General features: G+C 62.2%; 49 protein-coding genes and 3 pseudogenes. 32 read left to right on the top strand and 20 right to left on the bottom strand.

Annotated features, from left to right (window positions below):
• Positions 1-121 precede the first annotated feature (121 nt).
• From MAMT_RS00740 to MAMT_RS00730, 3 genes and pseudogenes are all read left to right on the top strand, one after another.
• Positions 122-1,069 (top strand): metal ABC transporter substrate-binding protein, encoded by a 948-nt coding sequence (locus MAMT_RS00740; protein WP_142659034.1) that lies wholly within the window; start codon positions 122-124, stop codon positions 1,067-1,069.
• A pseudogene (locus MAMT_RS00735) lies at positions 996-1,620 on the top strand (metal ABC transporter ATP-binding protein); the annotation flags it as partial. The gene MAMT_RS00740 and the pseudogene MAMT_RS00735, both read left to right, overlap by 74 nt.
• Before the next feature lie 515 nt (positions 1,621-2,135).
• Complete coding sequence (locus tag MAMT_RS00730; RefSeq protein ID WP_178086829.1) at positions 2,136-3,050, top strand: metal ABC transporter permease; 915 nt, start codon at positions 2,136-2,138, stop codon at positions 3,048-3,050.
• Here the strand turns inward: MAMT_RS00730 and MAMT_RS00725 are convergent.
• Positions 2,984-3,499, bottom strand: coding sequence for a superoxide dismutase (locus tag MAMT_RS00725; RefSeq protein ID WP_178086828.1), 516 nt, complete (start codon positions 3,497-3,499; stop codon positions 2,984-2,986). The two genes, MAMT_RS00730 and MAMT_RS00725, sit on opposite strands and share 67 nt — an antisense overlap.
• Before the next feature lie 190 nt (positions 3,500-3,689).
• Between MAMT_RS00725 and MAMT_RS00720 the strand changes: the two genes are divergently transcribed.
• Positions 3,690-3,920 (top strand): hypothetical protein, encoded by a 231-nt coding sequence (locus tag MAMT_RS00720; protein ID WP_142659031.1) that lies wholly within the window; start codon positions 3,690-3,692, stop codon positions 3,918-3,920.
• 251 nt (positions 3,921-4,171) lie between these two features.
• Here the strand turns inward: MAMT_RS00720 and MAMT_RS11225 are convergent, their stop codons facing one another.
• Entirely contained in the window at positions 4,172-4,843 is a 672-nt protein-coding gene (locus MAMT_RS11225; protein WP_178086827.1) for an energy transducer TonB, read from the bottom strand.
• Positions 4,844-5,134: 291 nt separating this feature from the next.
• Between MAMT_RS11225 and MAMT_RS00710 the strand changes: the two genes are divergently transcribed.
• Entirely contained in the window at positions 5,135-5,602 is a 468-nt protein-coding gene (locus MAMT_RS00710; RefSeq protein WP_178086826.1) for a Slp family lipoprotein, read from the top strand.
• 33 nt (positions 5,603-5,635) lie between these two features.
• On the opposite strand, the gene MAMT_RS00705 is transcribed toward MAMT_RS00710, so the two are convergent.
• Positions 5,636-6,802, bottom strand: coding sequence for a diflavin oxidoreductase (locus MAMT_RS00705; RefSeq protein ID WP_246186439.1), 1,167 nt, complete (start codon positions 6,800-6,802; stop codon positions 5,636-5,638).
• 155 nt (positions 6,803-6,957) lie between these two features.
• On the opposite strand from MAMT_RS00705, the gene MAMT_RS00700 reads away from it, so the two are divergent.
• The 5 genes from MAMT_RS00700 (at position 6,958) to MAMT_RS00680 (ending at position 12,775) form a co-directional block, all read left to right on the top strand.
• Positions 6,958-7,671, top strand: a complete 714-nt coding sequence (locus MAMT_RS00700; protein ID WP_142659027.1) for a phosphoribosyltransferase — start codon at positions 6,958-6,960, stop codon at positions 7,669-7,671.
• Complete coding sequence (gene uvrB / locus MAMT_RS00695; protein ID WP_142659026.1) at positions 7,668-9,785, top strand: excinuclease ABC subunit UvrB; 2,118 nt, start codon at positions 7,668-7,670, stop codon at positions 9,783-9,785. The genes MAMT_RS00700 and uvrB overlap by 4 nt, the downstream gene beginning before the upstream one ends.
• Positions 9,786-9,897: 112 nt before the next feature.
• Positions 9,898-10,905: a lysophospholipid acyltransferase family protein gene (locus tag MAMT_RS00690; protein WP_142659025.1), complete on the top strand. Its 1,008-nt coding sequence runs from the start codon at positions 9,898-9,900 to the stop codon at positions 10,903-10,905.
• Positions 10,906-11,057: 152 nt separating this feature from the next.
• Entirely contained in the window at positions 11,058-11,939 is an 882-nt protein-coding gene (locus MAMT_RS00685) for a lysophospholipid acyltransferase family protein (protein WP_246186438.1), read from the top strand.
• Positions 11,936-12,775, top strand: a complete 840-nt coding sequence (locus tag MAMT_RS00680) for a glycosyltransferase family 2 protein (RefSeq protein WP_142659024.1) — start codon at positions 11,936-11,938, stop codon at positions 12,773-12,775. The genes MAMT_RS00685 and MAMT_RS00680 overlap by 4 nt, the downstream gene beginning before the upstream one ends.
• A gap of 205 nt (positions 12,776-12,980) precedes the next feature.
• Here the strand turns inward: MAMT_RS00680 and MAMT_RS11575 are convergent.
• A pseudogene (locus MAMT_RS11575) lies at positions 12,981-13,547 on the bottom strand (polysaccharide deacetylase family protein); the annotation flags it as partial.
• A gap of 14 nt (positions 13,548-13,561) precedes the next feature.
• Positions 13,562-14,344 carry a YdcF family protein gene (locus MAMT_RS00670; protein WP_142659023.1) on the bottom strand — a complete coding sequence of 261 codons (783 nt, stop codon included), beginning with the start codon at positions 14,342-14,344 and terminating at the stop codon, positions 13,562-13,564.
• Positions 14,345-14,565: 221 nt separating this feature from the next.
• Here MAMT_RS00670 and MAMT_RS00665 point away from each other — a divergent pair, with 221 nt between their 5' ends.
• From MAMT_RS00665 to MAMT_RS00645, 5 genes are all read left to right on the top strand, one after another.
• Positions 14,566-15,336, top strand: a complete 771-nt coding sequence (locus MAMT_RS00665; RefSeq protein ID WP_142659022.1) for a hypothetical protein — start codon at positions 14,566-14,568, stop codon at positions 15,334-15,336.
• Between the two features lie 95 nt (positions 15,337-15,431).
• The gene (gene pyrH / locus MAMT_RS00660) at positions 15,432-16,166 is read left to right on the top strand and encodes a UMP kinase (protein ID WP_142659021.1); all 735 of its coding nucleotides are present in this window, start codon (positions 15,432-15,434) and stop codon (positions 16,164-16,166) included.
• Between the two features lie 62 nt (positions 16,167-16,228).
• Entirely contained in the window at positions 16,229-16,792 is a 564-nt protein-coding gene (frr, locus tag MAMT_RS00655) for a ribosome recycling factor (RefSeq protein WP_142659020.1), read from the top strand.
• A gap of 14 nt (positions 16,793-16,806) precedes the next feature.
• Positions 16,807-17,388, top strand: a complete 582-nt coding sequence (locus MAMT_RS00650; RefSeq protein WP_142659019.1) for a DJ-1/PfpI family protein — start codon at positions 16,807-16,809, stop codon at positions 17,386-17,388.
• A 17-nt stretch (positions 17,389-17,405) separates the two neighbouring features.
• Positions 17,406-17,849, top strand: a complete 444-nt coding sequence (locus MAMT_RS00645) for a hypothetical protein (protein WP_142659018.1) — start codon at positions 17,406-17,408, stop codon at positions 17,847-17,849.
• A gap of 164 nt (positions 17,850-18,013) precedes the next feature.
• On the opposite strand, the gene MAMT_RS00640 is transcribed toward MAMT_RS00645, so the two are convergent.
• Together MAMT_RS00640 and MAMT_RS00635 are read right to left on the bottom strand one after the other, a co-directional pair.
• Positions 18,014-18,352, bottom strand: a complete 339-nt coding sequence (locus MAMT_RS00640; protein WP_142659017.1) for a phage holin family protein — start codon at positions 18,350-18,352, stop codon at positions 18,014-18,016.
• A gap of 130 nt (positions 18,353-18,482) precedes the next feature.
• Positions 18,483-19,001: a hypothetical protein gene (locus MAMT_RS00635; RefSeq protein WP_142659016.1), complete on the bottom strand. Its 519-nt coding sequence runs from the start codon at positions 18,999-19,001 to the stop codon at positions 18,483-18,485.
• A 100-nt stretch (positions 19,002-19,101) separates the two neighbouring features.
• On the opposite strand from MAMT_RS00635, the gene MAMT_RS00630 reads away from it, so the two are divergent.
• The gene (locus tag MAMT_RS00630) at positions 19,102-19,431 is read left to right on the top strand and encodes a hypothetical protein (RefSeq protein WP_142659015.1); all 330 of its coding nucleotides are present in this window, start codon (positions 19,102-19,104) and stop codon (positions 19,429-19,431) included.
• A gap of 63 nt (positions 19,432-19,494) precedes the next feature.
• Here MAMT_RS00630 and MAMT_RS00625 read toward each other — a convergent pair whose 3' ends face one another.
• From MAMT_RS00625 to MAMT_RS00610, 4 genes are read right to left on the bottom strand one after another with little or no spacing between them, the layout of a single operon-like run.
• Positions 19,495-20,652, bottom strand: a complete 1,158-nt coding sequence (locus MAMT_RS00625; RefSeq protein WP_142659014.1) for an NAD(P)/FAD-dependent oxidoreductase — start codon at positions 20,650-20,652, stop codon at positions 19,495-19,497.
• A gap of 3 nt (positions 20,653-20,655) precedes the next feature.
• The gene (locus tag MAMT_RS00620) at positions 20,656-21,084 is read right to left on the bottom strand and encodes a hypothetical protein (protein ID WP_178086825.1); all 429 of its coding nucleotides are present in this window, start codon (positions 21,082-21,084) and stop codon (positions 20,656-20,658) included.
• Positions 21,085-21,142: 58 nt separating this feature from the next.
• Positions 21,143-21,937, bottom strand: coding sequence for an ABC transporter permease (locus tag MAMT_RS00615; RefSeq protein WP_142659012.1), 795 nt, complete (start codon positions 21,935-21,937; stop codon positions 21,143-21,145).
• Positions 21,927-22,775, bottom strand: coding sequence for an ABC transporter ATP-binding protein (locus MAMT_RS00610; protein ID WP_246186437.1), 849 nt, complete (start codon positions 22,773-22,775; stop codon positions 21,927-21,929). Before MAMT_RS00610 ends, MAMT_RS00615 begins: the two co-directional genes overlap by 11 nt.
• 103 nt (positions 22,776-22,878) lie before the next feature.
• Between MAMT_RS00610 and MAMT_RS00605 the strand changes: the two genes are divergently transcribed.
• On the top strand, positions 22,879-25,446 hold the full coding sequence (locus tag MAMT_RS00605) for a glycosyl hydrolase family 28-related protein (RefSeq protein ID WP_142659011.1): 2,568 nt from the start codon (positions 22,879-22,881) through the stop codon (positions 25,444-25,446).
• Between the two features lie 3 nt (positions 25,447-25,449).
• Here the strand turns inward: MAMT_RS00605 and MAMT_RS00600 are convergent, their stop codons facing one another.
• Positions 25,450-26,199 carry an SDR family oxidoreductase gene (locus MAMT_RS00600; RefSeq protein ID WP_142659010.1) on the bottom strand — a complete coding sequence of 250 codons (750 nt, stop codon included), beginning with the start codon at positions 26,197-26,199 and terminating at the stop codon, positions 25,450-25,452.
• 133 nt (positions 26,200-26,332) lie between these two features.
• Between MAMT_RS00600 and MAMT_RS00595 the strand changes: the two genes are divergently transcribed.
• Positions 26,333-26,749, top strand: coding sequence for a hypothetical protein (locus MAMT_RS00595; protein ID WP_246186436.1), 417 nt, complete (start codon positions 26,333-26,335; stop codon positions 26,747-26,749).
• Positions 26,750-26,836: 87 nt separating this feature from the next.
• Positions 26,837-27,442 (top strand): Uma2 family endonuclease, encoded by a 606-nt coding sequence (locus MAMT_RS00590; RefSeq protein WP_142659008.1) that lies wholly within the window; start codon positions 26,837-26,839, stop codon positions 27,440-27,442.
• A 45-nt stretch (positions 27,443-27,487) separates the two neighbouring features.
• Here MAMT_RS00590 and MAMT_RS00585 read toward each other — a convergent pair whose 3' ends face one another.
• Positions 27,488-31,792 carry a DEAD/DEAH box helicase gene (locus MAMT_RS00585; protein WP_246186435.1) on the bottom strand — a complete coding sequence of 1,435 codons (4,305 nt, stop codon included), beginning with the start codon at positions 31,790-31,792 and terminating at the stop codon, positions 27,488-27,490.
• A 204-nt stretch (positions 31,793-31,996) separates the two neighbouring features.
• Between MAMT_RS00585 and MAMT_RS00580 the strand changes: the two genes are divergently transcribed.
• Positions 31,997-33,493 (top strand): amino acid permease, encoded by a 1,497-nt coding sequence (locus MAMT_RS00580; RefSeq protein WP_142659006.1) that lies wholly within the window; start codon positions 31,997-31,999, stop codon positions 33,491-33,493.
• Here MAMT_RS00580 and MAMT_RS00575 read toward each other — a convergent pair.
• Entirely contained in the window at positions 33,461-35,089 is a 1,629-nt protein-coding gene (locus tag MAMT_RS00575; RefSeq protein WP_142659005.1) for a bifunctional aminoglycoside phosphotransferase/ATP-binding protein, read from the bottom strand. The two genes, MAMT_RS00580 and MAMT_RS00575, sit on opposite strands and share 33 nt — an antisense overlap.
• 129 nt (positions 35,090-35,218) lie before the next feature.
• Here MAMT_RS00575 and MAMT_RS00570 point away from each other — a divergent pair, with 129 nt between their 5' ends.
• The 5 genes from MAMT_RS00570 (at position 35,219) to MAMT_RS00550 (ending at position 42,064) form a co-directional block, all read left to right on the top strand.
• Positions 35,219-37,318 (top strand): hydantoinase/oxoprolinase family protein, encoded by a 2,100-nt coding sequence (locus MAMT_RS00570; RefSeq protein ID WP_142659004.1) that lies wholly within the window; start codon positions 35,219-35,221, stop codon positions 37,316-37,318.
• Between the two features lie 439 nt (positions 37,319-37,757).
• Positions 37,758-39,227, top strand: coding sequence for a sensor histidine kinase (locus tag MAMT_RS00565; RefSeq protein ID WP_142659003.1), 1,470 nt, complete (start codon positions 37,758-37,760; stop codon positions 39,225-39,227).
• Complete coding sequence (locus tag MAMT_RS00560; protein WP_142659002.1) at positions 39,212-40,555, top strand: sigma-54-dependent transcriptional regulator; 1,344 nt, start codon at positions 39,212-39,214, stop codon at positions 40,553-40,555. The genes MAMT_RS00565 and MAMT_RS00560 overlap by 16 nt, the downstream gene beginning before the upstream one ends.
• Before the next feature lie 368 nt (positions 40,556-40,923).
• Positions 40,924-41,403 (top strand): AAA family ATPase, encoded by a 480-nt coding sequence (locus MAMT_RS00555; RefSeq protein ID WP_178086824.1) that lies wholly within the window; start codon positions 40,924-40,926, stop codon positions 41,401-41,403.
• Positions 41,396-42,064: a hypothetical protein gene (locus MAMT_RS00550; protein ID WP_142659000.1), complete on the top strand. Its 669-nt coding sequence runs from the start codon at positions 41,396-41,398 to the stop codon at positions 42,062-42,064. Before MAMT_RS00555 ends, MAMT_RS00550 begins: the two co-directional genes overlap by 8 nt.
• On the opposite strand, the gene MAMT_RS00545 is transcribed toward MAMT_RS00550, so the two are convergent.
• Positions 42,061-42,624: a flavin reductase family protein gene (locus MAMT_RS00545; protein ID WP_142658999.1), complete on the bottom strand. Its 564-nt coding sequence runs from the start codon at positions 42,622-42,624 to the stop codon at positions 42,061-42,063. The two genes, MAMT_RS00550 and MAMT_RS00545, sit on opposite strands and share 4 nt — an antisense overlap.
• 182 nt (positions 42,625-42,806) lie before the next feature.
• Here MAMT_RS00545 and MAMT_RS00540 point away from each other — a divergent pair, with 182 nt between their 5' ends.
• Positions 42,807-43,700 carry an NAD(P)-dependent oxidoreductase gene (locus tag MAMT_RS00540; RefSeq protein WP_142658998.1) on the top strand — a complete coding sequence of 298 codons (894 nt, stop codon included), beginning with the start codon at positions 42,807-42,809 and terminating at the stop codon, positions 43,698-43,700.
• Between the two features lie 5 nt (positions 43,701-43,705).
• On the opposite strand, the gene MAMT_RS00535 is transcribed toward MAMT_RS00540, so the two are convergent.
• Positions 43,706-44,521: an alpha/beta fold hydrolase gene (locus MAMT_RS00535; RefSeq protein WP_142658997.1), complete on the bottom strand. Its 816-nt coding sequence runs from the start codon at positions 44,519-44,521 to the stop codon at positions 43,706-43,708.
• Between the two features lie 178 nt (positions 44,522-44,699).
• Between MAMT_RS00535 and MAMT_RS00530 the strand changes: the two genes are divergently transcribed.
• Both MAMT_RS00530 and MAMT_RS00525 read left to right on the top strand, forming a co-directional pair.
• Positions 44,700-45,473 (top strand): SDR family oxidoreductase, encoded by a 774-nt coding sequence (locus tag MAMT_RS00530; RefSeq protein WP_142658996.1) that lies wholly within the window; start codon positions 44,700-44,702, stop codon positions 45,471-45,473.
• Between the two features lie 400 nt (positions 45,474-45,873).
• Positions 45,874-48,972 (top strand): DUF748 domain-containing protein, encoded by a 3,099-nt coding sequence (locus MAMT_RS00525; RefSeq protein ID WP_142658995.1) that lies wholly within the window; start codon positions 45,874-45,876, stop codon positions 48,970-48,972.
• A gap of 163 nt (positions 48,973-49,135) precedes the next feature.
• On the opposite strand, the pseudogene MAMT_RS00520 reads toward MAMT_RS00525, so the two are convergent.
• Together MAMT_RS00520 and MAMT_RS00515 are read right to left on the bottom strand one after the other, a co-directional pair.
• A pseudogene (locus MAMT_RS00520) lies at positions 49,136-49,276 on the bottom strand (DUF29 family protein); the annotation flags it as partial.
• Positions 49,277-49,363: 87 nt separating this feature from the next.
• The gene (locus MAMT_RS00515; protein ID WP_246186433.1) at positions 49,364-49,576 is read right to left on the bottom strand and encodes a hypothetical protein; all 213 of its coding nucleotides are present in this window, start codon (positions 49,574-49,576) and stop codon (positions 49,364-49,366) included.
• 203 nt (positions 49,577-49,779) lie between these two features.
• Between MAMT_RS00515 and MAMT_RS00510 the strand changes: the two genes are divergently transcribed.
• Positions 49,780-50,169: a hypothetical protein gene (locus MAMT_RS00510; RefSeq protein ID WP_142658993.1), complete on the top strand. Its 390-nt coding sequence runs from the start codon at positions 49,780-49,782 to the stop codon at positions 50,167-50,169.
• Between the two features lie 97 nt (positions 50,170-50,266).
• Here MAMT_RS00510 and MAMT_RS00505 read toward each other — a convergent pair whose 3' ends face one another.
• Together MAMT_RS00505 and MAMT_RS00500 are read right to left on the bottom strand one after the other, a co-directional pair.
• Positions 50,267-51,265 (bottom strand): aminoglycoside phosphotransferase family protein, encoded by a 999-nt coding sequence (locus tag MAMT_RS00505; RefSeq protein ID WP_142658992.1) that lies wholly within the window; start codon positions 51,263-51,265, stop codon positions 50,267-50,269.
• 181 nt (positions 51,266-51,446) lie between these two features.
• On the bottom strand, positions 51,447-52,400 hold the full coding sequence (locus MAMT_RS00500) for a nucleotidyltransferase family protein (RefSeq protein ID WP_178086823.1): 954 nt from the start codon (positions 52,398-52,400) through the stop codon (positions 51,447-51,449).
• 334 nt (positions 52,401-52,734) lie between these two features.
• Here MAMT_RS00500 and MAMT_RS11215 point away from each other — a divergent pair, with 334 nt between their 5' ends.
• The 3 genes from MAMT_RS11215 to MAMT_RS00485 form a co-directional block, all read left to right on the top strand.
• On the top strand, positions 52,735-53,319 hold the full coding sequence (locus MAMT_RS11215; RefSeq protein ID WP_178086822.1) for a Slp family lipoprotein: 585 nt from the start codon (positions 52,735-52,737) through the stop codon (positions 53,317-53,319).
• Between the two features lie 145 nt (positions 53,320-53,464).
• On the top strand, positions 53,465-54,304 hold the full coding sequence (arsM, locus tag MAMT_RS00490) for an arsenite methyltransferase (protein ID WP_142658989.1): 840 nt from the start codon (positions 53,465-53,467) through the stop codon (positions 54,302-54,304).
• 191 nt (positions 54,305-54,495) lie between these two features.
• A partial coding sequence (locus MAMT_RS00485; RefSeq protein WP_142658988.1) for an AAA family ATPase occupies positions 54,496-54,821 on the top strand: 326 nt, incomplete at its 3' end.

The raw sequence follows: 54,821 nt of genomic DNA, 5'->3' as shown, positions 1-54,821 counted from the left end.
GGCCCGCCTCTGCGGGTAACGGTGGAAAAAAAGGGGCCCAGCTCATCGCGAGAGGGGCCCCACTTTTTTTGAGTTTCGATTGGAATCCCTTGGAGAGGTTGCGATTCTTCGAACAGTGAGGATGCGGAATCGATATCGAATACTGGGGGCCGGCTTCTGCGTGCTCCTGACGTGGTGGGCAGCGAGCTCCGTCGGGCTAGCTGATTCCCTTCGGCCCGCCCATCCTTTTCGGGTACTCACCACGATCGCTCCCCTCTACTCCTTCGTGAAGAGCATTGCCGGGGAGACGGTGGAGCTTGCGAATCTCCTGCCGCAAAACGCCGACCCTCATGATTATGTCTTGAGTCCTGGGGATGCGCGCCGGATTGCTCAAGCCGACTTGATCATCCGCAACGGCTTGGGACTCGAGTTCTTCTTGGAAAAGGCGCTAGCCGAGGTCGACCGGGAGAAGCTTCTGGACGCGAGCGCGGGGATTACTCCGCTGCCTCAGTGGGTTTCGCCTGGTTCTCCTACCGGTGGGAGTCGGGCGGGAGAAATGCCTCCGAATCCGCATGTCTGGCTCGATCCCGTTTTGGCTGTCGTCGAGGTGGAAAATATCGTTCGCGAACTCTGCCGTCGAGATACGGCGAAAGCTTCCAATTACCGAGCGCGCGGAAAGCTCTTGGTGGAAGAGCTGCTCCGGCTCGACGAGCGTTATCGTCATTCGCTCGATCCCTTGCCCGACAAGAAGATGGTGTCCGATCACGATGCGTTTGCCTATTTGGCGGAGCGATATGGGATTCAAAGGGTGGCGATCCTGGAGACGAGGGGACACGCGGGGCTCTCCCCCAAGCTTGTGGCCTGGGTGCTCGACTCGATCGTTCGAAACCGGGTGCGGGCCCTCTTTAGCGAGGTCAATCACGTCAGTTCCGAACTCCGGAGCATCTCGCGCGACAGCGGAGTTCCGATCGTGCTGCTGGATTCGATGGAGAGCGGCGCCTTGCGGGCCGATCTCTATGAGCGCGTGGCGGAAGCTAATCGGCAGGCCCTTGTGGGTGCATTTCAAGGAGATTCGTCGGCTCATCCTTAGGGGGAAAATGGGTCCGGGGAGCGAGCAAGGATCGGAGGGGAGGAGCGATGCGGCCGACGTTGCGATACGGCGGGCGGCGAGCCGGCCCTTCCTTTTGCGGACAGAGGGGATTGCGGCGGGCTATGGAGACGAGGCTGCCTTTGAAGAGGTCTCTCTCGAAGTCTTTGGCCGGGAGGTCGTCTCTCTGATCGGACCCAATGGAGCGGGGAAGACGACTCTGCTCCGCTGCCTGGCTGGCATCCTGCCGCTGCGCCAGGGAAGAGTGGAAAAGGCTTTTGGCCTTCGGATGAGCTATCTGCCGCAAAGGCTCTCCTTCGACCGCCTCCTGCCGGTTACCGTGGCCGAATTCCTCTCCCTGCGCCTGGGGCGCCCTTTTTTTCGGCCCGGCTGGGCGAAACAGGAGCGGGTCGAGAGCCTGGAGGAACTGGGGGTCACGAGCTTGCTCGATCGGCGGCTCGGGGAGCTCTCCGGAGGGGAGAGGCAGCGGGTCTTCCTTGCTGCCGCCCTGGCGAAGAGGCCGCAACTCCTCCTCCTGGACGAACCGGCAACGGGTGTGGATCTCTTGGGTGCGGCCGCATTCGATGCGCTCCTGCATCGGCTCCGGGATCGCGATGGGCTTGGGATTCTTCTGGTTTCTCACGATCTTCACCTGGTCCATCACATTTCGGACTGGGTCTATTTCCTCAACCGGAGGATTCTCGCCAGCGGCCCGCCAAAGGAAGTGATGCGCGAAGACCAGCTAGCGGCCGCTTATCAGCGCTTTCCCCATCCCGGTTGAAGGAGGGCAATCCTAGCCAGCATGTCTCACAAACATTCTCCTGCGGCTCGCGAAATGGACCTGTCTGCTTCGTTGCGCCTTGGTTTTCCCTCCGCGCAGTATGTCGTCATACAGCTTTGGGGGAAAACTTGCGGCCCGCCTTGCATCCAGGCCCATCCGCCACGCCTCGGGTACGAACTTTGTGAGACATGCTGGCTAGATGTCGACGAGCCGGAGAGGGAATAGGTAGGAAAAGGAGGAGAGAGTCTTGCCGGGCGGGCGCGGACTCGCTAGAGCAGGGGGTAGATCTTGGACTTTCTCTCCTATGATTTTTTGCGACGGGCGTTGTCCGCCGCCGCGCTTGCCGGCCCGGTTTGCGGATTCTTGGGCGTCTTTCTTACGGCGCGGGGCATGGCTTTCTTCAGCGACGCGCTCGCCCATACGGCAATCACCGGGGTCGCCCTGGGGTTGCTCGCCGAGGGCGCGGTCGAGTTCTGGTTCGGTTTCGCTCTTCCTCCCGGGCTTCCTTCCGGCCTGCTGATCCTCTGGTGCCTGGGCGCTGCTTGGCTGATGGCCTCGCTCTTCGAAAGCGCCCGGTGGCGCCCTGATACCGTGATGGCATTCTGCTTCACGGGAAGCGTTGCTTTCGGGGTGCTGGTTCTGGGCAAGTTAGGCCGATACGGCTTTTTAGAGGAGACGCTCTTCGGAGACATCAATGCGAACTCTTGGGGAGACGTGGCGGTGCTTGGGGCGGTGACCATGAGTGCTGTAATCGTCTTGGGGAGGAGGTTGCGGGAGTTTCTCTTGATCCTTTTGGACGAGGATCTCGCCTTGGCGGATGGGATCCCGGTGCGCCGACTCAACCGGATCCTGGTGCTCCTGGTAGCCGCGGTGGTGGCCATCGCCTTGAAATTGCTGGGAGCCCTGCTGGTGAGTGCCCTTTTGGTGGTCCCGGCGGCGGCGGCCCGGCTGGTCGCCCCCAATCTCCGTCTCCTGCTTGTTTTCGCAGGGATCGGCGGATTTCTCGGCTCGGTGGGCGGGGTGATCCTCTCCTTCTATCTCGATCTGCCTACGGGACCCACCATTGTGCTGACCCAACTGGCCCTTCTGCTGATCGCCCTTGGCTTGCAACCTCTACTCGGGCACAGGCGCCGGTCTCAGAGTAGAGGGAGCGCCGAGGCGACCACTTCCCAGTCGATCTGGCCGAGCAGCGAATCGAGGTAAGCCGCCCGATCCAGGTTGAAATCGAGAAGAAAGGCATGGTCTTCCATGTCGATCGCCAGGAGAGGTGTTCCACCCCAGAAGGGGACAGCACCTCGGGGATCGCCGAGAAGGTTGAAAAGCCGACCGCTTGCGTGGTCAAGGCAGGTCCAGGCCCACGAGTCCGACGCCAAAGCCGTCGTACGCAGGTCGCGTAGGAAGCGGTCGAGGGAACCGAAGTCCCGATCGATCCAGGTGCGAAGGATTCCTTGCGGCTCGCCACCGGCTCCGCCAAGAGTCGCAAAGTAGAGCTCGTGGCTCTTTGCCGAGGAGAGACAATAGGAGAAATCGAGCCGATTGGCCCGGAAAAGGGAGCCCGCGATCCGGTCGTCTCCGGGAAGCTCCTTCCCCTGGAGCGCCGGCAGGAGCTCGTTGGCCCGGCGGACCTGGATGGCATAGAGGCCAAGATGCATCTCCAACGCTTTCTCGGAAATCTTCCCTGTCTTTCCTAGGAGCTTTTTTCGAAATAGATCCGTGCGATCGGCTATGGTTGACGCCATGGTTTTCTTTTACCTCAACCTCTTCCCTTGGCAAGGGTTTGAATGATCGGGGAAGACGAGGCTTGCGGTTGAAGAGTGGCGCGGGAGTCGTAATATATCGGCGGTGACCGAATCCGAACTGGAAGAACGAGCGAAGAGGGCGGCGGAAATCCTGAAAGCCCCGACCGAGTACAAGGTCTGCGAAGGCTGCGAGTCGATCGTGCGGGAAAAGGCGGTGTTCTGCCCCAACTGCCATGGCTACCGCTTCGATTCGGACCCGGCTCGCGTGGTTACGCAGGCGCGGCTGCTCGGGGCACGCCCGGCAAGCTCGATCTCGCAGCAGGACTATAGCTGATCCGCAGGTCGGCGACACGCGAGTGGCGCAGCCCGCCGTTCCGGAGCAGCCCATTCGGATTAGGAGAGCTTTGTCAGGGCTGGTAGGCGGCTGCCTAGGAGGCCGTTGCCATTCGCGAGGGATGGCGGCTTAGCCTGCTTGTCTCACAAAGTTTGTACCCGAGGCGCGGCGGATGGGCCTGAATGCAAGGCGCAATGAAGCAGCTAGGTCCGTTTTGCAAGCCGCAGGAGAACGCTTGAGAGATATGCAGGTTAGACTCCGTCCAGGCTGAAGGTCACCGCTTCGGTGAAGGAACCGGACGCGATTCCGGGAAAGCGCCAGTGATGGAGCGCCCACTGCTTGGCACTCCCATCCAAGAGATGATGCCCGGAACTCGCAAGAACTTCGACCCAGATGACATGACCCTCTTGCACGAAGACCTGCAAGGTCACCTTGCCTTCGAGCCTCTGGCACCGGGCCTCATAGGGGTAAGGGGGTTCTGAGAGGACAAGCCCGCCGCCGAGCGCCGGAGGCCGGTTGTGCGGCGTCTGAGTGGGACGAGCGGCGTGGGAGCGGCTCGCCTGCCGGGCAACCAGCGGCTTCTTTGGAATGGGGGGCACGGGCGTCGGCAGGACGGATGGCTCTTCGGCCTTGCGTTCCTCCGGCAGTGGAGTACCCGCGCTTGGGGGCACGGGGATTTCGTCCATGAGTTCGACGTTCGAGGAGTTCGGCGAGGATTGCAGGGAGAGCGGCGCGATCGCCGGCACGGGGCTCCCTGGAACTCCGGGCAGGATCAGACAGGCCACTCCCGCGTGAAAGAGGATGGCCAGAGCGATCGCAGGCCAAAAACCCCATCCGGCAGACTGGTCGGCCGCAGGCTGGATCTCCTGGCTTCTCTTTGCTTCGAGCCGCGTTGCCCGTCTTTCAAGAAGTGCCGTTGTCATGGATCTCTTTCCTGATTTTGATAAAGCAGAAATCATGCCAGAAAACGCAGATTCAGCGGAGTCGAACGGCCTGATCGAAGGAGCCGCATCTTCCGTGCTATTCCACTCTCGTCCCTCTCGGCGACGGACGAGAGTCAAAACCGGAAGGGCGCGTGTCAAAAGAAGGTCAAAAACGAAGCTCCTTTTGGGGCGGGATTTGAGCTTGTGCCCTCGCCGATCCTCCGGGAGATTGATCCGAAACGGAGGCGTATGAGGAGGAAAGGAGGGGAGAGGTGGGGGGAATTCGCAGCGATGGTTCTCCTTCTTTTCCAGGGCTGCAGTCCGGTTCCGGAGTCGGTCCGGACCGCGACGGCGAATCAGGCTCCCGTTGCCGCCCTTCGCTCCCATCCGGAAGCTTATCGGGGGAAGCCGGCGCTCCTGGGGGGAAGAGTCGTTCGGGTCGAGAGCCTCCGCGATCGGACCTGGATCGAAATCGACGGCTTACCGTTGGACGAAAGAGACCGTCCCCGCAGCGACGCAAAAAGCCGAGGGCATTTTGTGGCGGAGATCCGCGAAAAGGTCGCTGCGAGCGCCTACCCGTGGGGTCGGGTCGTCACTGTCTGGGGGAAGTTTGCGGGGCTGATCAAAGGCCAGCCGTTGGTGGTCGCGAAAGAGGTCTATCTCTGGCCGCGCCGCTTCGGGCAAGAGCCGTTCTACTCTCCCGGTCCCTACCAGGAGGGCAATCTGGGAGCGGGCTGGGATCCAGGCACCTGGTGGTGATGCTCTTCCTGGGAAGGCTAGAGAAGGACGGCGTTAATAGACGTCCTTGTGATAGCGTTTCTGCTCCTTCAGGAGGGTCACGTTCACGTAATGAGCCGCTTCTTCTAGATTCAGGCCGCCGAAGCGGTGGGCGATATCGATGAGCGCCTGATGGACATCCTTGGCCATTCGGTGGGCATCCCCGCAAACGTAGAGGTGCGCTCCCTCCTGAAGCCAAGCCCAGAGCGCCTCGCCCTGTTCGGTCATCCGATGCTGCACGTAGATCTTCTGAGCTTGATCCCGAGAAAACGCCGTATCGAGGCGGGAGAGGACGCCCTTGCGATGAAGCTCAAGGAACTCCTCCTCGTAGAAAAAATCGGTTGCCCGGTGCTGCTCGCCGAAAAAGAGCCAGTTCCTCCCCGTGTGGCCCAGCGCCGCCCGCTGCTGGAGAAAGGCGCGAAAGGGAGCCACGCCCGTGCCGGGACCCACCAGAATCAAGGAGGCTGTCGGGTCTTCCGGGAGCCGGAAGTGCTTGGCGGGCTGAACATAGACCGGCAGTGCGTGGGGTTGGGAGGGTTCGATGCGAGCGAGATGGCCGGAGGCGAGCCCGAGCTTTTCCCGACCGTGAGTCTGAAAGCGGACCACCGCGACCGTCAGGTGAATCTCTTCGGGGTAGACGGCGGGAGCCGAAGCGACCGAATAGAGCCGGGGAAGAGAGCGGCCGAGCAGGCCGATCAGCTCCTCCGGTCCGAAGGAGGCGCCGGGATGGCTGCGAAGAAGATCGATATAATCCTTGCCGTGGAGATAGGCGTCGAGTTCGGCTTCGTTTTGACAGAGGGCTTGGAGCGAATCGCGGCTTGGACCGGGAGGAAGCTTTTCCGCGAGAGCGCGGGCAAACTTCTTGGTCACCCGGTTGAGGACGAATTGGCTTGCGAGAATCTCGCGCAACGAGGACGTCTGCCCTTGGAGAGAGACCGTCTCCTCGCCCGAGAGCCCGAGAGCTTGGAGCAGTTCGCCAATGAGCTCCGGCGGGTTGCGGGCGAAAACTCCCAGGGAATCTCCCACTTGATAAGAGAGACCGCTGCCGCGGAGGTCAACGACGAGATGCCGCGTCTCTTTTTCCGAACCCTGTAGGGTCAACGCTCGATTTTCCGAGATTCGAGCGGGAAAGGGATTGGCACGCGTATAGGGTTTGGCGGTAGGAGAAGTCGTTGCTGTCATCCGCTGGTGAAGAGTGTTAAAAAGAAATCCATCTACCGTAAGGAACGGCAAAGCACAAGCGGAAAGTCCGCAGGCGAAGATTCCCCCCCCCGAGAGGAGGCTCTTTCTTCTTGCAGGGTGGGATGCCGATGGGAAGCTGAGGCGAACGAAGGGCAATGAAGGACGAGCGATTTCAGAATCGGAAGGAAGCCGGGAGGCTTCTGGCCGAGGAGCTGCTCGAGTATGGCGGCAGGAAGGATGTCATCCTCTTGGCGCTCCCCCGCGGCGGAGTCGCCGTGGGCGCGGAGATTGCCAAAATCCTGCACCTTCCTCTCGACGTCTTCACGGTTCGCAAGCTGGGAGTTCCGGGGCAGGAAGAACTGGCCATGGGTGCGATCGCTACCGGAGGTGGGAGGGTAATCAACCGCTCCGTGGTCGCCAGCTTGGGAATCGATGAAAGGACGATCGAGGCGGTTGCCGCCAGGGAAGAACGGGAATTACGGAGGCGCGAGGCCCTGTTTCGCAAGGGGATGCCTGCGCTTTCGCTCCGCGGGAAAATCGCGATCTTTGTCGATGACGGCATCGCTACAGGAGCGACGATGCGGGCGGCGGTGGAGACAGCCCGGAAGCTTGAGCCTGCAGCGATCCTGGCCGCTGTCCCTGTGGCACCTCCCTCGGTAGCCGAGGAGATGGCCGAGTTGGTCGACGAGTGGATCGTCCTCCTCACCCCGGAATCCTTCTTCGGCGTGGGCCAGTGGTACAAGGAGTTTCCCCAGCTCGGAGACGAGGAGGTCTGCGCACTCCTGCACGAAGCAGCGGCTGCGCGGAAAAAAGAGAGGGAGAACAGGCGCAAGGAATGGCCGGGCGATGGGGCGGCCGCGGATCAATGAGAGCGGAAGAATCGGGTATCTTTGATCTCCGGGCGCCGTACGCTCCGTGCGGGGATCAGCCGCAAGCCATCGAGACGATCGTGCGCCGGGTGCAGGAGGGAGAGCCGCACACGGTACTTCTCGGCGTGACCGGGTCGGGGAAGACCTTTACCGTTGCCAGCGTCCTCGCGCGGCTGGGTCGCCCCGTCCTGGTCATTTCCCACAACAAGACGCTGGCCGCCCAGCTATATAGCGAGCTCAAGCAGTTCTTTCCTGAGGCCGCCGTCGAGTATTTCGTCTCCTACTTCGACTACTACCAGCCCGAGGCCTACATCCCCAGCAGCGACACCTACATCGAAAAGGATTCGAGCGTGAACGAGGAGATCGAGCGGCTGCGGCTCTCGGCGACCATCTCCCTGCTTTCCCGGCGGGATGTCATCGTCGTGGCGAGCGTCTCCTGTATCTACGGGTTGGGGTCTCCGGAGGACTACGAGGGGCTCGCCTTTGCCTTGCGGGTCGGAATGGACCTGAGGCGAGAGGAGCTGCTGGCGCGCCTGGTCGAAATGCAATACGAGCGGAACGACGTGGCGCTGGCTCGAGGCCGGTTCCGGGTTCGCGGCGATGTGGTCGAGGTCTGCCACCGCTCGGCCGAAGAGGGGTTGCGGATCGAGTTTGTCGGGGATCAGATCGACCGGATCAGCGAATTTCAGCTTCTGACCGGAAATGTGCTGACCCGGTTGGAGAAAGAGATGATCTTCCCGGCTCGCCACTTCGTGACGCCATACGATAAGACGAAAAGAGCGGTCGCTTCCATCCGGCAGGAGCTCGAAGAGCGCGTAACGGAGCTCGAAGGACAGGGAAAGCTGCTGGAAGCCCAGCGTCTGCGGCTGCGGACGACCTACGATCTCGAACTCCTCGAGGAGCTTGGCTTCTGTAGCGGAATCGAGAACTACTCTCGGCATTTGAGCGGCCGGGAGCCCGGCTCGCGTCCTTACACGCTTCTCGATTTCTTTCCGAAGGATTTTCTTACCGTGATCGATGAATCGCATGTCACGATCTCGCAGATCCAGGGGATGTACGCGGGGGATATCGCCCGCAAGCGGGTCCTGGTCGAGCATGGGTTTCGTCTTCCCTCGGCGCTCGACAATCGGCCGCTCAACTTTGCCGAATTCCGCTCGCTGGTCGGCCAGACGCTCTATGTTTCGGCGACACCCGGCGACTACGAGCTCGGGCTTTGCGGCGGAGAGGCGGTGGAGCAGATCATCCGGCCCACCGGGCTCTTGGATCCCGTCGCCGAGGTTCGCCCGCTCAAAGGGCAGATCGACGATGTGATGGAGGAGATCCGCAAGCGGGAGTCGCAGAAAGAACGGTCTCTTGTGCTGACTTTGACCAAGCAGACGGCGGAGGATCTAGCCGATTACCTGCGCGAGTTGGGCTTGCGCGTCCGCTATCTCCATTCGGAACTCGACGCGATCGAGCGGGTAGAGATCCTGCGCGGGCTCCGAGCGGGGGACTTCGATGTTCTGGTCGGAATCAACCTGCTTCGGGAAGGCCTCGATCTGCCCGAAGTCTCCCTGGTCGCCATCCTGGACGCCGACAAGGAGGGCTACCTCCGGTCGGAGAAGTCGCTGATCCAGATCGCCGGGCGAGCCGCACGCCATCTTCACGGGACCGTGCTGCTTTACGCCGAACGGGAGACCCCGGCGATTCGAAAGCTCCTGGAGGTGACCCAATACCGGAGGAGCAAGCAGATTGCCTACAATCAGGCTCACGGGATTACGCCCCGCGGGGTGCAGCGAGGGATCCAAGAGAGTCTGCGGGGGGTGCTGCGGGCCGAGGCGCAGGCGGTGGAGAGGTTGCATGGGGAGGAAGGGAAGTTCGATCTGGAGGAGACGTTGCGGGATTTGCAACGGGAGATGGTGGAGGCGGCAGGTGCGCTCAACTATGAAAAAGCGGCTCTCCTTCGGGATCAGATCGAGGAGCTCCAACGGAGAGCCGGAGTCGCCGGTCCCCGGCCTTCGGGATCGGGAGGGCACGCGAGCGCTCGGAAGCTTAAAGGGAGGAAGAGGCCCGCACTCCCCAAACGGAAAACAGGTTGGCCAAGCCGCTCCATGGAGGCCGATCCGGCCGATTGAGCCATTGGACGGGTAAAGCGATGGCAGCCTGCGCGTCTCACAAAGTTCCTATCCGAGGCGCGGCGCATGGTCCTGGAGGCAAGGCGGGGAGCAGGTTTTCCCCCGGCGTGGTATGACGACAACCTGCGAGGGGGAAAACCAAGTTCCAGCGAAGCAGACAAGTCCATTGCCCAAGCTGCAGGAGAACGCGGGTGAGACACGCAGGCCAGACACCTCCGCCCCCCGGGGAGCGGCCGTCTCCCGTCCCCTCTACCGTTCGTCCTGGTTTGCGCTCGGCGTTCTGGCGGCGCGCTTCCTACCGAGAGGGGTGGTGCGCGGGATCGGCGCGGGATCGGCCCTGGCTTTCGCCTTCTTTCGCCGCGCGCACGCCGCGGTCGTTGCCCGGAATTTACGACTGATTCTCGATCGGCCCGTCCGGGCAGCGGACTCCCGAAACGTCTATGGAAACTTCGGCAAGGCGATCGGCGACTATTTCTATCTTGGTAGCCGATCCGTCGCCTGTGCCCGGGGGCTCATCGAGGAGCGGATCGGCTACGAGGGGCTTGCCTTCGCACACCGCCAGGGGAAGGGGGCGCTCCTCCTGACGGGCCACCTCGGACTCTTTGAGCTCGGAGGCGCGCTGCTCTCAAGCTTCGGTTTCTCAACGGTGATTCTCACCTTCCCCGAACCGGACCCGAACCTCTCTCTGTGGCGATCGGCATACCGCCGCCGCTGGGGGGTCGAGACGCTGGAGGTCGGAGAAGACGCTTTTTCGTTTCTGGCGGTTCGCAAGAAGCTCTCGCAAGGGAAATTTGTCGCGGCTCTGGTTGATCGGCCCTCTCCGACTAGCCGGGTCTCCGTCCGTCTTCCCCATGGCCGCTTGCCGGTCTCCACGGGAATCCTCTATCTGGCGATGCTCGAGGCAGTTCCGGTCTTCGTGGTGACGGTAACCGAAAAGCCCAACCGGCGTTATCGAGTCTGGTGCAGCCCGCCGCTCTTTTTCTCGGACCAAGGGTCCAGGGAGGAGGCCTTGGCAGCCGCGAGCCGGCAGGTCTTCGATCTGCTGGTTCCCGAAATCGCGGCCCATTGGAGCCAATGGTACCAGTTCGTTCCGCTGGAAGGAGGCGGGATTCCGGGCTGAAGGAGTCTGCCATTCAGGTTAGTGTCTCCTTGACCTGCCGTCCGTACCTGTGTTGAATCCGCTCCCACCCGCCTTTCATGAACTCGTCGGCCTCTCAACCAGAGGTACCTTCCTTGGCCTGCGAGAGGAGCCGTTTCGGTTCTTTACGCCGGATGATGGGGCGCATTACAGTTGCTTTCGTTCTGGATAAGGGAAAGGGACGGGAAAAAGGTGCTGCGGCTCCGGCAGTTCGGCTTTTGCCTGGTTGCTGTCAGGCGGATGTGGGTGCCGGGCAGGAGGCGTGGGATTGTCTCACGCGGGTTGCTGAGTGCGTGCGCTTCTACTGGGGCGTCGGATTTTTCTGGGTAGCCAGCCTCTTTTGGAGTGTCGTCGCCGGTCTGCTGAGCCTCCTGCTTCCGCCGAGGATCGGAGCGCGCGTTGGCCAATTCCTGATCATGGTGGGTTTTCGGTTGTTCCTTTCCCATATGCGGTTTCTCGGTCTCTTTCGTTGCGATCTCACCGCTCTGGACCAGCTTCGAAACGAGGGGCCACTGCTGATTGCCGCCAACCACCCGGCCCTGCTTGACGCCGTGTTGGTGATCTCCCGGCTTCCGAGGGTCGTCTGCCTCGCCAAGGCGGCGCTCTGGGGAAATCCTTTCCTAGGCGGATGCCTCCGGCTCGCCCGGTATCTCCGGAGCGATTCCCCGCTCTTGCTCGTGAGGGAGGCGAAAGAGGCGATTCGTCGAGGGGAACAGATTCTGATCTTCCCGGAGGGGACTCGGACGACCACGCAGCCGGTCAGCTCTTTTAAGGGAGGAGTTGCCGTCATCGCCCGAGCGACGGGAATCCCCGTGCAGACGGTCTTTTTGGAGGGAAGCGTTCCCTACCTCGCAAAAGGGTGGCCGCTTTTCCGTAAGCCGGAGTTTCCTCTGGTCTATCGAGCCCGCCTCGGACGGCGCTTTCTTGCTCAGGGAGAGCCCCATGAATTTGTCGAAGAGCTTGAGCGCTACTACCGGCAGGAGCTTACGCGGAACCCGTCGATTTCCGTGCGATGAGCAGACAGAAGCCGCGCGCGCTTGTGTTGATCCCGAGCTACAATACGGGAGCGAAGCTCTTGGAGACGGTGGAGGAGGCCCGCCGATTCTGGCAGCCGGTCTGGGTCGTCATCGACGGGAGCAACGATGGATCCGAGGGGCGGCTTCGCCAGCGGGCGGAAGCCGATCCCGGGTTCCGGGTCTTCTCCCTCTCCCGTAATCAAGGCAAAGGCGCGGCCATCCTCCGGGGCCTGCGGGAGGCGACGAGGTCGGGGTTTACCCACGCCTTGACGATGGATGCGGACGGGCAGCACCCCGCTTCCGCCATTCCGCAGTTTCTGGCGGCGTCCGCCGCTTCTCCCGATGCCATGGTGCTCGGTCTGCCGATCTTCGATCGGAGCGCTCCTCCCGCGAGAGTCGGCGGGCGGAAGATCTCCAACTGGCTCGCGGGGGTCCAGACGGTGGGCGGGGGTGTGGGCGACGTGCTCTTCGGCTTTCGGGTCTATCCGATCGCACCCTTGCTGGAGATCATGGAGTCGTGCCGCACGATGCGGAGGTTCGACTTCGATCCCGAAGCAGTCGTCCGCCTTTATTGGCGAGGGGTGCCCCCGATCCAACTTCCGGTGCCGGTCCGCTATTTTACTCGGCAGGAGGGAGGGGTCTCCCAATTCCGCTATGTCCGGGACAACTTCTTGCTGGCCCGGATGCATCTCCGCCTCCTTTGCGGGGCTCTGCCCCGGCTTCTCCGGCGCGGACTCCCCTGCTGCTTTGGGACTCATCCGACATCGCCATCGGGAGCGAAACCGCGCGAAGACCTCGGGCCTCGAGGAGCGGGAGGAGCACCGAGAGGACCTTGAGGCTCACGGGATCACCCTGGGGTGTGTGCGCGCTGTGTCCGTCGTGCAGGAGGAGGATGTCGCCTTCGGCCAGGTTCCGGATCAGGCGGCGGAGGACGGTTGCGGGGGTTCGGCAGGCTGTGTCGAAGCCTCTCCGGGTCCAGGAAACGTAACGAAGGCCCGCCCATGCGAGAGCGGGATCGAGAAAGGGATTGCGAAAACCCATGGGAGCGCGGAAAAACCGGGGAGCCGTGCCGGCAAGCGCGCCGAGCACCGACTGTGCTCGTTGGATCTCGCGCTGCAGGGCGCCCAGGGAGTAGCAGGCAAAGAAGTTCGAATGGCGCAAGCTGTGGTTTTCCACGCTGTGGCCGCGCCGGACGATTTCCCGGACGAGTCCGGCGTGCCGCTCCGCCCGCTGTCCCACGCAGAAGAAGCTCGCCTTGGCCCCCCAGGTGTCCAAAAGATCGAGGATCGCCGGCGTGATCTCGGGATCAGGTCCGTCGTCGAAGGTGAGGACCACAAGACCGTTCCGCGCGGGGGACTTCGGCAGGCGGACGAGGTTCGGGCCCAGCAGCCTACTTTTCGGCCAGAGGCCGGAGAACCCGAGGAGAAGGTGGTCGGCGAGGAAGAGGGCCAGGAGCCAGACCCAGAATCCGGGGACGAGGGGAAGCGCCGCCAGGAGAGTGACGTGCAGCCAGAGGGAGACGCGGATGGCCGGGGATGGCCGCCAGCGCCGGGGATTCCGGCCGGCAGCCGAAGCTCGATCTGGGGAAGCGACAGGTGGGCGAATCATCGCTTCTATGCCGTTTAGCGGATTCGGTCGAGCATGCGCTCGTTGCGGGTCCAGCGGGCATAGGTTCGGCCGACCAGATACCAGTGCACGAAAAACGCCTCCACGAAGAGCCGCAGGATCTCCTGCGGGGATGCCGCCCAGCAATCTTCGGCGGCGCACGGCGCGTGCGGGATTCGGAGCCCGGAAGCCAGGAGTGTGCTTCGGGCGAGATGAAAGCGGCTGGTGACCAGAGCATCGGGTCGGCCGTCGGTCGAGGCGAGGGTGGAGCGGTAGAAGTGAAGATTTTCCAAGGTGTGGCGGGAGTTCTCCTCGAGGATCAGGGATCTCTCCGGCAGGCCGTGGGCCAAAAGATACCGCGAGCCCGCCATCGCCTCCGAGGGCCCTCCTTCGAGGGTGGTTCCCCCGAGAAGAACAATCTTGGCCGAGGGGGCTTGCCGATAGAGGCGGAGCGCCCGATCGAGCCGACAGCGATAGGTCGGCGTCGGCCCGCCGTCGGCATCCAGGCAAGAGCCCAACACGACGATCCGAAATGGAGAATCGATCGAAGAGGGAGTTCGCCTGGCGATGCGAAGAACGTGACCGAAGACCAGCCAGAAGCTGAGCGTGGCGGAGGCCAGCCCGACGAAGACTGAGAGCGCGAGCATCCAAAGCCCGTCGGCTCCGAGAAAAAAGGAGCCTAATTCCGGGTTGCCGCAGCGCCACCTCTGCCGGGGACGATTCCCTCGCCGTCGGGGGAAGAGGCGCTGGGCGGCGGCACTCCTTGGCGGTCCCAGGTTGCCCATTCCCCTGGTCTCCATGGCCTAAAATATTGCTCGGTTCCCCCCGCCAAGAAAATCCTCTTGTCGCGCTGGAGGCGGCTTGGCTTTCTATGGAGCCGGTATGTTCCCTTTTCTTTTCTTTCCACGCATCCGAAGGCCGGATCGGCAACGACTCGAGCTCAGAGCGGCTCCGAACCGGCGTCTGCCTCACGGCGGGGTCGGGCTATCCAATCGGTAAGGGACGGAAGGCGTCGTGTTCCATGACAAAACGAATCTTGCGTCTCTTGTTTCTCTCGCGGAGCGTCTGGGTTTTGGGCGGCTGGCTCCTCGGGCTCTGGCTCGGGTGGGGAGCGGCCTGGGCCGATCCGTCGGAGGAGGCCTACCGGATCGTCCGCCGTTTAGCCGAGCAGGACAAGCGGCTGGCGGAGCGCCGCCGGCAATTTGACTACGATCTGATCATCATTCGAGAGAAGCTCGACGCAGAGCGTCGCATCGTTTCCGAAAGCAAGCAGCGCCAAGCGGTCTACGCCGACCGACCGCCGGATTACGGCTCCCGCCCTGAGAAGGGTCCGGAAGGAGAGACCGCCAAGGCTGCGCAGGAGGAGCCCTTCGAGGTGCTCAACGTGATCGACCATTACTACTATTCCCTGGACGGCAGCGAACGGGTCAACGGGGTCGATTGCTACAAGATTCGATTCACCCCGAGGCCCAACATGCCTTACCGGAATCGCGAGGAAAAGGTCGTCAACGCGGTCTGGGGCCACCTCTGGGCTTCGAAGGAAGACTACTCTCTCTTGCAAAACGAGGGTTTTCTCGGCCATCCCGTCTCCGTAGCCTGGTTTTTCGCGCGGCTCTATGAGCTCGAGTTCCGTTGGGAATCCCAGCGGCTTCCCAACGGCGACTGGGGTCCGAAAGAGGTGCGCTATCGTTATGCCGTCCACATTCCCTTCGGGTGGCTGCGGGAAAGGGTGATCCGAGAATCGGTCGACTTCCGGTATCGTGGGTCCGGGAAGAAGCCTGCGGTTCGGTAGGGCGCGAACCCGAACGGCGGACGGACCACGAAGGGGGACGAAAACAGGGAAGCATTGACAAGCGAGACAAGAGAAGGGAAGGTGCCCTAACCTTCATGGAACCGCTCCCGGATACCCAACGACCCCCGGTGTATCGGCGAGTTCTTTTGAAACTGAGTGGAGAGGTCCTCGCCGGCCCCGACGGTCCTCTTTCGATGGAGGTCACTCAGAAGATCGCCCGCCAGGTGGCGGAGGTCTACGGCTCCGGAATCCAGATTGCGATCGTGATCGGCGGAGGGAATATCTGGAGGGGAGCGACGGGCATGAAGAGCGGACTCGATCGGCCGACTGCCGATTACATGGGGATGCTGGCGACGATCATCGACGGCCTCGCTCTCCAGGGAGCCCTCGAAAGCATCGGGATCCCCACCCGCGTACAGACAGCCGTTGAGGTGAGAAACGTGGCCGAGCCCTTCATTCGAAGGAGGGCGATTCGCCATTTGGAAAAAGGGAGAATTGTGATCTTCGTGGGCGGCACCGGCAATCCCTTCTTCTCGACGGATACGACGGCGGCTCTGCGGGCGAGCGAGATCGAGGCGGAGGTGATCCTGAAGGGAACGAAGGTTGACGGAATCTACGACAGCGATCCCAAGATCAATCCCGATGCCAAGCGGTTCACCCAGCTTAGCTACCTCGATGCGATTCAAAAGCGGCTCTCCGTCATGGATTCGACCGCCTTCACGCTCTGCTTGGACAACAACATCCCGATCGTGGTCTTCAACGTCTTTACGCCGGGCAACCTTCGCGCTGCCGTCTTCGGGGAGCCGATCGGTACCCGGGTCTGCGGTTAGTCCCTCGTTCTCTTGTTGCAGCAGGAGTTCTTTCCGCTCAGAATGAAATAGAAAGGCAGGACATGAGCAGCTTCGACGAGATCCTTTTCCGCACCGAAGAACGCATGGAGAAAGCCATCGAGCATCTCCGGGAAGAGTTTGCCTCGGTTCGCTCGGGCAAAGCTTCTCCGGAGCTCGTTGCGAATATCTCGGTCGAGGCCTATGGCTCGCCGATGCGCCTTCGGGAGTTGGCCGCCATCACCGTACCCGACGCACATCTACTTCTGGTGCAACCTTGGGATCCAACCGTCGTAGATGCGGTAAGAAAGGCGCTGGAGGAGGCGAAGATCGGGATCAATCCCATCGTGGACGGCAAGCTGATTCGCTTGCCTGTCCCTCCGCTTTCCGAAGAGCGCCGCCACGAGTTGATTCGGGTCGTGCGCAAGATCGCGGAAGAGGGGCGCGTGGCGCTGCGGGGCGTGCGCCGGCATGGACTCGAGGAAGCGAAGGCCTTCCAAAAGGAGTCGGATGTCAGCGAGGACGATCTCACCCGGGCGGAAAAGGAGGTCCAAAAGCTGACCGACCGATTCAGCGGCGAGGTGGACCGTCTGCTCCAGGTAAAGGAAGGCGAACTCCTCAAGGTGTAGAAAATATCGGCGCGATGAGCGCGAAAAAGATCCTGCTTCTGGTCGGCGATTTCGTCGAGGACTATGAGGCGATGGTCCCCTTCCAGGCTTTGCGGATGGTCGGCCACCAGGTGGAGGCGGTCTGTCCCGGAAAGCGGGCGGGGGAAAGCGTCAAGACCGCGGTCCACGATTTCGAAGGCGATCAGACCTATTCCGAAAAGCCGGGTCACCGCTTCACCCTGACCGCCTCCTTCGAGGAGATCCTTCCCTCGCATTACGATGCCTTGGTGATCCCCGGCGGGAGGGCTCCCGAATACCTGCGGCTTAACTCTGCGGTCCTCGATCTGGTTCGTCATTTCCTCAAGAGCGGTAAGCCGATTGCCGCCATTTGCCACGGGGCCCAACTGCTTGCGGCCGCCGGAGGTCTGACGGGACGGCGCGCTACGGCGTATCCTGCGGTGGGACCAGAGGTGAGCGCGGCGGGAGGATCGTTTGTCGAGATGCCCCCTACGGGAGCGCTGGTCGACGGGAACCTCGTCACCGCCCCTGCCTGGCCGGCCCATCCGGAATGGCTGGCCCGGTTTCTCGAGCTTCTGGGAACTCGGATGATTCCCTGAGGGCGATCGTGGAAAGAATGCGAAGAGCGGCTGCTTGGGGGCGATGGGGCGGCGTTTTGCTCGCTGGATTGTTGGCCGGCTGCGCCAATGTCGGCTATCTGCCTTCGGAGGGCCAGGGGGTGCTGCTCCCCGCGAAGCCCGGAACCAAGCGGGTGGTGGATGGCATGGACGTCTGGACGCGGGGCGGCCCCGACCGGTCGGCCTGGGTCTTGGGGACAATCGTGGAGACCCGAGGCAAGGGACCAATCGGAGGGGGTGGAACCCTCCGAGGGCTCGTCAAGCAGGCGAAAAAGCGCCATGCCGATGCCGTCGTCCTTATGCAGAAGCAGACTCAGTGGGTGGGTGATGCGCTGGAGGAGTTCGTCTTGCCCGATTGGGAGGTGAACCGAGAGGCGCTGCTCGTCCTCTACCGACGGCCGGCAATAGCGGCGGGGGAACGGGTCCAGAAGAGGCTCCGGTAAGGCTCCGATCTTTCGGGGCGGAGCACCCTTTGGGAAGGGGACAATTGAATGGAAATCCTGCTCAATCCTACCTCACAAGGATCTCTTCCCTGCCGAAACTCCTCGCAAGCGACTCGGGGCTGCACCTCTCCCGCGAGAAAGCTCGCGCTGGTGAGAAAGGGCGGCTAGAGCCAGCCTTCCAGTGCCAGCCGGACGAGGCTGATCACGAGAGCCCCACCGATCGCCGAGCCGAAGGTGGGGACGATGAAGCCCGAGACGAGTTTCCCTGTCCAGTAGAGCAGTAGCGCGTTGATCAAGACCAGGAAGAGACCGAAGGTCAGAAGGATAAGGGGAAAGGAGAGAGTGACGAAGATCGGCTTGAGCAGCGCGTTGATGATACCGAGGACGAGCGCCGCGACCAGGAGTGCGGGCACGCTTTCGTAGCGAATCCCGATGAACTTGAGGTGGGCGGCGACGAAGATGGCGATGGCGAGGATCGCCCAGCGGATCAAGATGGCGCCCATCCGGATCTCTTTTCTCCGCCGGCTTGGTGGTTGACAAGAACAAAAACAAGAATGCGGCCCCGCCGGGCAGGAGCAAAATCGAGAAGCCGATCGAGAGGCCCTTCCACTCTGCCAGACGTTTGTTCGTTCCCTATTCGTTTCGGCGTGGGCCCATCTTACGGCCGAAGGGCCGGCGGATATCGACGCCGTAGGTGAAAAACGCGAAGGTTCCCAGGGTCAAGAAGACTTGAGCCCCAAGAAGCCAGAGCAAGATCTCGTTGAATTGCTCGCGATGGGAAGCCAGCAGATCGTGGAGGCTCCAAGCCGTCAACACGATGGCGCAGGTAACGGCGATAAGGAACCATTGATAGATGCGGCCGTTTCGCATGCGCTCAACCGTTGCCTCTCGATTCCACGTCTCCTGCTCAGCCGAAATCCTTTTTTCGACCCGCAGGCGCTGCTTGCGCAAAAAGAGCCATGCCGCTCCGGCTGCAAGAGCCCATGCGCCATTCCGCCAGGGAAGTGCCCGCACGACGTCCGCTAAACCGGCGTGACCCAGCAAAAGCCAAAGAGATGCACCGACCGAGAAAATACCCACCGTTGCCGCCGAGAGCAAAACCCAACCGGCGAGCGCCATCAGAGCGGCTGCTGCTCTTGCACCGTTGTTCATGGACTCTCCTGCAAAATCGCACAAGCCGCTCGGTTCCGGCAAACTTGATCTGGGGCTCTAGCCGCATAGCTCACCAAGTGCGACCTATAGGCTCAAAAGGGTGGCGGTGCAGATCGACCTTCGCGAGCAGGAGACCGACCCGGCGCGGGCGGTGTCCGGAAACCGGCCGGATGGCGATCGTCAGGTCCTTGGTATGCGGATCGGTGATCTTTCGGGCATTGGCAATTCCTCTGTTTGTAACTGCGGAACTGCTGCTATGCTATGTCCAATGGTCGGAAATCCCAAATGGCCGTTTTCGGAAGGAGACGAAAACGATACAAATTTTCGCCCGATCTTGGTCTTCATCATTCTGGCGCTCCTCATCATGGTCCTGACCTTCTGGTTCGTTCTGACAAACCGGTTCGGCGTCTTTTCCTCCGGCGACTGGTAGTGAGTCTAGCTCCCTGCCACGCTTCCTGAAGAACGGCATCGAAGGCGTGGTCGCGAGAGTGCCTTATTGCGGATCGTTCCGTTGGATTCGGATCCGTTTGGGAGTGAAGTCCCTTTCGGAAACGCCTTCGGCGGCGACACGCGGAGGGAACGGGGCGCCGGTCAGGAGTGCGGCCGCGATCGCTCCGACCGCCGGGGAGGTCTCGATTCCGAACCCCCCGAGCGCGGCCACCCAAAAGAAGCCGGGGAGATCGGGATCCCAGCCGATGACCGGGGATTCGTCCGGAACGAAGGAACGGAGCCCTGCCCACCGGCGGAGGAGAAAATCCGAATCGAGCCGAAGGGTCGTGGCCTCGGCCAACCGTTGGAGGAGGATTCGGCAGTCGGTTTCCTGGGGCTGAACGTCGCAGGGCGGAACCGGGGTCTGGTCGGCGGGGGAAGCGAGGATCTCTTCTCCCCAGGGCCGGAAATAGAACCGTTCTCTTACCTCGAGAACCATCGGCCATCGTGCGATATCGGTTTGGGCATCGGGTCGAAAAGTCATCACCGTTCTCCGTTTCGGCACGATCCCGATCGGTGCCGCCCCCGCCGCGCGAGCAACCTCGTCACACCAAGCTCCCGTCGCATTGACGAGGAACGGGGCTGCAAAGTCGCCGGCCGGAGTCCGAACCCGCCAAAGGGAGCCACTCCTCGCTATCTCCTGCGCGTCCGCATTGAGACGGATGCATCCATCTTGCCGCACGAGCCCTTCCTGCAAGGCCCGAAGGAGAGCGGGAAGATCGATATCCATTCCCCCCGTCTCCCGCGCGGCTCCTCCGACGAATGCGGGCCGTAGGACGGGCACCTGCGCACAGGCCTCCTCCGGTGTAAGGAATTCCACCACGGTGCCATGGGCGTTCATGCCTTCCAAGAAGGAAGCCAAGGCAGGGAGATCGACCGCGGAAGCGAGGAAGAGGGCATCCCGGGGAGCGGCGAGCTTGCGCTCCGAAAGAGTCTCCGGCGGATGCTCGAAGAATGGCCGACTGGCTCGGCAGAGAGCGCGGACGGGTGCTCTCCCATGGCTTCCCCGAAAGAAGACGGCCGAGCGTCCGGTGGAGTGGAAGGCCGGCTGACTCTCCCGTTCCAGGAGAACGACCGAACAGCCCTTCTCGGCAAGGTGAAACGCGGTGGTCAAGCCGGCGATTCCTCCGCCGACGACCAGGAAGTCGACTCCTTTGGCCATCACCTATCTATCCTCGAAAGCCTTTTGCATCCCGTTGGCAAACGCGTCGACCTTTGCTTTTGTGAAGTCGATGCCGAGCTGAGCGCGCTTGAGCTCGAGCTTGGCAAGCTCGGCCGCCTGCTTGGGCGACTGGTTGCCCTTCAGGGTCTCCTTCTCCCGACGGCGGAGCGCTTCGTCGAAGTTGGCCAAGGCTTGCGCGGCCGCCTGCTTCGTCCTTTCCGAAGGATGGCGCCGGTACTCGGCGATTCGGTCCTCGGCCGTGGCCGCTTCCTGTTCCGCGCTGCAGCCGAAAGAGATAAAGAGAGGTGCGGCAAAAAGGAGAATGCATGCCGCTTTGCGCCAACCGGACGGCTTTGGATGGAGCGCGGGATGCGGGGAGGCGGAACGGGAGCAGAGGTCGTGGGTGAGCATACGGAGAAGATCGAAAGGCAAGCGCGGGCAAGTTGCGAGCCGGAAAATCAGAAAAAGGGTCGATTACTTCCCGGGCAGTTTAGACCAAGATCCGGGGATAGAGCTTCGCGGCAAGGAGGATCAGCAGAGTCAGGGTGAGGGTCAGCACCGCTAGGTCGGTTGCCAAGCCGACTGCGCTGTGCGCCTGGGCGAGCATAAGGGTGCGCAGGGCATCGACCAGGTAGGTCAAGGGGTTGATGTGGGAGAGGACGCGGAGCCAGCCGGGCATGAGGTGGAGGGGATAGATCGCATTGCTGGCGAAGAAAAGGGGCATGGTCAGGAGCTGGCCGATGCCCATGAGCCGTTCCCTCGTCTTGACGAGGCAGGCGACGATCAGAGATAGGGTGGAGAAGAGCGCGGAACCAAGAAGCGTGAAGGCCAGGATCGCGAGAATCGCGCCCGGCTGCCAGCGGATCTGGACTCCCAGGGCCGCCGCCAGGCCGAAGATCACGATCGCTTGCGAGAGGCTGCGGACCCCTCCCCCGAGCGCCTTCCCCAGCACGAGAGTCCAGCGGGGTGCAGGACTCACCAGGTAGCGGGTGAGCACTCCTGAATCCCTCTCCCAGATCGCGGAGAGGCCATAAAAGATCGAGATAAAGAGGGCGCTCTGGGCGAGGATGCCGGGTGCCAAAAAATCAAGGTAGGGAAGGCCGCCGGTGGGAATCGCGCGGATCCGGTCCATGACTTTGCCGAAGATCAGGAGCCAGAGGAGCGGTTGGACGATCCGGGTAAAGAGCTCGATCGGATCGTGGCGAAGCTTTCGGAGCTCCGCTTCGGCGATCGCCGAGGTCTGATCCCAGGAAGCGAGTAGCTCAGCGCCGTGGTTAGCCGCCATGTCTGCGGATCGCCTTTCGGGTGCGGCGCACCTCCGCATACCGGTTGCCTGAGGAGGGGTGGGGCTCGCCCGCGATCTCCAGAAAGACCTCTTCCAGGCTCCTTCGTCCGCCTTGCGCAGAACAGAGCTCCTCGGGAGAGCCGAGATTTACGAGTCTTCCCGATCGGAGAAAGCCGACGGTCTCACAGAGCTCGCTTGCCTCTTCCATGTAATGGGTGGTGAGAAAAATCGTCATCTTCCACTGCTGCCGAAGCTCCCGTAAGTGGCACCAGAGCGTTCGACGGGCAGCGGGATCGAGTCCCGCCGTCGGCTCGTCCAGGAAGAGCACCCTGGGGCGGCTAACGAGCGATTGCGCGATCTCGAGGCGGCGGGTCATCCCGCCGGAATAGTGGCGAACAAGTTCACCGGCCTGCTCGATCCCCATGAAATCCAGGGCTTCCTCGATCCGTCCGCGCCGCTCCGAGCGGGGGATCCGGTAGAGCTTGGCGCCGATCCAGAGGTTCTCATAGCCGGTCAAATCGGGATCGGCGGAGAGCATTTGGGGGACATAGCCGATGCGGGCGCGGACGGCAGTCGGGTCCCGGACGACGTCGTGGCCGTCGATTGATGCCGTTCCCGATGAAGGGGGAAGCAGGCTTGTGAGCATGCGTACGGTCGTTGTCTTTCCCGAACCGTTTGGGCCGAGAAGGGCGAAGATGGCCCCGGCCCGGACCTGCAGGGAGAGGTGATCGACGGCGCAATAAAGGCCGAAGCGGCGGGTGAGATCGTGCGTCTGGATGGCGAAGGGAGAAGAGTCGTTGTCTGCCATCAAAACAAGTCCGGTGCCAAAGAGACGCATTCTCTTTTTGTCCGCAGGACGGACGAATTGCAACTCTTCGAAGCAGAGCCCGAACGGGAACCACTTGCTGCACGGTGCCGCTTGAGGCAGTCTGGCAGGCAGAATGGCCCGGCTTGGCTCTCTGGCGCTTGCTCTCTTTTTTCTCTGTTTGGGCGATTCGGCCCGCGCGGCGAAGATCTTCTGGGTTTCGGAGCCGATCTTTCCGAGGGAGATGGCGCTTCTCTACGGAGGGGATCTGGGAGGGATTCGGTCGATCGCGACCTGGCCCTTGGAGGACGGAGAGCCCAAGGAGCCGAGGAGCGGGTTTCCTCCGACTCCTTCGATGGCGGTCTCCGTGCCTGTGCAGCAGGCCTCCTCCGCCGCGATCAAGGTCGCCATTCCGGGAGCCTTTGCGCCAGGTCTGTTTGCCGTGGAAGTGGAGGGGGAAAAGATCCTCCTCAATCGCCCGAAGCCCGAGTGGAGCCAGCCGAAACGGTTGCTCCCGGGCTTAGTGGAAAACGAGGCGACCGCCGGGAGCGAGATCGAGATCTTCGGACGGAACTTCGTTCTCGAGGAGGAGGACGCGGAGAAGGCGCGTCTCTTGCTCCGGGAGAGCCGGACCGGCAAGTCGACTGCGGTCGTGCCTCTGCACGCGGAGCGGTATCGCCTCTCGGTCCGTCTGCCCGAGGAGCTTCCCGCCGGAACTTATGAGATCTGGGTCCATAATGGCCACGGAGGGGAATGGGGTTGGGGGGGTGGGGCGACGCTCGTCGTCAAAGCGGCGGAGAGCTGGCCTTCGACCCTCTTCGACGTGCGCGAGTTTGGAGCCAAAGGAGACGGCGTGTCCGACGATTCCGCCGCGCTGCGCAAGGCCTTGGCCGCAGCCGAAAAGGCGGGTGGGGGCATCGTCTACCTGCCGGCGGGCACCTATGCGGTCCGGGAAGCCTTTTTCCTTCCGGCCAAGACCTTGCTGGAAGGAGACGGGAAGGACTTCACCTGGTTGAAATGGCCGCAGAGCGCTCCTCTCTCGCCAAGCGAGTTTCTTCCCGCCGTGCTCTACGGCAACGGCCAATATGCGATCGAAGGGCTCTCGCTTTTGGTGCGCAACGCACGAAGGGTGCTGCTCGACCTTTCGGTTCTCGCCGATCGTCTCCTTCCGGCTGATCTAGCGGAAGCGGAGATTCCCACCGCACTTCGAAAGAGGGGGGCCACCGCTCCTTGGGAGACCCGGGATCTCTTTTTGCGAAATATGCGGATCGATTATCTTCCGTTCGCCGGCTCTCCTGGCCGGGAGCCCCAGAAGGATCCGCAGTGGGCCCTGGGACGATGGGGCCTGGCGGGACGAGAGGACGAAGAACTCTCCCTCTTTTTGGGAGGCGTTCGAAACGTGGAAATCTCCGGCTGCGAGTTCATTGGGATGCGCCACCGCCTACTCGATCTCCGGAACGGCCGCATCGTCGACAATGATTTTTCCAATCCGATGGGGGCTCTCTGTCACACCGCCGTGGGGGGGCGCTACCTGGCTCTGCTCGACAACTGGGTGGCTGACGGCAGCGTCCTTCGAGGCCACCTGGACGGCTGCCGCTTCTTTGTGGTTGCCCACAATACCTTCAGCGACTTCGGGCGCGGCGATCGGATGGCGTTGACTTTTCGGGGCGAGCCCTTGCGTGGAATGTGGCTGGGAAAAAAGGGCCTTCCTGTCCGATGGTTCCTGGTGGAGAGGATGCAGGGAAAGACGATCTCGCTGCGCCGCGAGCATCTGGCTCCGGGAGAGCTTCGGGGTGCCGGAGTGAGGATCGAGAAGTCGGATGGCTCGGAGAGTTGGATTCCGGTACGGGATAACACCGATCAGTCGATCGTTTTGGCATGGGCTCCAGACTCCGGATCGGAGATTCCCAATTGGGTTGAAATCGGGGGATATCTCCCTCCTCTCCTTTCCGAGGTCGTCCGGAGCTCCGGGAAGGAACTCTTTCTCGTGGACAAGCTCCCCGGCGACTACGCGGGGCTCGATGCGCAAATCGTCAGCGGGCGGGGCGCAGGCCAAGTCCGGACCGTTACCCAGACGCAGGCGGATCGCCTCACGGTCGATCGCGACTGGGATGTCGCTCCCGATCCGACGAGCCAGATCCTCCTTCACCAGCTGCAGGGGAATGGGATCTTTTTCGGCAACGAGGCGGAGGATCCCAACGGCCTCTTCGTCGGTCAGGGGGATCTCTACGATGCGGTGTTCGACGCGAACACGGTGCGACGGAGTTCGGGCATTTGGCAAAGCTCCGGAACCTTCCTTCAATTTCTCGAAAACGTCCTGGATGTCTCGGTCCGCTATGGGGAAGTCTCCGCCGGCGCCCCTCCGATTCCCGAGCATGGAATGCTCGGCCTGCTGGCAGGTGGGGAGATCGGAGAGCGTTTTGCCAGCCCTTTCGAGCTTGTGCGCGGAGTGGTCTTTCGCAGGAACCGGCTGGCCTTCGGCCATCGCATCCTGGTCGGGCCGAGGCCGGGAGCCGGTCCGGCCGCCGCCGTGGTGGCAAGAGATCTAGTGGTCGATCACAACTGGTTCGAGCATGAAACGGTGGGAATCGAACTGGAGCGCGGAGTGCGGCAGGCGGTGATTTCCCGCAACCTTTTCTTTGACGTTGCGGTTCCCCAGCAGGTCAGCCAGGCCACCGAGGTGGAGATCGTTCCGGGACCCTGACCGCTAAAGCTCCTGGAAGGTGGGCCGGATCAGGATCTCGTTGACATTGACGTGCGGCGGCTGCGTGACGGCGTAGAGGATCGCCGAGGCGATGTCCTCGGCTCGGAGCGCCTTGCCTTCTTGGAAGTTCTCCCGGATTCCTTGCAGGGCCTCTGGATCGGTGATGGTTCCCAGGAGCTCGGTCATGACCGCGCCGGGCTCGATGATCGTGACCCGAATCTGATCGGAGGGGGAGAGCTCCATCCGCAGCCCTTCGGAGAGAGCGCGGACGGCATACTTGGAGGCGCAATAGACCGCACTCCCGGGAAAGAGCTTTCTTCCGGCGACCGAGGAGAGGGTGACGATGTGACCGCTCTTCTGCTCCAGAAATACGGGAAGAACCGCGGCGATGCTGCTGAGAACCCCTTTGATATTGACGTCGACCGTGGCCATCCATTCCGCAACGTGCAGATGCCGCATGAGGGAGAGCGGCATGATGCCCGCGTTCGCCACAAGAATATCCACGCCCCCAAAGCGCTTGCATGCCACGTCGACAACGTTTTCTACTTCCTTCGGCTCCCGGACATCGCAGCGTAGGGGCAGAGAGCTTCCCCCTTCCTGCTCGATCCGCCGGCTGAGATCCTCGACGCGGTCGAAGCGGCGGGCGGTGGCCACGACGTTCGCGCCTTCGCGCGCAAGAGCGAGGGCGGTGGCTTGGCCGATGCCGCTCGATGCTCCGGTGACGATCGCGGTCTTTCGGGATAGAGGCTTCATGCGGCTCCTTGTTTCCAAAAACGTAACAAAGCGGCTTTGAAGCTGTCGAGAAAGCCCTTTACTCTTTTTGCCATCGAAATCAGCATCGGAGCACAGTAGCCTCACCCTTGGTCAGACGATGCGGACAACCTTCATGGCGGGTATTTTCCTTCGATCGGCGCTCTTAACGGCTGCCGTGCTGCCGATGGCTTCCTGTGCTCCTCAGGAGAGTTGCCCGCTGGTGACCGAGCAGGACAAGCGGCAGTTTGCCGAGGCTCTCCAAGCGATCCCGCTGGTTCGGGTGAGCGTGCTTTCAATGGTTCCGAGCCGAATCTATCGGTGTGGTGTTGCAGTGAGGTGGACCACCTCGGTGAGCGCGATCGGGCTTTCGCCGGAGGGACGTCCTACGACCAGCTATTGCGGTAGCTTCGAGATGACAGCCGATTTCCCCCGAAACTCCTTTGGGGAGATTGCCGTCGCCTCTTCTCTCCCGCGCTACTGGTCGGATACGGTTCGCGACATCCAAGCATATACGATGATGAGCCGCCGCCCCTCAGGCGCTCCCCGGTAGCGAAGCGGGCATCGGTTCGCCGGAGCGCCCGCTTGCGATGCGCCCTGGGCGCGGTATCCTCGTGAAGGCAGCAGCAAGGAGGCCATCATGCCGACGACGACTCTCGGCCCATCTACGGTGAAGGACTGGCTGGCGACTCCCGAGGGAGAACATTGGGAGCTGATCCACGGGAATCTGGTCATGACGGAGGAAGCTTGGGGCAATAGCAGCTTGGCAGGAGAGATCGAGTGGAAGCTCAGGAGTTATCTCGCCGCCCATCCCTCCGGCATCGTGCGGCGCAACGTCGCCTTTTCCTTCCCGGAGATCCTGGATGCGGAACGCGAAGGGGTGGTGCCCGATCTCTGCTATATCCCAAACGACCAGCTAGACAGAGTAGAGAGGACGGCGAACGTCCAGCAAGGGGTGATCCCGGCTCTGGTGGTCGAAATTCTCTCTTTCTCGACGGAGAAGATCGACCTGGTGGACAAGGTGGAGATCTATCGCGCGGCGGGGATTCGAGAATATTGGATCTTCGACTGGCGGGAAGAGACGGTGCGCATCTACCGCTTCGGGGAAGATCCGGAGAAGCCGGTTGTGGTCAAAAGCTTCGACGATACGTTGCAGACGTCGCTTTTGCCGGAGTTCTCCTTGGAGCTGCCGAGGATTCGGCAAGCCCTGGCGATCGGAAGAAAGGATTCGAGTCGATCGCGGTAACTCCTTTTCCGGCGGGATGGCCGCTGTGTGAGACAGGCAGGTTCCCTATCTGTATTCCGCGTCCGCCCGACGCAGCAGCCGCTGGGTGGCTTCCCATTCTTCGTGGGAGTCGAGCGGACGCAGGAAGTGGCGCTTTCCGGAGAGCAGAACGGCAACGAGTTCGCCGTCGCGGTAGAGGAGGCGGTTGCCGGCAAGAGCGGGCAATCTCTCGCCTGGGGTGACGATGCCGACCAGGTTCGCGGGGTCTGCACCGCAGATCGAGATCCAGCCGCCGGTGCCGGGTTGCTCCCGGATCTTCCACAGAGAGGCTGCCGCCTCGGGGAGGGCGAACTGTTCTCCGGAGAAGCCGGCGACGAAACGTCCGCCGCGAATCTCGCCGCGCGCCTCAAGGCGGCGGTAGGCGGCCAGAAGCCGCCACCAAGGAGGAAGAGCTTCCTCCCGAGTCAGAAGCTTGCGAAAGACCAGACCGTAACGCCGCAGGAGAACCCGGCCGATCGCCTCTGCCCGCTCCTCTTCGTTGAGGGCGAGTGGCGAGGGAGTCAGAGACCAGCGGCCCGCGGGTGCCTGCTTCTCCTTTCGGCGCTCTCGCTCCGGGAGGAAGAGGTGAAGTCCGGAAAATCCGTCGGAGCGGGCCAGGCCGCTTCCGGCAAGCTCCGCCAAGCCTTCAATCGCCTCTCCCCGGAGTGGGCCGCATCCCTCCAGGATGTCGGGAAAGAAGGAAGGGCCGTGATCCCGGAGGTAGGAGAGGACCGCTTCCGCCCGGTGGGAGAGTTCGCCTGGGACGGAAAGTTCTCTGGTCATCCAGAGAGGGAGCCTGCCTCGTGGCAGGATGGCGATCGGCGAAGAAGACGTCAGGCGAGCCGTCCGGCCTTCCTCTTGGGAGCGGCGCAGGCGATGCCAGAAGAAGCGGCCGTCCAGGCAGGCGCGTTCGAGCCAGGCTGGATCGTAGCCCTCGATCCGGGCCGGGAGAAGCTCCTGCTCCCAGCTGCCCGGGGGAGCGGAGACTCCTTCCAGCAGGGCGAGGATGGAGACGAGGCTCTCCGGTCCAGCCATGCGCTCCTCGGGGGAGAGCTTCTGCCAGGAAAAAAGAAAGCGGAGGAAGTCCGAGGCGGAGGCCGGTCGGATCGAGCGTCGGAGGCGCTCCTGGCCGTAACGATGGATACGGGCCAGCAACCCGCGCGGGCACCACTGTTCTTTTTCCTCTCCGGTGAGCCAGCGGCCGCGAAAGAGAAATCCTTCCGCTTCGAGCGCGGAAAGCGCGGGGAGGAGCTGTTCGCCCGAAAGCGCGAGCGGGAGTCCCAGAGCCGGAGCGGAGACAGGCCCCAGGCCTTGGAGCCGGCCGCGGAGGAGTTCGCGAAGAGAATCCTCGCGCTCCAGGCAAGCTGCGTCGGGCAGAGGAGTCTTTGCTCCTAAAACGATCTCCCCCTGCGGGAAGAGCGCTTTCCAGTGGGCGAGCCAGGCAGGAGAGCTCCAAAGAAAGTCGTTCCGGTCCGGCCGGCAACGGAAGGCAATGGCTCGGCCGGCCTTCACCAGTTCTTGGAGCAGAGGTTCCCAGGAGCGTTCCGGTCTTTGCGGGGAACCGCGAAGCTGCTTCGGCCGTCCCTCCCTTCCTTCCCGAAGAGTGAGAAAGCCCAGGAGAAGAAGCGCATCCTCCATCTGATCCGGATCCTCGGGGTCGGGCCAGGCTTCCTCTTGCACTCGCCGCACGGCAATCGGATCGGCAAATGAGAGCTGCCGGAGTTCGGCGGGGGGGAGGTGGCCGGAGTAGGTCAGGGCGCGCGCCCGGCGCTCTTCGAGCGGGGCGGGATCGAGGAACGAGTAGGGGTGGGCGGCCAAGATGGAGCGGGCGGCGGGGGAAGGCTCACGGAGGTCCCGCGCGGTCGCGACGATCTCGCCCGCTTGCAACTTGCGAAGGACCTCTTCCAGTCCGGAGAGATCCATCACTTCCGAAAGGCAGTCGCGGAGCGTCTGCTCGACCAGGGGATGATCGGGGCATTCCCGGTCGCCGCTGATGTTTTCCAGGCAGGCGACCGCATCCGGAAAGATCGCGCCGAGCAGTTCTTCGGCTTCCATCCGTTGGAGAAGGGGAGGGACCCTGCCTTTTCCTCGGCGCCGGGGGACCGCGAGCGCGGTCGAGGTTGTCCAGCGCCAGCGGACGGTGAACATGGGGCTCGCCAGGAGAGCCTGGATCAGGACGGAGCGGACGGATTCCGGATGGAGGAAGGAGAGGATGTCCGTCAGAGGGAAGCTATGCGCATGGGTGAGCGAGAGCAGGATGGCGTCCTCGGTTGCCGCGGCCTGGAGTTCGAAGTTGAACTTGCGGCAAAAGCGCTTGCGCAGGGCGAGTCCCCAGGCGCGATTCACGCGGCTGCCGAAAGGAGAATGGATGACGATCTGGGTCGCCCCGCAGGGATCGAAAAAGCGCTCGATCCCGACGTGCCCGGGATGCGGGACAACGCCGAGGGCCGATCGGGTTGCCGCCAGGTAGGAAGAGAGCTCTCGGGCGGCACGCTCGGAGAGTCCAACCAAGCGTTGGAGCTTGCCCGCGACGATCCCCTCCGCGTCCCCTGGTACTCTTCCTTCGACCTCCGCAAGCCACTGGTCCACGCGGCGGCGGATCATGCCCGCGCTCTCGGAGAGCTCGCGGCTGCGGCCAGGCAGCTCGCCAAGCCAAAACGGGATCGTCGGAGCCTCTCCGTGCGCATCCTCGACGCGAACCACTCCCCGTTCGATCTTCCGGAGCCGCCAGGAGGTGTTGCCCAAGGCAAAGATGTCCCCCGGGAGGCTCTCGACCGCAAAATCCTCGTTTACCGTGCCCAGGGTGATTCCCTCGGGGTCCGCCACGACGGGGTAATCGCCGGCGTCGGGAATCGACCCGCCGTTGAGCAGCGCCGCGAGTCGGGCGCCCTTTCGGGGAAGAACTCTCTTTTGCGCGCAGTCACGGAAGAGAAAGGCCTTGCTCCGTTCTCGCCTCGGGGAGTAGCCGTCGGCAAGCATCTGCACGAGCCGAAGGAACTCCTCGCGACGGAGCCGACGATACGGGTAGGCCCGCCGGATCATCCGAAAGAGCGCCTCTTCCTCCTTGGGGCCGGCCGCCACCTCCGCGACGATCTGTTGGGCGAGAACATCGAGCGGGGCTTCGGGAATGGCGAGGCGATCGAGGACACCCTTCCTGACCGCCAGAAGGAGCCCGGCGCATTCGACGAGATCATCCTGGCTCAGCGGGAAGAGTCTTCCCTCCGGAATCGCGTCGCCCAGGCGGTGGCCCGATCGGCCGACCCGCTGCAGGAAGGCGCCGATGGATCGCGGCGAGCCGAGTTGGCAAACGAGGTCGATCTCGCCGACGTCGATGCCGAGCTCCAAGGAAGAGGTGGCCACGAGGACCGAGAGTCGCCCGCTTTTCAGACGTTCCTCGGCGGCGAGGCGGCGCTCACGGCTGAGGCTCCCGTGATGTGCGGCGACGCTTTCTTCTCCGAGTCGTCCGGTCAGATGGTGGGCGACGCGCTCGGCGAGGCGCCGGCTGTTCACGAAGACGAGAGTCGTTCGGCGCGAGCGGACAAGCTCGGCCAATCGATCGTAGATCTCTTCCCAAACTTCGGCGGCAAGGACTGGTTCCAAGGGAGAGGGGGGGAGCTCGATCACGAGCTCCCTCTTTCGTCGGGAACCGAGATCGACGATCGAGCAGGAAGGCGCGTCATGAGCCGGCACCCCGGTCAAAAAACGGGCGAGCTCGCCAATCGGCCGCTGGGTCGCGGAAAGCCCGATTCGCTGGAAAAAGGACGGATTGAGGCCGGAGAGCCTCTCGAGGGAAAGGGAGAGATGGGCGCCTCGCTTCCCCGAGGCCACGGCATGGATTTCGTCTACAATCACTGCCTCGACGGTGGTTAGGAGGCGGCGGCCGCCCGCACTTCCGAGAAGCAGGTAGAGCGATTCCGGAGTGGTGACTAGGAGGTGCGGAGGCCGGCGCAGCATTTGGGCCCGCTCGGAGGGCGGCGTATCGCCGGTTCGCACCGCGATACGGATCTCGGGAGCGTCGAGGCCGCGGGCGACGAGCTCCCGGCGGATCCCGGAGAGCGGCTCGAGCAGGTTCCGGTGAACATCGTAGGAGAGGGCGCGCAGCGGGGAGACGTAGAGGACAGAGACCTGGTCCGCCAGCTTTCCGGATTGGCCGCAGCGAACGAGCCGGTCGATTGCTCCGAGAAAAGCGGCCAAAGTCTTCCCCGATCCCGTCGGGGACGAGAGGAGAACCGGTCGCCCACTCTGGATCAAGGGCCATGCCGCTTGCTGCACCGGCGTCGGAGCGCCGATTGCTTTGGCAAACCAGTCTCGGACGGCGGGGTGGAAGCTCACGATCCTTGTGTCAGGAAAAGACCACTCTAATCATCGTCAGATCGCCGCTTCCCGCAAGGTTGGATGGTCTGTGGCCTCTCCCGGCGGAGCCAATAAAATCGTGGACAACCGTCGCCCGCTGTTCATGATTTTCCTGGAAGAGAGCAAAAAAGCGCCTCTCCCGGAACGAAGACTGCTTTGGTGCCGCAAGAGAGAAAAGAGAAGATGGAATCGCAACGAAGGGAAAGGCAATCGCCGGAACGACAAGGAGCTCCGGTAGAGCTTTGCCGCACGCTCTCCGCGCTCGACTTGATGCTCCTCGGGGTGGGTGCGATCGTCGGCGCCGGGGTTTTCGTGCTCACCGGCGTCGCTGCTGCTACCGCGGCGGGACCGGGCCTCTGGCTCTCCTTCGTGGTGGCGGGGTTGGCCTGTGTTTTCTCGGCGCTCTGCTACGCGGAGTTTGCCTCCGTGGTGCCGACCGCGGGAAGCGCCTATGCGTATGCCTCCTTGAGCATGGGGGAATTCGCCGGGTGGCTCACGGGATGGAACTTGATTCTGGCCTACCTGTTGACGGGCGGGGTGGTGGCGATTGGCTGGTCGGGATATTTCCAGGAGCTCTTGGCCGGGGTCGGCCTCTCCTTGCCGACGGCTCTGGGCAAGGCTCCCCACGAAGGGGGTTGGCTCAACCTTCCCGCGGCGCTGATCGCGTTCGGGTTGAGCGGGATTCTTGCCCTTGGGGCGCGGGAGAGTGCGCGCTTTAATCACGGGATCGTCGTGGTGAAGCTCCTGGTAATCGGCTTTTTTTTGCTGGTCGCCGTCCGCCATGTGAACCCGCAAAACTGGCATCCTCTCCTCCCTTTCGGTTGGAAGGGAGTCATGACGGGAGCCGCACTCATCTTTTTCGCCTACGTCGGATTCGACGCGGTTTCGACCGCGGCGGAGGAGGCGAAAAATCCGCAGCGCGACCTGCCGCTGGGAATCCTCGGATCGCTCGTCGTATGCACCGTGATCTACATCCTGGTGGGAGTCGTCCTGACCGGAATCGTTCCTTACCGGATTCTCAATGTGAAGGATCCGGTCGCTTTCGCCTTGGTCCAGGTAGGAGAGCGGGTAGCCGCTGACTTCGTGGCGGTTGGCGCTATAGCCGGGATCACCTCCGCCCTTCTGGTGAACCTCTATGGCCAATCCCGGGTCTTTTTCGCCATGTGCCGGGATGGCTTGCTGCCTGGCTTTCTAGGGAAGCTGCATCCCGTCTCGCGGACGCCGGCGCGCATGATCCTTCTCATCGGGTCACTGGTTGCGGGAATTGCCGGCTTCCTGCCGATCGAGTCGGTCGCGGAGCTCACGAACATGGGGGCACTTGCCGCGTTCATGGTCGTTGCCTTGGGAGTCTTGGTGCTCCGAAAAAAGAGACCCGGGCTGCTGCGACCGTTTCAAGTGCCGGTCATGCCGTGGAGCGCCCTGACCGCGATCGGCTTTTGCGGCTACCTGATGACCAATCTGAGTCGCAAAACGTTCGTCTGTTTTCTGCTTTGGATGTTGGTGGGAGCCCTGATCTACCTAGTGCTTCTCTGGGGTCGCCCGGGCCGCCCATCCCACGCGGCCTTGACTCGGAGAGCTACCGATTTCGAGAATGCGTTTCCCCGCCCCGAGGGAGTCTGGTACTCCACGGGGCTGAACCGCCCCCAATCAGAGGAGGGCGGCGGCTTTTCGGGAAGCTAACGCGTGGAGAGCCTCGGAAACGGCGGCTTCCGGACTCTTCTCGCAGGAAATCCGCAGGGGCGTTTGCTCGAACGCTTCCGTGGGCGGCTCGAATCGTCCGTCGAGAAGTTCCAGGTTTTCCACCCGGGCGTCCGAGATCGTGCCCGGCTGCTCCTCGCGAGCTTGGAGCCGGCCTCGCCGGAGGGCCTCGCCCGCCTCTGCTTCCAGGAGCACGAGCGTCGCCCCGGCTTGCGAGCAGATCTCGTGGAGTCTGTGGCGCTCCTCGCGGCGGGAAAAGGTGGCGTCGATGATGCAACCCGAACGAGTACGGAGGGCTTCGAGGGTGCGACGGAACAGCTCGTCATACACTTTCTCGGAAAACGCGGGCGAATAGAGCCAGGAGCGCACTTCCTCACCGGGCCGTTCTCCAGCGGGCAGACCGGCAAGCTGCTTGCGAAGGGAATCCGAAGAAAGCTGTTCCCAGCCGAGTTCCCTTGCCAAGCCGGCCGCCAGGGTCGTCTTGCCGGCGCCGACCCGTCCGAGCACCGCCAGGGCGGTCGGCCGGGAGCCAACCGTGGCATAGCGGAGCCCGAGTTGGAAATAGCGTCCGGCTCGCCGCCGGCACTGCTCCTGCGCGGCGAAGGGTACCAGCGGATCTCGCGCCGTCATCGATTCGACCTTGCCGCGCACATAGGCTCGCTGGCAGCAGTAGAAGTCGGTCAGCTCGAGCATCTCCGGGTCGTTCATCCTGCGCGCCATCTGTTCGAGGAAGTAGCGGCCCAAATCCAAGCGGTCCTGGAAAGCGAGGTCCATCGCGAGAAACGCTGCATCGCTGGCGACATCGACGGAGCGGAACCGGTCGTTGAACTCGATGCGATCGTAGATGCAGAGTCCTTGCGGCGAAATATGAATATGCTCGAGGTGGAGATCTCCGTGCCCGTCCTTGATCCAGCCTTCGCGCACCCTTCGTTCGAAGAGGGAGGCGCGCTGCCGATAAAACTCTTCGGTAAAGAACCGGAGCGTCTCCCAGGTCACCCGGTCGATGGTTTTTCCAATGTCCCCCTCCGTCTGGGTAAAGTTCTCGTCTGAGGTGATCCGCAGCTTTTCGACTCGGCCCCAATCCAGAACCGATTCCTTGGGCGGCTGTCCCTGGTAGAAGGCAGCCAGCCGCTCGGCAACGCGGTCGAGCTCGGGCGTGCCGAACAAGCCCTGGGGAAGCAGGTGCTTGGCGAAAAACTCTCCAGGGAGCTGCGCCATGCGAACCGCGTATTCCACCGGCTCTCCCGCTCCCTCGAAGTGGAGCGCGCCGTTCTCCCGGACGATGGGGAGTACCCCCAGATAGGCCTCGGAGCAGAGTTCCCGATTCAAGGCGACTTCCTGCTCGCAGAAGTGTTTGCGCTTTTCGAGGGTCGAGTAGTCGAGAAAACCGAAGTTCACCGGCTTCTTGACCTTGTAGACATAGGGCGGGACGAGGAAGACGTAGGACGCGTGAGTCTGGAGGAAGTCGACCCGAGCGGGGTGGTGGGGGTAGGAGCGCGGATCCTTTAGAAAACGGAGAAGCTCTTCCGGAGAGACGGGTGGATCGAGAGGGGCTGAACGGGCTTCCTGGCTAGGCATAAATCAAGGCTTCCTGTTATGTTTGCCGGGAACTTCTACCGGAAGATCGGGCAAATGGCAAAACCAAGAGATGGCGAAACGGAAAGAGAGCGTCTCCCGGTGCAGTCCCGGCAGAGCCTCGCGTTCACCATGGAAACAGCTCCCGCTCTGTCCCCGGGTCGATCGGGAAGCCGTCTTCTTCGCGTCGCCGTGGACACCGGCGGTACCTTTACGGATTGCGTCGCCCTCTGGCAAGGGAGACTTTTTTGTCTCAAGCTGCCTTCGACGCCGCACGCTCCCGAAGAGGCGCTTTTGGCGGGGATCCGGCGTCTTCTGCAGGACCGGAATCCGAGCCGGATCGAGGTCGTTCACGGTACTACGGTAGGAACCAACGCGATTTTGGAGCAGAAAGGGGCGCGCACCGCACTTTTGACCACCGAGGGCTTTGAGGATCTCCTGGAGATCGGCCGGCAGAATCGGCCGAAACTTTATGCCCTGGGACCGTCGAAGCCCGCTCCGCTGGTCCCGTCTGAGCGGCGCCATGGCATTCCGGAGCGCGTGGGGGTGGGCGGGGAGATCCTGAGGCCGCTCGATCCGTCGGCGGTACTGGCGAGGAAGAACCATCTTCGGGAATCCGGTGTGGAGAGTGTTGCGGTCGTCTACCTCTTCTCGTTTGCCAATCCTCGGCACGAAGAGGAGACGGGGATGCTGCTCCAGGATCTCGGTCTGCCCGTCTCGCTTTCCTGCCGAGTGCTTCCCGAGCATCGCGAGTACGAACGGACGTCTACGACCGTCCTCAATGCGTACATCGCTCCGATACTGCGGCGCTATCTTGGTCGTGCCGAGCAAGGGGTAAAAAGCCTGGCGGAGACAACGCGGATCGAGGAGCCTCAGGCCAGTTCTCTGTGGGTCATGCAGTCGAACGGCGGCGCTCTCTCCGCGAGGTACGCGGCCGACTACCCCATTCAGACGGCGCTTTCGGGGCCGGCGGCCGGGGTGGTCGCCGCCGCCGCCTGGGGACGTCTTGCCGGTTTCCCGCAGGTCATCGCCCTCGATATGGGAGGCACATCGACCGACGTGACCCTTGTGGGGGACGTCGAAGTGCCAAGCCGCGGCGGCAGGATCGGCGACTATCCGGTTGGCATACCGCTTCTCCCCATTCAGACGGTTGCGGCGGGTGGAGGCTCGATCGCCCGTATCGATGAGGGAGGGGCCCTGCGCGTGGGCCCGGAGAGCGCGGGCGCAGATCCCGGACCGGTCTGCTACGGCAGGGGGGAGGAGATCACCGTGACCGACGCACATCTGGTCCTTGGACGGATCGGGCCGGGCGGCCTGCTAGGCGGCCAAATGGGCTTGGATGCCGTCCGGGCCCGGGAATTCTTCGCGAGATTTGGCCGTGAGCATCTGGCTGCGTTGTGCGGCAGCGGAGCGGAAGAAGAGAACGCCGCAGAGAAATGGGCTCAAGGGATCTTGGATGTCGTCAACGTGCGCATGGCGCGAGCCATCCAGCTCGTTTGCGCGGAGAGCGGCAAGGATCCTCGCGATTTCCCTCTTCTGGCGTACGGCGGTGCCGGGGGTTTGCACGCCTGCGATCTGGCGGATGCCTTGGAGATTCGACGGGCTCTCATCCCACGAGATCCGGGCCTTTTCTCGGCTCTCGGCGGTCTCTTTTCGGATTTTGTGAGGGATTACGTCGAGACCCTGCTCCAGGCACAGGAGCAGACGGAGGAGGAGGAGCTGAGGCGGGGCTTCGCCCGGCTGGCGGCGCGAGCGGAAGAGGAGCTGGCCGCCGATGGTTTTGCCAAGACCGAACGAAGGCTCTCGTTCTTTCTCGATCTCCGCTACGTGGGCCAGGGCTTCGAGATCACGACGCCCTACACCGAAGAGTATGTCAGCCAGTTCCATCGGTTGCACGAGATCAAGTACGGTTACGCCGACTGGGGTCGAAAGACGGAGATCGTCGCGCTTCGTCTGCAGGCCCGCGGCATTCCCCGAAAGCCCGCCCTTTTTCCGGAGAAGGTGACGGGTCCCGAAGAACCCGAGGAAAGCCTGCTTTACCAGCGACCGGTCTGGTTTGCGGGCCGGGTTCAGACCGCCCGCTTTTACCAGAGGGAGCGACTTCTTCCGGGAAACCGGATTGAAGGACCCGCGGTCATCCTGGAGTACAGCGGTACGACGGTCATTCCTCCTGCCTGGATGGCGGGGGTCGATCGTTACCGGAGCCTAGTTCTGACACGCGAGGAGCAGTAGCCGGTTTTCGGTTTTCCAGCGCAGATCCGTTCGCACAAGATGCTTCGTTCAAGAAACATAAAGCGGCACCTCCTTGAGGAATTGAGTGGTGCCGCCGTGTCCGATTCGGCATTCTCTACGGTTATGCAAACCCCGCGTTTTCCCGTTTCTGTCGTAGGCAAAGCACTGGTTGCTCTCTCGCTTCTGCTCATCGTGGCCTGCTCCGAAAAGCCCAAACCGCAGCCGACCTCGCAAACGCCTGCCCCGAGCTACCAGCCGATCGATCATAAGAGTTAGCCGCGCGACCCGCTTCCCAAGCCTTCCGGCTGGGATCGTCGGCGTCGTCGAACTCTCTTGGTCGGGGCCGGCATCGGCCGTCTCCGCGGCGCAAGCAGAACTGGTCTCCCTTCGCCGTTCCGGGGTAGAGTAGTGGACATTCCAATTGCCATCGGGCGGTTCTATGTTTCGCTCCATGCGGGGACGGCTGATCGTCCTGCTGCTCTTGCTCGGTGTCGCTACCGCCTCGGCGGGCGCTCTGATGGTGGCTCTCTTCTTCCAATCGACCACCGCCCGCACAGGGCAAGCCCAAGCCGAAAGCGGACGGGCCTGCGATTCGATCCTCGAGGGCTACCGCTCCGTTATGGGTCGCTCACCGGGAGATGCTTCCGAGGTGCCGGCGGCTCTTTTACGCGCGGAGTTGACCGAGCTCATTCGCCATGCCTTGCAAGACCGCCCGGGTATCGAGGGCGGCATCTGGCGAAAAGGAACGGGGTCCTTGGCCTATGGTTATCCGACCTATCCGGGCGAGAGGCCAAAGACCGATGTACCGGAAGCCGAGCTTCCCCGGATCGAAGCGGCCAATCGTCTCTCCCTTACGCAAAATCGCCAGATCGTGCAGCGGTACGCCTTCCCCTCGCAAACCCTGCTGGTCACCGCCGCTCCTCTCCACGGCCCGGTGGTTGGCTTGACCGCGTGGACGATGACTCGGGTCTTTCCTTTCGCCGGGCGGAGCTACCGGCTTCTGATGGCGGGCTTAACGACCCTCTTTGCCACCGTCCTGGTTGCCGTTGGCCTCTTGACGAGTTTTACTCTTAGCTGGTCGCGTCATGTCGGGCGCATGGAAAATGCTCTGCAGGCGCACGACCTCACCGATTTGCCCGTCCTGGATCCCACCGGCGAGCGGGAGCTCGACCGGATCGTTTCGGCGCTCAACGATGCGGGGGCGCGGCTCTCCGAAGCGCGAAGAAAAGCCGACGGTCTTTCCCGTCAGGTAGCGGCGGCCGAACGGCTGGCAGCGATCGGACGCGTCTCCGCCGGCATCGCTCACGAGATTCGCAACCCGATTGCCGCCATGCGGCTCAAGGCCGAAAACGCGTTGAGCGGGGACGGCCGGAGCAAGGATAGCGCTCTGGGGATGATCCTAGGACAGATCGAGCGACTCGACGCCCTGATCCGCCGCCTTCTCTCGGTAACGGAAAAGGAGAAGCTCCGCTGCGAAGCGGTGGAGCTTGAGCCCTTTCTGGCCTCGTGTATCTCCGCCCTCGCGGAACTCGCGAAGGCCAATGGTGTCGTCCTCGTTTCTTGCTCCGAGGCCAAGGGAGGGTGGTTTGATCCGGAGCAGGTCCGCCGTGCTCTCGACAACCTCCTGCGCAACGCGATCGAGGCAGCACCCGGGGAGACGGAGGTCACGCTCCGGGCTCACCCGACTCCCGAGGGCCTGGTCTTCTCGGTTCACGACGAGGGGAGCGGCCCGCCTACACGGGTTCGAGAGCAGCTCTTCGAGCCGTTTGTCACCGGCCGAGCGGGGGGAACAGGGCTTGGACTCTCGATTGTCCGCGAGGTCGCTTCCGCGCACGGAGGCACGGCAAGGCTGCTCGACAAGGGGGTCGGCACAACCTTCGAACTGGTTCTCCCATGGCCACGATCCTGATCGTTGACGACGATGCGGCGCTTTCCGAAGTCCTCGCCGAAACCGTCCGCAGCCTCGGTCACGAAGCTCGCACCGCCGCCTCGGGTCCAGAGGCGCTGGCGGCTTTAGCCCGAGAGCCGACCGATGGAGTTCTGCTCGACCTGCGGTTGCCGGGAATGGACGGACTTCCACTGCTTGAGCGCATTCGCGCAAGAGCCGGCGCCCCACCCGTCGCGGTGCTGACGGCGCACGCCACCGCGACGAACACGATCGAAGCGATGCGCTTGGGTGCCTTTGACCATCTAACCAAGCCCATCGGCCGTGCCGACCTCGCCCGCCTCCTGAGCGAGATGCTGGCGGCAAAAGCCGGGCTCGGCCCCCTCCGGACGGAAGCCCGGCCTGTCGAGTTCATCGGCTCCAGCGAAGCGATGCGAAAGATCCAAAAGGCCATCGGGATGGTGGCCGACAGCGGCACGACGGTCTTCATCCAGGGGGAGACGGGAACGGGCAAGGAGCTGGTGGCCCGAGCAATCCACGACCACGGCCGTCGCCGTGCCAAGCCGTTCGTCGCCGTCAACTGCGCAGCGATTCCGGCTGAGCTTTGGGAAAGCGAGCTCTTCGGCCATCTTCGGGGCTCTTTTACAGGCGCCCATGCCGATCGGCAGGGAGCTTTCCAGGAGGCCGACGGGGGGACTCTCTTCCTCGACGAGATTGGTGACATGCCCCTTTCGCTGCAGCCGAAGATCCTGCGCGCCCTCCAGGAGCGGGTCATTACTCCGATCGGCGGCAAACCCGTTCCCGTCGATGTCCGGGTCATCTCCGCCACCAATCGCGATCTCTTTGAGCGGGTTCGGGAAGGGGCCTTTCGCGAGGACCTTTTCTACCGGCTCCATGTCCTGCCGATCCATCTGCCTCCGCTCCGGGAGCGGATCGCCGACATTCTCCCCCTGGCCGAGCACTTCTTGGCTCCCGCCGGCAAGTGGCTCGGTCCCGACGCCGCTGCGCGGCTGATTCAGCACCGCTGGCGAGGAAACGTGCGGGAACTGCGGAACGTCCTGGAGAGGGCGGCTGTCCTTGTCCGCGGGGAAAAGATCACGGCCTCCGATCTCGATCTCAATTCCGAAGAGGCGAGCCCCACTTCCTTCGACTGGCCCGAGGAGAATCTCCCCGCGGCCATCGCCCGCTTGGAGGAGCTGCTGATTCGGCGCGCGCTCGGCAGAAGCGGCGGCAACCGCGCAGAAGCGGCGCGCGCCCTCGGCATCCACCGCCAACTCCTCTACACCAAGATGCGCCGGTACGGACTATGCCCCTCGGAAGGCAAGCCCGAGGAGGCGGAAGGAGGAGGGTAGGGGTCGAGAAATCGGCCGGACAGGGTTGCCATCCCGATGAATCTGGGCAATAGGCATATTGAAAGATCGTTAGATTGAGCCGCCCGGGCTAAAAGGGCTGGAAGTGCCGGAAGGGGGGTGTGGCAACCCCTGGCTTGAGAGCGGGAGGATTCCGTGCTTGAGGAACTACGTGTCCAAGGTTTAAGTCGCTTGGCGACGTTCGTATTTCTTGCCCGCAACTGACCGTCCTCTTCGGCCCGAACGCCGCGGGCAAGAGCAATCTGCTGGAGTCGATCGAAGCCCTCTCCCGCATCGCGACGCTCCGGACGATTCCCGACGCGATCCGACGCACCCTTCGCTCGCTGATTCCAAGCATTGAAGATTTAACGGTGGATCTGGATAAACGGCGGGGCACGCTCGACATCCTGATCCGCCAAGAGGGGATCGACTACTCCTCCCGAGTCGTGTCCGAAGGAACGCTCCGCGTGCTCGCGCTCTGCGCGATTGCGGTCAACCCGTGGGCAGGATCTCTCATCGCCTTTGAGGAGCCGGAGAACGGCGTTCATCCTCGCCGGTTGGAGTTAGTCGCCCAGCTCCTTTTCTCCTTGGCTTTCGAGCAAAGCAGGCAAGTGCTGGTGACGACGCATTCCCCTCTTCTCTGCGGCATGGCGCTCAAGGAAGCGCGCGAGCGGCCCAGAGGACAGGTCGAGCTCGTCAACGTGAAAAGGGAGAGCAGGCAGACTCGGTTCGACCCCTTCGATCCCACGGGTCCGTTATTCGATGATCCGGAGATCCGGGAAGGACTCGCGGCCCGGAACGAGGACGGGTTGTTTGAAAGCCTCCTGCTTCGGGGCATAATCGATGCGTAGCCTCGTCCTGGTCGACCTTTTCGCGGAAGACCGCGCTCATGAAGAGCTACTCGCGCCGCTAATCCGCCGGATCGCGGAGGAAGAGCGCATTTCTGTGGAAGTAAAGATCCGATCCGCCCGCGGAGGACAGGGGCGCGCACTAGAAGAGTTGAAGCTCTACCAGAGGAGTCTTGCTTTGGGGTTTGTCCATACACCGCCGGATCTTCTGGTTGTGGCGATCGATGGAAATTGTGTGAGCGCCGCCAGAAAACGGCAGGAAATTGAACAACGAACCGACCGGTCGCTCAGGGACCGGCTTGTGGCAGCGTGCCCGGATCCTCACATCGAGCGTTGGTACATGGCCGATGCGCATTCCTTCCGGTGCGTCGTCGGAGAAACGCCGAATGTCGGTCAAAAGAAGTGCGAACGCGCATTTTACAAGATGGCTTTTGTGGACGCGATTCGAGCGACGGGATGCCCCTCGCCGTTGAGTGGAATCGAATTTGCCGCGGATTTGGCCAAGAAGATGGATCTCTATCGGGCGGGGCAGGAGGACGGTTCGCTCAAAGACTGCATGGATGCGCTGCGTAGCGCGCTGCCACGGCACAAACAGGGTGGACTTCTCCCGTTAGCTCGGCAACGAACCGATGACGGACCGAAAGTCGCGGACCAGCCGCTCTAGTCGAGCAGCTCCGGCCGGAACTTTGCTCGCCGGCTGAGAATCTTTCCCGAAACCATGAAGACGCCGTTTCCGGTATAGTGGAGGGTTTCGGGATGCTTGGGCCTACGAGCCGCTCGGGCGTACACCACCTCGAAGACGAAGAAGTTGTACTTCCGGACGAGGCTGTCGTCGGCGAGGCGGCACTCGAAGCAGGCACAGCACTCGAGGATGCTCGGGGCGTTCACGACCCGGCTCTCCTCCGGGGTGAGCCCGAAGGTGGCGAACTTGTCGACCTCGGCTCCGGTGGTGTTGCCGATCCCGACGACTTCGTCCAGGAGCGCTCTGGTGGGCAGGTTGATCACGCACTCTCCGCTCTCCCGGATCAGCCGGAAGCTATGGTTGCTCTCGGCGATCACGCAGCCGACCAGCGAAGGCGTGAACTCCATCACCGTGTGCCATCCCATCGTCATGATGTTCCTTTCTTCGCCCAGAGCCGAGGAGACGAGGACGATCGGTCCAGGCTCGAGGTAACACCGGACCTTTTCCACCGGGAATTCGGCTTTTTGGAAGCGACCTTTCATGGAAGGCAGAGGACTCGATGGGTAGCACAACCGCGAAAGGGTCGCCATTCCCGAGCAAGCAAATCCTTGGCTTTTCCGGGTCCGTTGCCGCAGCATGGAGTTTGCGCTCGATCGGTTGTTTTACCGGGCATCGAAGAGGGGGGCGTCCGGTTGAAGGCGCGCCCTGGCGGAAGGAGAATCCTATGCGAATCGGTTTTGTGGGCTTGGGTCGGATGGGTTCGGCGATGGCTGCGCGGCTCCTGGCCGTTGGAGGAGATCTCAAGGTCTGGAATCGGAGCCTCGGCCGTACCGAGCCCCTGCAAAAGCAAGGAGCGGACGTCGCCCGGGATCTTCGGGATTTCGCGGATCGGGAAGTGGTCTTTACCATGCTTTCGGACGATGCCGCGCTTCGGGCGGTCGTCCTGGGCGATCCGGGTCTCCTGGCGATTCTCCAGGAGGGGGCGATCCATGTTTCCTGCAGCACGATCACCGTGGCGCTATCCGAGGAGCTTGGCCAGCGGCATCGGGAGCGGCGCCAGGAGTACCTCGCCCTGCCTGTTTTCGGTCGCCCCGAGGCGGCCGCCGCCGGAAAGCTCGTGCTGGTGGTGGGAGGCAAGCTCGCGCTGCTCGACCGTCTCCGGCCGCTGCTCGCGCCGCTGGGCCAGCAGCTCTTCCACGTGGGCGAACGGCCCGAGCAGGCCAACTTGGTCAAGCTAAGCGGCAATTTCCTCTTAGCGACGGTGATCGAATCCCTAGGGGAATCCATGGCCCTTGTCGAGAAGGGCGGAATCGATCGCCATGCTTACCTTGAACTCCTCACGAGTACCCTCTTTTCGGCTCCCGTCTACAGGACCTATGGGGGCCTGATCGCAAACCGCTCCGTTCGGCCCGCGGCATTCCTGGCGACCTTGGGGCAGAAAGATCTTCGGCTTGCCATGGAGGCGGCGGACGCTCTCCGCGTCCCGATGCCGTTTGCAGGACCCTTGCGCGATCGCTTCCTGGCGCTGGCCGCTCGAGGGGAGACGGATGTCGACTGGGCGGCTATCGGGATCGAAGCCGCCCGTGAGGCGGGGCTTGATCCTGCGAAGCCCGAGTAGCCCTCCTATTTGGCGCTCTTGTCTGGCACGTCGAGCCAGCGCTGGAGAATGAGGGCCACGCGCTCCGGCTGCTCAAAGGGGGCGAAGTGGCCGGCATCGGGAATCTCGACGTACTCCACACTGCCGCCGCCCTGGCGGATCTCTTCGGCCAGAAGGCGCATGTCGGATGGCGTGCTGGCAGGATCTTCCCCGCCGGCAAGAACACAGCAGGGGACGCGGATCGTCCGGGCCGTGGCGATCGAGTCGGGCCGGGCCGCAAGACCCTCCTGGACGGCAACCAGGGCTTCGGCGGACACGGTCTCCATCATCGTCCGGGCCGTGTCGACCTTTTCCGGCCAGCGCCGACGGGCGGTCGGCCCGATGAGGGATCGGAGCTGCTCCTCGAAGAACTCCGCGGTCCTCCCCTCGAGAATCTTGGCGATGTTCGCGTGGCGCCGGGCCCGTACGGCTTCTGTATCGCCCTGCGGCCGGGAGCAGCAGAAAGCCAGGCCGGAAGCACGCGCGGGCATCGCGCGCCAAATCGCAAACAGAGTATAACCGCCGATCGAACAGCCGGCGAAAAACGCCTTGTCGATTTCGAGATGGTCGAGGAGATGAGACATATCCTCCGCGAGTTTCTCCACCGTGATCGGTCCCGCTCCGGCCTCCGATCTCCCATGGCCGCGAAGATCGGGGAGAACGACCTGGAAATGAGGAGCCAGAATCTCGGCAACCGGGAGCCAGAAGCGATGATCCACCGGGGTCGGGTGGAGCAGAACCACCGCGGGCCCGGCGCCAACCGTAGTGAAGAAGAGCGTCGCATCGCGCGAAAGGAAGGTCATGACTTGAGACTCTTACCAAAACCCAGCCGATCCGAAAAGAAGCCGCAGGAGAACGCTTGGGAGAGAGGCAGACTAAGGAAGCTTGCCAGACATGGCTCTCGCGGGCGAGCGGGAATCCGTCCGGATTCGCTTTTCTTTTTCTGCATAGGGTTTTAGCCTGCTCGCACCTGGCAATTCCATGAGTACCCACTCGATTGAAGGAAAAACCGTCCTGATCGCCGGAGGAGCGAAAAACCTGGGCGGCCTCATTGCGCGAGATCTTGCGGCGCACGGAGCCAAAGCGGTCGCGATCCACTACAACAGTGCGTCTGCCAAGAAGGCCGCGGACGAGACCATCGCCGCGATCCAGTCTGCGGGGGCCAAAGCGGTCGCATTTTGTGCCGACTTGACCACGGCGGGGGCCATGGAGCGGCTGTTCGCCGACGCGATCTCCGCGATCGGCCGGCCCGACATCGCCATCAACACGGTGGGTAAGGTCCTCAAGAAGCCGATGACGGAGATCTCGGAAGCCGAGTATGACCAGATGAGCGCGGTCAATGCCAAGGCTGCCTTCTTTTTCCTAAAGGAAGCCGGCAAGCATCTGAGCGACAACGGGAAGATCTGCACCCTGGTGACGTCGCTGCTGGGGGCCTTCACGCCATTCTACTCGGCGTACGCCGGTACCAAGGCCCCGGTGGAGCATTTCACCCGAGCGGCCGCCAAGGAGTTCGGAAACCGCGGCATCTCGGTGACCGCGATCGGGCCAGGTCCGATGGACACCCCTTTTTTCTATCCGGCGGAAGCCGCGGAGGCGGTCGCTTATCACAGGACCGCAGCGGCACTCTCGAAGTTTTCCAAGACCGGCCTGACGGACATCCAAGATATCGTTCCGTGGATCCGTTTCTTGGTGTCGGACGGCTGGTGGATGACCGGCCAGAAGATCCTCGTCAACGGCGGTTATACCACGAAATAGGGGCTCCGAGCCTTTGCTCTCGTGGAAGGGCAGGGCGGTGCGCTTGGCCTAGCAGCCTATCTCCCAAGCGTTCTCCTGCGGCTTGCGAAATGTGCCCGGCTGCTTCGTGGGGGGCTTGGGTTTCTATCGCTCCTCGCCGTATGCCGTCATACAACTCCAGGGGAAAGCCAGCGTCCCGCCTCGGGTATGAACCGTGTGAGACAAGCAGGCTTGGCAGGTGCGGTCGACGCCCCGTAGACGTAGAGGATCGCTACAGGGAGGCGGGAGGGGGTGCCGCTTTTGAATCGCCCGCCTCCGGGCGGCTTCGGTGATCGAAGCGGCTTTTCACCTCCAGGAGGATATTCCTGCTTTTGACAGGGACGGGTAGAAAGAGAAGTTTAACCGAGAAGATTGCGGGACAATGAGATTTCACTCCCTCTACAAGCACCGGGTTCCCCTGCTCGCTCTGATCGGGGCGATTCTCGCGGCCCCTCTTCTCCTGGTCACCGTTCTCTCTCACTTCATCAGCAGCGAAAGCCTCCGCGCGTACTTGGAGCGCCAGATGAACAGCCACCTGAAGGAGTACACGGTCCGCGTCGGCCGTGCCTATTTCCATCCGCTTTCCTTTTCCCTCGACCTGGACGAACTGCTCCTGATGCAGGATAGCCATCCCTTTCCGCCGGTGGCCCATCTCAAGCGGATCCATGCGAGCGTCCACTGGTATGATCTCTGGAGAGGGAAGCTCGTAGCCAGTTTCCGATTCGAGCATCCGGCGATTCACATCGACGTGAACAACCTCAATGAGGAGAGGAAGAGCAAGATCCCCTTCGGGAAAAAGGGGTGGCAGGATGCCATTCAGTCGATCTACCCCCTTAAAATCAACCTGCTGACGATCCGGGACGGCGAGATCACCTATGTGAACGTCAAACCCTACAAACCCCTGTATGCCCACGGGATCAACCTCACGGCGAAAAACATACGGAACACCCTCAACGCTTTTCAGGCCTATCCCTCCCCTGTGCAAGGCGAAGGAGTGGTCTTCGATTCGGGCACCTTTGCCGTGGATGGCCGGGCCAACTTCCTGCAGAAGCCTTTTGCCGGCTTCCAAGGCCGCTTCACACTCACGAATATCGATCTGATTTATTTCAACCCCTTGTTGATCGATAAGAACCTGCTGGTTCGCAAGGATGGCTTTCTCTACGCCAAGGGCACCCTGGAAAACGCACCCCGGAAGACGAACCTCGACATCGAGGAGCTCCTACTCAAGGGGATCGGGATCGACTACCTGAACCTTCCCGAAAGGATCGTCGCGGAACGGGAGATGGTGAAGCGGGCGATGAAGGAGGCCGCCGGCTTACGGAACAAGACGGAAACCAAGATCCGGGTTCACAAGGTCGAAATCAGCGATGCCACGTTCGGATACGAAGACAAGACGATCCAGCCGAACGTTCGCTTCTCGCTCGAGCATACGAATCTCTCGCTGCGCAATATCAGCAACCAGTATGCGGACGGTGCGGGGTCCTTCGGGCTGGACGGGAAGTTCATGGGTCAGTCGGAGATCGCTGTCCATGGGGAATACTGGATGGAGAAGAACCGGCTCAAGGGGGAAGTCGATCTCCAGCATATCTTCCTGTCCCATTTCCTCCCGTATCTCGAAAAGGACCGGAACCTTCGGATCCGCAGCGGTGCCATTTCCCTCGCGGGGAATGTGGATTATGCCCCGCGCTCTTCCCATTTCGAGGTCAAGCAGGCGGACATCGACGATCTGAAGGTCGACTATCTCCACCTGCCGGAGACAGTCCAACTGGAGAAGGAGCGAGCCGCCCGGGTCGAGAAAAGCGCCAAGAACCTGACCAACAACGCGGAAAAAACATTCAAAATCGATTCGGCGAACATCCGGGGCGCCCGCTTCGCCTACGAGGACAGGACGGCCACGCCGGGTTTCCGGTTCTACATCGACCAGACGAACATTTCCCTCAAGAACGTCAGCAACCAGTTCGCGGACGGTCCTGGAGACTTCGCGCTCGACGGGAAGTTTATGGGCGAGGCGGGGATCGTCATCCACGGGGACTACTGGATGGAAAAGAAGCGACTGATCAGCGCAGTCAGCCTCGATCGCGTCTCCTTGAGCTATTTCACCCCTTTTTTGGAAAAGGAACAGAACTTTCAGGTGCGCAGCGGGGTCGTCTCGCTTGCCGGGAAGGTCGACTATTCCCCGCGCGATTCCGATCTCGATATCCAGCAGGCCGAGATCGAAGGGCTCAAGATCGATTATGTCCATCGTCGCGAAACCGCGAAGAAGGAAAAGGAAAAGGTCGGCAAGGTGCTGAAAAGCTCCAAGAGCCTGGTCAACAATTCCACAAAGAAGATCAAGATCGAGTCCGCGAAGGTCAAGGACGCCTGTTTTGTCTATGAAGACAAGGAGGCGCGCCCGAACTTTCGGCTCTCCCTCGACCAGACGAACATTTCCCTCCAAAACATCAGCAACGAGTTCGCGGACGGCCCCGCAAGCATCCAGTTGGATGGGAAGTTCATGGGCACCGGAAGCGTCGACCTCGAAGGATCGTATTCGCTAGAAAAGAGCCGCCTCGCGTCGAAGTTCGCCCTCAAGGAGATTTCTCTCATCCCCCTGACCCCTTTCCTGGCGCGCGATCCGAACCTCAAGGTGCGCAAGGGGATCGTCTCGGCCAGCGGCAGCCTGGACTATTCCGCCCGAAAGAGCGACTTGGTCGTCCATTGCGCGAACGTCCAGGGGCTCCGCGTCGACTACCTACACTTGCGCTCCACGGCCCAAAAAGAGAAGGAGAAGTTCCGCAAAGTCACCCGGTCGGCACAACGGGAGAGCAACCGGTCCGACCAGAAGTTCAAGATCGACCGGATCAAGCTCGAGGATTGCGTCTTCGCTTACACCAATCGGGTGACCAAGCCTTCTTACGAACTCTTCCTCTCCGGGGCGCATGGGGAGCTCATCAATCTGAGCAATCAGCGGGCGGAAGGGCTCTCCCACCTTGATCTCCAGGGGAAGTTCATGGGCACCGGAAATGCCGATATCCAGGGCACATTCCTTTCGGAGACGAACCGTCCCGATCTCGATCTTCGGATTGCCATCGAGCGGACGCAGATGGCAGCGATGAGCGACTTCTTCAAGGCCTACGGTAAGTTCGATGTGAAATCGGGCCTCTTCTCTTTCTATTCGGAGATGAAGATCCGGGGCACGGAGATGGACGGATACGCGAAGCCCTTCCTCAAGGATATGGAGGTTTACGAAGAAGACCCGGCGAGGCGGCGCGACCTCGGCCACTGGATCTATCTCAAGGCGGTAAGCGGTGTCACCAAGGTTTTGAAAAACAACCATAGAGAGGTGGCGACCGAGACTCGCATCTCCGGATCTCTTTCGAACGCAAGGGTCGATGTCATGCAGGCGATTGGCAATCTGATCCGAAACGCCCTCATTGAGGCGATCGCGCCGGGATTCGAAGAACGGGAAGGGAACCGCCGGGCCGCCTCTTCCCGCCGATAAGGGTCCGGGGCGCGGCACCGCCGACCGCAACCCCGTTCGGACCCAATCTTGCCGCCGCAAGACCTCCGAGACGAAAGACCCTGACCCGCTGTGAAAGCCGCCTACATCCGGTAGGACGGAGGCTTCACGCGCTGCTCGAGTTGCGCGCGGGTGAAATAAATATCCTCTCACTCCGCCCCAAGGTTTCTACCTCCTCGATTAGGTTAGCCAGATCCACATCGCCGAACCGCCTCTCGCGCAACAGCCGAGCCGTCTCCTGCGTCCCAGCGTAAAAGTCGCGCTCGTAGAGCTTCTTCGCCGTCATGTAGGGACGATCACGATGCCTCGAGGAGGCCGCAAGCGGAAAATGGCGTCGGAACGATTACCGTTCGCACTACCTGTAGCCCCTTTGTTACGACCAGCGGCCTTCCGCGTGTCGCGCGGCGACGACCGCGTTGGCTTCCCGGATGGCGCGCGCCTCGTCTCCAGTCCGTTCCAACCGTTCATTGGCGATCTTCGCCCAGAGCTCCTTCAAGGCGACGGTGGTCGCCTTGTGCGTATGTCGTTCGGCGTCGTCCGGCGTCCAGGGCATTTTGCTCGTGGATGGTGGCCGCGGGCGGTTCATCCGCCTAGGGCTTCGATCTTTCGTCAAGAATGGGCGGTTTCCCAATCGTGCGCAAGTCCTCGGGTTCGTCAGCCGGACCACTGCCTTGTCCTTGCCGGGCCGCCGAAGGATTCTCCGCATGATCCGGAGCGATCGGCTCATGCTTGCGATCGTCGCCACTCGGAGCTTGACCTCCCATCGCGGTCACGATTTCATAAGAAGTGATGCAACTCAGACCGAGTCATGCGGTTGCGATCGCGGCGATCTGGCTTGCGCTCGGCACTTCGGCATGGGCATCCAAAGCGTACTGGTACGATATTCAGGCACCCCGCTCCGCCGCCCAGGGTCCTGTCATCAAGCATATCGGTCCCGAATACGACGAAAAGCCCGGGATCCCGATCTACCTTCGCGGTACGCCGGCTCGCTACCACATCCTGGGGGCGATCTACATCGACGAGACCCGGCTCATCAGCTCGACTTGGCGTCCGGTCGAACGGGTGGCCGCCGCGCATGGAGGCCACGGGGTGATCCTGTTCACGAAGGCGGAGAAAAAGCGCTACTCCCGGGTATCGGGAGATCTTTCCGACCAGCTTTGGGTCTGGTGCTATCGATAAGGGCGGGGGAGACCTGCGAACTTCCGGCTGCTCGCCGCTCTGGAAAGAATTCTCTACTCCGGCCGGGTCGCTTCAGCCTGCCTGTTTCACAAACATTCTACCGCGGGGCGGCGAGGCAAAGCTCGACCTGTTCCCGGAGCGGATCGAGCCCCGGGATTCTCTGAAGCACTTCGGCCAGGAGACGCAAGGCAACGGGAATGTGGCGGAGGAACTCCGCCTTTTTCTTGACCAATCCAAGATAGCCGTAGGCTCCCAGCGCCTGCATCAGTCGCTGGAGCGCCGCCCAATCGAACGCTTCTCCAAGATCTTCCGGCGGAGCTAGGGAGGCCTCTCGCCACAAAGATCCATAATAGCTCCGGAGCTCCTCTCTCCGCTTCGCGTCGAGGGCGACGTAGGGATCGTAGAGGAGGGAGGCCAGATCGTAGGAGGCCAGCCCGAGCCGCATCCCCTGGAAATCGATGATATAGGCGTGCCCCGCTCGGATCAGAACGTTTTGCGACTGAAAATCCCGATGGATCAGATGGCGCGGAAAGGCGGGGAGGGCCTCGGCGATCCGGGTCAGCCGCGGAAGTGCCGACAGGCGGGAAAGCGTGCCCGCTTCCAGGTGAAAGAAACCCCCGAGACAGTTCGTAAAAAAATAGGCTTGCTCCCAGGCATAGAGCTCCCGGGTGAACGGAGGTTCCGTCCATAGCCTTCCGAGTCTTGCGGCGCCCCGGGCGTGGAGGATGAAGATCTCCCGCAAGGCCGAACGATAGAGGGGTCCCAATTCCGACCAGGGTGCATGGCGATAGCTCCATAGATCGGAGTCTCCCAGATCCTCGAGCCAGAGGAGCCCGTGCGCGGGATCCTGCCCATAGACCCGGGGGCAGCGAACTCCCAAGGAGTGGAGAAACTCTCCCAGGGGGCCGTACCGCGCGTTTTCAGGCCGGCTCTCTCCGTAGCGGACGAGGATCAGCGAACGCTTCGGCTCGATGCGGATCCGGTAAAAGCTCCGATCCGATCCTCCCTTTTCCAGCTTGGTGATCGAGGTCCGGTCCAACGGTCCAAGGGCTAAGCGACGGGCGGTTTCCGCCAAGAGCTGATCGAGGAGCATCATCTAGTCGCCATTTCTCATCCATCCCGTAGCCGAGGCGTTGCCAATGGGCTTGAATCGAAGCGCAACGCCGGTTTTCCACCGGAGTTGTATGAGGACATACTGCAAGGATGGAAAACCAAGCCCGACGAAGCAGACAAGCCCATTGTGCAAGCCGCAGGAGCAAGCTTGTGAGAAATGGCGGCTAAACATCTGCGTCCTTGAGGTTCCCCTTGGCAAGACGGGAGTCGCGGACGATGCAGCGCTCGAGGCTGCTGCCGGGTGCGACCTCCGCGTCTTCCCAAAGGACCGAGTCGCGCAGAAGAGCCCCGCTCCCCACTCGGCATCGTGGTCCGATTGCTGTGGCACCTTCGAGAACAGCATCCGGAGCCAGTTGAGCCGTAGGGTCCACCCAGCGGAGGGGGGCCCACTCGCCCGGATTCCGGCTTAGTTCGCGGTGGACCGACAAATAGGCTTCGCGGGTCCCGAGGTCGAACCAGCGCCCCCGGTCGAGGACGATTCCCCCGATCTTTCCGGATCGGCGGATCACCTCGAGGAAGACGGGGATCAGCGAGACGGGACCGCTTACCGGGATCCAGCGGAGAAAGCCGGGGGAGAGGACCGCAATGCCCGTATAGAGGAATCGAGGCGCATCCTCCCTTTCCAGGCTTCCGTGGATGTCGATGACCTTTCGTCTCTTCGGATCGAAGCCGACCCGAAGAGCAGGGCCGGCGGATCGGAGAACGAGCGTGGCCAGATCATCCCCTGCGAGATGCTGCTCGACGGCCTCCTCGATCGGCAGGTCGGTCAGGATATCTCCGTTGTGGATCAGAAAGGGCCGGTCCCTGAAAAGATCTCCTACGTTGCGCACTCCGCCGGCGGTATCGAGCAGGACGGGCTCGTGGCGCAACCGAATTTCACGGCCCCGGTATCGCCCATCGGGAAAGACCGACCTGAAGGCTTCCGGAGCATGGTGGGTGTTCACCACGAAATCCTCGATGCCGACCTGGATGAGCTGATCGAACGCATAGGTAATGAGCGGCTTGTTACCGACGGGAATCAACGGCTTGGGCCGTCCCTCCGTCAGAGGTCGCAGGCGGGTCCCAAGTCCGGCGGCGAGCACGAAGGCCGTCGGAGCCAAGGAAAAAAGAGATCGCACAAGCAGAGAAAATGGTCGGTCTGATCGCGAGGAAGCTCCGCTCCTCCCTCCCGCACCGGCGGGAGTGGGCGACCAAAGGTCTTATGCGACTCGCCGGGAGATCTTGCAAACCCAATCGCGCGGAGGAGTGGCGTGCCCTTCGCCCTTTTGGTTTCGTGATTCGGATCTCGCTCTGCGGGAAGCCCCAGAGCCTGCCCGATTTCCGCAGTTCGATCCGTCTGTCGAGGCCGCCGGGCTTGTGAAGAAGCCTCTCTTATGGGACGCTCTTTTCATGCTCTCTCATTCCGCCCCTCTTGGGCGATCGATTCCAGGTTTCCTTACTGCTTGCGGCTTATTGGTTGCATTCTTCCTCGGCCCTCTTTTCGGCGCGCGGGGCGAGTCGGTTCCTAACTGGTATCGCAAACAGGCGAAAAACCAACCTTCCTTCGAAGAGATCCAAGCAAACCCGGAGGCCTACATCGGGCAGATTGTCATCCTGGGCGGAACGATCCTGAAGGCTGAGAATCGGAAGAGCGCCTCCTTCCTCCAGATTGTGGAAAGACCTTTGGCCAAGGGATGGGGTTCGTATCGGCCGAAGAGGACGATCGAGAGTTCCGGTCGCTTTTACGCCGAAAGCCGCGATTTTCTCGATCCCACAAACTTTCAGAAGGAAGACCCGATTACGGTTGCCGGGCGGATCGTGGCTGTGGAACCCGGTATGATCGGCCAACAGAGCTATCGTTATCCCGTGATTCACGCGACTTGGCTCCATCTCTGGGCAGATCATCGGCCATCGGAAAACCAAGGCGGTCAGGCGGGAGCGAATTCCGGGATGGGCATGGGAATGGGCGGGATGGGCATGGGAATGGGCGGGATGGGCGGAATGTATGGGCCCATGGGCGGGATGTACGGCCCGATGGGCGGGATGCTCCCTTACTAAGGATTCGGAATCCCTGTCGAGTCTCATCGAGACGATCCACGTCCTCATCCCGATCGAGGCCGGTCGCGAGGAAACGCACTTCCTTGTTGACGGAATGAACATTTCTAGGATATTGGAAATATAATAATAGCAAGGAGACCTCGCCGTGGAGAAGCAATCCTCGATTCAGGATCTGGTGAAAGCCCGCTATGGGGAAGAGGCTCGGCGAGTCCGCCGCGACGCAAGTCCATCGGCTTGCTGTTGCGGGAAGGCGGCGGCCGCTTCCGGAGGCTGCTCGATTTCCTCGAACCTCTACCAAGCGGGAGAAACAGTAGGGTTACCCCAGGAAGCCCTTGCCGCCTCTCTCGGATGTGCCAACCCGATTGCCCTCGCGCAGTTGCAGGTCGGTGAAACGGTTCTGGATCTTGGCTCCGGGGGAGGGATCGACGTTCTCCTCTCGGCACGGCGGGTCGGCCCGCAGGGAAAGGCCTATGGTCTCGACATGACCGATGAGATGTTGGAGCTCGCTCGCGAAAACCAACGCAAGGCCGGTTTGGACAATGTCGAGTTCCTGAAAGGCGAGATCGAGAACATTCCCCTTCCCGACCACTTCGTCGATGTAATCCTGTCCAATTGTGTCATCAATCTCTCGGCCGACAAGGATCGAGCGCTTGCGGAAGCCTTCCGGGTCCTCAAGCCGGGCGGACGGATTGCCCTTGCGGACATCGTCATCCGAGGGGCGCTTCCGGTCGAACTCCGCCAAAACGGAGAGGTCTGGACCGGTTGCATCGCCGGGGCTTTGGAGGAATCGGAATACCGGACGAAGCTCGCCACCGCCGGTTTTACCGACATCCGGATCGAGCCGGCCCGAAGCTATTCCGCCTCCGATGCCCTGGAGTTTCTCCAGACGCTGAAGACCGCAGAGCTCGATGCGGAGGCCCTGGCGCCACTCCTGGAGGGGAAATTCATCAGCGCCTTCATCCGCGCTCGGAAGCCGGGGCGGTAATCTTTTTTCCTCCGTCAGCGCGTTCTCTCCGTCTTCGAGAAAACAGCTCTTTCGCACTCCTCGGGCCTAATCTCCTCGCCCTCGCGATTTCCTAATCTCGTCGGCTGGGCGATTGCCGCGCAAACTCTGCTTGTATACACGCCAAATAGACGACATTTTGTTGTAAGCTACCGTATACTCGACGCACAACCATGATATTCCGGTTGGAAATCGAAAACTTTTATTCCATTGGTCCATCCCAAATCATCGACCTGCGATCGAGAGCCGGAGTGGACGAGGATGCCTCCCTTGCTCCGATTTATGCCGATTCTGAGGAGCACGCGCCAAAGGTTGTCGCCATTTTTGGGCCGAATGCATCGGGAAAGACGACTTTTTTGCGAGCGATTGCCTTCCTGGCCTGGTTTACAAGGGATAGTTTTCAGCTTCTCCCTGGTCAGTTGCTCCCTTTTTCGCCGTTTCGCAGCCAAAAGTGGGTAAAAGAACCAACGCGGCTGGCGATTGAGATCGGCGGGGAGCC

It is taken from the genome of Methylacidimicrobium tartarophylax (genome assembly GCF_902143375.2).
Taxonomy (GTDB): domain Bacteria; phylum Verrucomicrobiota; class Verrucomicrobiia; order Methylacidiphilales; family Methylacidiphilaceae; genus Methylacidimicrobium; species Methylacidimicrobium tartarophylax.
The sequence above is the reverse complement of the archived record's forward strand: the minus strand, read 5'-3'. Positions and strand labels throughout refer to the sequence as shown.

Coding starts and splice junctions, on each gene's coding strand:
- MAMT_RS00505 (WP_142658992.1), bottom strand. CDS start 51,265: ATGATGCTCCTCGATCAGCTCTTGGCGGAAACCGCCCGTCGCTTAGCC.
- MAMT_RS00725 (WP_178086828.1), bottom strand. CDS start 3,499: ATGCATCTTGGCCTCTATGCCATCCAGGTCCGCCGGGCCAACGAGCTC.
- MAMT_RS00705 (WP_246186439.1), bottom strand. CDS start 6,802: ATGACAGCAACGACTTCTCCTACCGCCAAACCCTATACGCGTGCCAAT.
- MAMT_RS00690 (WP_142659025.1), top strand. CDS start 9,898: ATGACGACAACCTGCGAGGGGGAAAACCAAGTTCCAGCGAAGCAGACA.
- MAMT_RS00685 (WP_246186438.1), top strand. CDS start 11,058: ATGATGGGGCGCATTACAGTTGCTTTCGTTCTGGATAAGGGAAAGGGA.
- MAMT_RS00550 (WP_142659000.1), top strand. CDS start 41,396: ATGCGTAGCCTCGTCCTGGTCGACCTTTTCGCGGAAGACCGCGCTCAT.
- MAMT_RS00545 (WP_142658999.1), bottom strand. CDS start 42,624: ATGAAAGGTCGCTTCCAAAAAGCCGAATTCCCGGTGGAAAAGGTCCGG.
- MAMT_RS00570 (WP_142659004.1), top strand. CDS start 35,219: ATGGAAACAGCTCCCGCTCTGTCCCCGGGTCGATCGGGAAGCCGTCTT.
- MAMT_RS00680 (WP_142659024.1), top strand. CDS start 11,936: ATGAGCAGACAGAAGCCGCGCGCGCTTGTGTTGATCCCGAGCTACAAT.
- MAMT_RS00640 (WP_142659017.1), bottom strand. CDS start 18,352: ATGGGCGCCATCTTGATCCGCTGGGCGATCCTCGCCATCGCCATCTTC.
- MAMT_RS00590 (WP_142659008.1), top strand. CDS start 26,837: ATGCCGACGACGACTCTCGGCCCATCTACGGTGAAGGACTGGCTGGCG.
- MAMT_RS11225 (WP_178086827.1), bottom strand. CDS start 4,843: ATGACAACGGCACTTCTTGAAAGACGGGCAACGCGGCTCGAAGCAAAG.
- MAMT_RS00535 (WP_142658997.1), bottom strand. CDS start 44,521: ATGACCTTCCTTTCGCGCGATGCGACGCTCTTCTTCACTACGGTTGGC.
- MAMT_RS00700 (WP_142659027.1), top strand. CDS start 6,958: ATGAAGGACGAGCGATTTCAGAATCGGAAGGAAGCCGGGAGGCTTCTG.
- MAMT_RS00565 (WP_142659003.1), top strand. CDS start 37,758: ATGTTTCGCTCCATGCGGGGACGGCTGATCGTCCTGCTGCTCTTGCTC.
- MAMT_RS00595 (WP_246186436.1), top strand. CDS start 26,333: ATGGCGGGTATTTTCCTTCGATCGGCGCTCTTAACGGCTGCCGTGCTG.
- frr (WP_142659020.1), top strand. CDS start 16,229: ATGAGCAGCTTCGACGAGATCCTTTTCCGCACCGAAGAACGCATGGAG.
- MAMT_RS00515 (WP_246186433.1), bottom strand. CDS start 49,576: ATGAACCGCCCGCGGCCACCATCCACGAGCAAAATGCCCTGGACGCCG.
- MAMT_RS00665 (WP_142659022.1), top strand. CDS start 14,566: ATGACAAAACGAATCTTGCGTCTCTTGTTTCTCTCGCGGAGCGTCTGG.
- MAMT_RS00540 (WP_142658998.1), top strand. CDS start 42,807: ATGCGAATCGGTTTTGTGGGCTTGGGTCGGATGGGTTCGGCGATGGCT.
- MAMT_RS00740 (WP_142659034.1), top strand. CDS start 122: ATGCGGAATCGATATCGAATACTGGGGGCCGGCTTCTGCGTGCTCCTG.
- MAMT_RS00650 (WP_142659019.1), top strand. CDS start 16,807: ATGAGCGCGAAAAAGATCCTGCTTCTGGTCGGCGATTTCGTCGAGGAC.
- MAMT_RS00575 (WP_142659005.1), bottom strand. CDS start 35,089: ATGCCTAGCCAGGAAGCCCGTTCAGCCCCTCTCGATCCACCCGTCTCT.
- MAMT_RS00670 (WP_142659023.1), bottom strand. CDS start 14,344: ATGGAGACCAGGGGAATGGGCAACCTGGGACCGCCAAGGAGTGCCGCC.
- MAMT_RS00615 (WP_142659012.1), bottom strand. CDS start 21,937: ATGGCGGCTAACCACGGCGCTGAGCTACTCGCTTCCTGGGATCAGACC.
- MAMT_RS00560 (WP_142659002.1), top strand. CDS start 39,212: ATGGCCACGATCCTGATCGTTGACGACGATGCGGCGCTTTCCGAAGTC.
- MAMT_RS00525 (WP_142658995.1), top strand. CDS start 45,874: ATGAGATTTCACTCCCTCTACAAGCACCGGGTTCCCCTGCTCGCTCTG.
- uvrB (WP_142659026.1), top strand. CDS start 7,668: ATGAGAGCGGAAGAATCGGGTATCTTTGATCTCCGGGCGCCGTACGCT.
- MAMT_RS00610 (WP_246186437.1), bottom strand. CDS start 22,775: ATGCGTCTCTTTGGCACCGGACTTGTTTTGATGGCAGACAACGACTCT.
- MAMT_RS00600 (WP_142659010.1), bottom strand. CDS start 26,199: ATGAAGCCTCTATCCCGAAAGACCGCGATCGTCACCGGAGCATCGAGC.
- MAMT_RS00580 (WP_142659006.1), top strand. CDS start 31,997: ATGGAATCGCAACGAAGGGAAAGGCAATCGCCGGAACGACAAGGAGCT.
- MAMT_RS00625 (WP_142659014.1), bottom strand. CDS start 20,652: ATGGCCAAAGGAGTCGACTTCCTGGTCGTCGGCGGAGGAATCGCCGGC.
- MAMT_RS00605 (WP_142659011.1), top strand. CDS start 22,879: ATGGCCCGGCTTGGCTCTCTGGCGCTTGCTCTCTTTTTTCTCTGTTTG.
- MAMT_RS00645 (WP_142659018.1), top strand. CDS start 17,406: ATGCGAAGAGCGGCTGCTTGGGGGCGATGGGGCGGCGTTTTGCTCGCT.
- MAMT_RS00635 (WP_142659016.1), bottom strand. CDS start 19,001: ATGAACAACGGTGCAAGAGCAGCAGCCGCTCTGATGGCGCTCGCCGGT.
- MAMT_RS00710 (WP_178086826.1), top strand. CDS start 5,135: ATGGTTCTCCTTCTTTTCCAGGGCTGCAGTCCGGTTCCGGAGTCGGTC.
- MAMT_RS00530 (WP_142658996.1), top strand. CDS start 44,700: ATGAGTACCCACTCGATTGAAGGAAAAACCGTCCTGATCGCCGGAGGA.
- pyrH (WP_142659021.1), top strand. CDS start 15,432: ATGGAACCGCTCCCGGATACCCAACGACCCCCGGTGTATCGGCGAGTT.
- MAMT_RS00510 (WP_142658993.1), top strand. CDS start 49,780: ATGCAACTCAGACCGAGTCATGCGGTTGCGATCGCGGCGATCTGGCTT.